General features: G+C 70.1%; 49 protein-coding genes and 1 pseudogene (2 of these 50 only partly in view). 35 read left to right on the top strand and 15 right to left on the bottom strand.

All coding sequences use genetic code 11. The features are described 5' to 3' along the window. Positions 1 to 609: the 3' portion of a MurR/RpiR family transcriptional regulator gene (locus ACT3T9_RS08885; RefSeq protein ID WP_444606360.1), read on the top strand. The gene continues 243 nt to the left of window position 1, outside the view; the window shows 609 of its 852 coding nt (coding positions 244-852); its start codon lies off the left edge, out of view; it ends in the stop codon at positions 607 to 609. An 82-nt stretch (positions 610 to 691) separates the two neighbouring features. Here ACT3T9_RS08885 and ACT3T9_RS08880 read toward each other — a convergent pair whose 3' ends face one another. After that, positions 692 to 1,786, bottom strand: coding sequence for an ABC transporter substrate-binding protein (locus ACT3T9_RS08880; RefSeq protein WP_444606359.1), 1,095 nt, complete (start codon positions 1,784 to 1,786; stop codon positions 692 to 694). Between the two features lie 267 nt (positions 1,787 to 2,053). Here ACT3T9_RS08880 and uraH point away from each other — a divergent pair, with 267 nt between their 5' ends. From uraH to ACT3T9_RS08855, 5 genes are read left to right on the top strand one after another with little or no spacing between them, the layout of a single operon-like run. Beyond that, entirely contained in the window at positions 2,054 to 2,374 is a 321-nt protein-coding gene (gene uraH, locus ACT3T9_RS08875) for a hydroxyisourate hydrolase (protein WP_444606404.1), read from the top strand. Position 2,375: 1 nt separating this feature from the next. Continuing rightward, positions 2,376 to 3,365, top strand: a complete 990-nt coding sequence (gene pucL, locus ACT3T9_RS08870) for a factor-independent urate hydroxylase (RefSeq protein ID WP_444606358.1) — start codon at positions 2,376 to 2,378, stop codon at positions 3,363 to 3,365. Positions 3,366 to 3,376: 11 nt separating this feature from the next. After that, complete coding sequence (allB, locus tag ACT3T9_RS08865) at positions 3,377 to 4,804, top strand: allantoinase AllB (protein ID WP_444606357.1); 1,428 nt, start codon at positions 3,377 to 3,379, stop codon at positions 4,802 to 4,804. Beyond that, positions 4,801 to 6,060 carry an XdhC family protein gene (locus tag ACT3T9_RS08860; protein WP_444606356.1) on the top strand — a complete coding sequence of 420 codons (1,260 nt, stop codon included), beginning with the start codon at positions 4,801 to 4,803 and terminating at the stop codon, positions 6,058 to 6,060. The genes allB and ACT3T9_RS08860 overlap by 4 nt, the downstream gene beginning before the upstream one ends. Further along, on the top strand, positions 6,057 to 8,951 hold the full coding sequence (locus ACT3T9_RS08855; RefSeq protein WP_444606355.1) for a molybdopterin-dependent oxidoreductase: 2,895 nt from the start codon (positions 6,057 to 6,059) through the stop codon (positions 8,949 to 8,951). The genes ACT3T9_RS08860 and ACT3T9_RS08855 overlap by 4 nt, the downstream gene beginning before the upstream one ends. Positions 8,952 to 8,958: 7 nt before the next feature. Here the strand turns inward: ACT3T9_RS08855 and ACT3T9_RS08850 are convergent, their stop codons facing one another. Further along, positions 8,959 to 9,603: a nucleoside deaminase gene (locus tag ACT3T9_RS08850; RefSeq protein WP_444606354.1), complete on the bottom strand. Its 645-nt coding sequence runs from the start codon at positions 9,601 to 9,603 to the stop codon at positions 8,959 to 8,961. 272 nt (positions 9,604 to 9,875) lie between these two features. Here ACT3T9_RS08850 and ACT3T9_RS08845 point away from each other — a divergent pair, with 272 nt between their 5' ends. From ACT3T9_RS08845 to ACT3T9_RS08810, 8 genes are all read left to right on the top strand, one after another. Beyond that, on the top strand, positions 9,876 to 10,958 hold the full coding sequence (locus ACT3T9_RS08845; protein WP_444606353.1) for an ABC transporter substrate-binding protein: 1,083 nt from the start codon (positions 9,876 to 9,878) through the stop codon (positions 10,956 to 10,958). Between the two features lie 27 nt (positions 10,959 to 10,985). After that, positions 10,986 to 11,825: an ABC transporter ATP-binding protein gene (locus ACT3T9_RS08840; protein ID WP_444606352.1), complete on the top strand. Its 840-nt coding sequence runs from the start codon at positions 10,986 to 10,988 to the stop codon at positions 11,823 to 11,825. A gap of 32 nt (positions 11,826 to 11,857) precedes the next feature. Continuing rightward, positions 11,858 to 12,727 (top strand): ABC transporter permease, encoded by an 870-nt coding sequence (locus ACT3T9_RS08835; RefSeq protein ID WP_259843147.1) that lies wholly within the window; start codon positions 11,858 to 11,860, stop codon positions 12,725 to 12,727. Further along, a complete protein-coding gene (locus ACT3T9_RS08830) occupies positions 12,727 to 13,515 on the top strand; it encodes an ABC transporter permease (protein WP_444601244.1) in 789 nt (262 codons plus the stop codon). The genes ACT3T9_RS08835 and ACT3T9_RS08830 overlap by 1 nt, the downstream gene beginning before the upstream one ends. A 4-nt stretch (positions 13,516 to 13,519) precedes the next feature. Then, positions 13,520 to 14,455: an FAD binding domain-containing protein gene (locus tag ACT3T9_RS08825; protein ID WP_444606351.1), complete on the top strand. Its 936-nt coding sequence runs from the start codon at positions 13,520 to 13,522 to the stop codon at positions 14,453 to 14,455. A 160-nt stretch (positions 14,456 to 14,615) separates the two neighbouring features. Continuing rightward, positions 14,616 to 15,080, top strand: coding sequence for a VOC family protein (locus tag ACT3T9_RS08820; protein WP_444606350.1), 465 nt, complete (start codon positions 14,616 to 14,618; stop codon positions 15,078 to 15,080). Positions 15,081 to 15,574: 494 nt separating this feature from the next. Continuing rightward, positions 15,575 to 17,197, top strand: a complete 1,623-nt coding sequence (locus ACT3T9_RS08815) for a hypothetical protein (protein WP_444606349.1) — start codon at positions 15,575 to 15,577, stop codon at positions 17,195 to 17,197. Between the two features lie 359 nt (positions 17,198 to 17,556). Further along, entirely contained in the window at positions 17,557 to 18,651 is a 1,095-nt protein-coding gene (locus ACT3T9_RS08810; RefSeq protein WP_444606348.1) for a hypothetical protein, read from the top strand. Positions 18,652 to 18,838: 187 nt separating this feature from the next. Here the strand turns inward: ACT3T9_RS08810 and ACT3T9_RS08805 are convergent, their stop codons facing one another. The 3 genes from ACT3T9_RS08805 to ACT3T9_RS08795 all read right to left on the bottom strand — a co-directional run bounded on the left by ACT3T9_RS08805 (position 18,839) and on the right by ACT3T9_RS08795 (position 26,588). After that, positions 18,839 to 19,498 (bottom strand): DUF6308 family protein, encoded by a 660-nt coding sequence (locus ACT3T9_RS08805; RefSeq protein ID WP_444606347.1) that lies wholly within the window; start codon positions 19,496 to 19,498, stop codon positions 18,839 to 18,841. 437 nt (positions 19,499 to 19,935) lie between these two features. Continuing rightward, the gene (locus tag ACT3T9_RS08800) at positions 19,936 to 21,720 is read right to left on the bottom strand and encodes a GmrSD restriction endonuclease domain-containing protein (RefSeq protein ID WP_444606346.1); all 1,785 of its coding nucleotides are present in this window, start codon (positions 21,718 to 21,720) and stop codon (positions 19,936 to 19,938) included. Between the two features lie 50 nt (positions 21,721 to 21,770). Further along, a complete protein-coding gene (locus ACT3T9_RS08795) occupies positions 21,771 to 26,588 on the bottom strand; it encodes a DEAD/DEAH box helicase (protein WP_444606345.1) in 4,818 nt (1,605 codons plus the stop codon). 233 nt (positions 26,589 to 26,821) lie between these two features. Between ACT3T9_RS08795 and ACT3T9_RS08790 the strand changes: the two genes are divergently transcribed. From ACT3T9_RS08790 to ACT3T9_RS08775, 4 genes are all read left to right on the top strand, one after another. Beyond that, on the top strand, positions 26,822 to 28,489 hold the full coding sequence (locus ACT3T9_RS08790; RefSeq protein WP_444606344.1) for an SWIM zinc finger family protein: 1,668 nt from the start codon (positions 26,822 to 26,824) through the stop codon (positions 28,487 to 28,489). A 121-nt stretch (positions 28,490 to 28,610) separates the two neighbouring features. Then, a complete protein-coding gene (locus ACT3T9_RS08785) occupies positions 28,611 to 29,258 on the top strand; it encodes a hypothetical protein (protein WP_444606343.1) in 648 nt (215 codons plus the stop codon). 61 nt (positions 29,259 to 29,319) lie between these two features. Then, entirely contained in the window at positions 29,320 to 30,738 is a 1,419-nt protein-coding gene (locus ACT3T9_RS08780; protein WP_444606342.1) for a plasmid pRiA4b ORF-3 family protein, read from the top strand. Between the two features lie 51 nt (positions 30,739 to 30,789). Further along, positions 30,790 to 32,478, top strand: coding sequence for an ABC-ATPase domain-containing protein (locus ACT3T9_RS08775; RefSeq protein WP_444606341.1), 1,689 nt, complete (start codon positions 30,790 to 30,792; stop codon positions 32,476 to 32,478). A gap of 21 nt (positions 32,479 to 32,499) precedes the next feature. Here the strand turns inward: ACT3T9_RS08775 and ACT3T9_RS08770 are convergent, their stop codons facing one another. After that, positions 32,500 to 32,847, bottom strand: coding sequence for a hypothetical protein (locus ACT3T9_RS08770; protein ID WP_444502425.1), 348 nt, complete (start codon positions 32,845 to 32,847; stop codon positions 32,500 to 32,502). Next, positions 32,844 to 33,860, bottom strand: coding sequence for a hypothetical protein (locus ACT3T9_RS08765; protein WP_444606340.1), 1,017 nt, complete (start codon positions 33,858 to 33,860; stop codon positions 32,844 to 32,846). The genes ACT3T9_RS08770 and ACT3T9_RS08765 overlap by 4 nt, the downstream gene beginning before the upstream one ends. 194 nt (positions 33,861 to 34,054) lie before the next feature. On the opposite strand from ACT3T9_RS08765, the pseudogene ACT3T9_RS08760 reads away from it, so the two are divergent. From ACT3T9_RS08760 to ACT3T9_RS08750, 3 genes and pseudogenes are all read left to right on the top strand, one after another. Next, a pseudogene (locus ACT3T9_RS08760) lies at positions 34,055 to 34,153 on the top strand (hypothetical protein); the annotation flags it as partial. A 62-nt stretch (positions 34,154 to 34,215) separates the two neighbouring features. Continuing rightward, positions 34,216 to 34,500 carry a ribbon-helix-helix domain-containing protein gene (locus tag ACT3T9_RS08755; protein WP_444502427.1) on the top strand — a complete coding sequence of 95 codons (285 nt, stop codon included), beginning with the start codon at positions 34,216 to 34,218 and terminating at the stop codon, positions 34,498 to 34,500. Further along, positions 34,497 to 34,811, top strand: coding sequence for a type II toxin-antitoxin system RelE/ParE family toxin (locus ACT3T9_RS08750; protein WP_444502428.1), 315 nt, complete (start codon positions 34,497 to 34,499; stop codon positions 34,809 to 34,811). Before ACT3T9_RS08755 ends, ACT3T9_RS08750 begins: the two co-directional genes overlap by 4 nt. Before the next feature lie 54 nt (positions 34,812 to 34,865). Here ACT3T9_RS08750 and ACT3T9_RS08745 read toward each other — a convergent pair whose 3' ends face one another. Next, positions 34,866 to 38,291 carry an exonuclease domain-containing protein gene (locus ACT3T9_RS08745; RefSeq protein WP_444606339.1) on the bottom strand — a complete coding sequence of 1,142 codons (3,426 nt, stop codon included), beginning with the start codon at positions 38,289 to 38,291 and terminating at the stop codon, positions 34,866 to 34,868. An 87-nt stretch (positions 38,292 to 38,378) separates the two neighbouring features. Here ACT3T9_RS08745 and ACT3T9_RS08740 point away from each other — a divergent pair, with 87 nt between their 5' ends. The 4 genes from ACT3T9_RS08740 (at position 38,379) to ACT3T9_RS08725 (ending at position 43,564) form a co-directional block, all read left to right on the top strand. Further along, positions 38,379 to 38,549, top strand: coding sequence for a hypothetical protein (locus tag ACT3T9_RS08740; protein WP_444502430.1), 171 nt, complete (start codon positions 38,379 to 38,381; stop codon positions 38,547 to 38,549). Further along, positions 38,546 to 39,475, top strand: coding sequence for a ribokinase (locus ACT3T9_RS08735; protein ID WP_444502431.1), 930 nt, complete (start codon positions 38,546 to 38,548; stop codon positions 39,473 to 39,475). Before ACT3T9_RS08740 ends, ACT3T9_RS08735 begins: the two co-directional genes overlap by 4 nt. After that, positions 39,472 to 39,855, top strand: coding sequence for a D-ribose pyranase (gene rbsD / locus ACT3T9_RS08730; protein ID WP_444606338.1), 384 nt, complete (start codon positions 39,472 to 39,474; stop codon positions 39,853 to 39,855). The genes ACT3T9_RS08735 and rbsD overlap by 4 nt, the downstream gene beginning before the upstream one ends. A gap of 268 nt (positions 39,856 to 40,123) precedes the next feature. Continuing rightward, positions 40,124 to 43,564, top strand: a complete 3,441-nt coding sequence (locus ACT3T9_RS08725) for a DEAD/DEAH box helicase (protein WP_444606337.1) — start codon at positions 40,124 to 40,126, stop codon at positions 43,562 to 43,564. A gap of 143 nt (positions 43,565 to 43,707) precedes the next feature. Here ACT3T9_RS08725 and ACT3T9_RS08720 read toward each other — a convergent pair whose 3' ends face one another. Both ACT3T9_RS08720 and ACT3T9_RS08715 read right to left on the bottom strand, forming a co-directional pair. After that, positions 43,708 to 44,322 carry a lysostaphin resistance A-like protein gene (locus tag ACT3T9_RS08720; RefSeq protein ID WP_444606403.1) on the bottom strand — a complete coding sequence of 205 codons (615 nt, stop codon included), beginning with the start codon at positions 44,320 to 44,322 and terminating at the stop codon, positions 43,708 to 43,710. A 63-nt stretch (positions 44,323 to 44,385) separates the two neighbouring features. Continuing rightward, positions 44,386 to 44,943 carry an STM3941 family protein gene (locus tag ACT3T9_RS08715; RefSeq protein WP_444606336.1) on the bottom strand — a complete coding sequence of 186 codons (558 nt, stop codon included), beginning with the start codon at positions 44,941 to 44,943 and terminating at the stop codon, positions 44,386 to 44,388. A gap of 136 nt (positions 44,944 to 45,079) precedes the next feature. Between ACT3T9_RS08715 and ACT3T9_RS08710 the strand changes: the two genes are divergently transcribed. The 3 genes from ACT3T9_RS08710 (at position 45,080) to ACT3T9_RS08700 (ending at position 46,782) form a co-directional block, all read left to right on the top strand. Next, positions 45,080 to 45,343: a type II toxin-antitoxin system Phd/YefM family antitoxin gene (locus ACT3T9_RS08710; protein ID WP_441443759.1), complete on the top strand. Its 264-nt coding sequence runs from the start codon at positions 45,080 to 45,082 to the stop codon at positions 45,341 to 45,343. Further along, entirely contained in the window at positions 45,340 to 45,714 is a 375-nt protein-coding gene (locus ACT3T9_RS08705) for a type II toxin-antitoxin system VapC family toxin (protein WP_444502435.1), read from the top strand. Before ACT3T9_RS08710 ends, ACT3T9_RS08705 begins: the two co-directional genes overlap by 4 nt. A 231-nt stretch (positions 45,715 to 45,945) precedes the next feature. Then, complete coding sequence (locus ACT3T9_RS08700) at positions 45,946 to 46,782, top strand: SDR family oxidoreductase (RefSeq protein ID WP_444502436.1); 837 nt, start codon at positions 45,946 to 45,948, stop codon at positions 46,780 to 46,782. Positions 46,783 to 46,875: 93 nt separating this feature from the next. Here the strand turns inward: ACT3T9_RS08700 and ACT3T9_RS08695 are convergent, their stop codons facing one another. Continuing rightward, positions 46,876 to 47,832 (bottom strand): zinc-binding dehydrogenase, encoded by a 957-nt coding sequence (locus tag ACT3T9_RS08695; RefSeq protein WP_444606335.1) that lies wholly within the window; start codon positions 47,830 to 47,832, stop codon positions 46,876 to 46,878. A 128-nt stretch (positions 47,833 to 47,960) separates the two neighbouring features. Between ACT3T9_RS08695 and ACT3T9_RS08690 the strand changes: the two genes are divergently transcribed. Together ACT3T9_RS08690 and ACT3T9_RS08685 are read left to right on the top strand one after the other, a co-directional pair. After that, the gene (locus tag ACT3T9_RS08690; protein ID WP_444599575.1) at positions 47,961 to 48,554 is read left to right on the top strand and encodes a TetR/AcrR family transcriptional regulator; all 594 of its coding nucleotides are present in this window, start codon (positions 47,961 to 47,963) and stop codon (positions 48,552 to 48,554) included. 345 nt (positions 48,555 to 48,899) lie between these two features. Then, entirely contained in the window at positions 48,900 to 49,487 is a 588-nt protein-coding gene (locus ACT3T9_RS08685; protein WP_444606334.1) for a hypothetical protein, read from the top strand. Between the two features lie 113 nt (positions 49,488 to 49,600). Here the strand turns inward: ACT3T9_RS08685 and ACT3T9_RS08680 are convergent, their stop codons facing one another. Then, on the bottom strand, positions 49,601 to 50,206 hold the full coding sequence (locus tag ACT3T9_RS08680) for a flavin reductase family protein (RefSeq protein ID WP_444606333.1): 606 nt from the start codon (positions 50,204 to 50,206) through the stop codon (positions 49,601 to 49,603). A gap of 168 nt (positions 50,207 to 50,374) precedes the next feature. On the opposite strand from ACT3T9_RS08680, the gene ACT3T9_RS08675 reads away from it, so the two are divergent. The 3 genes from ACT3T9_RS08675 (at position 50,375) to ACT3T9_RS08665 (ending at position 52,998) form a co-directional block, all read left to right on the top strand. Continuing rightward, positions 50,375 to 51,271 (top strand): hypothetical protein, encoded by an 897-nt coding sequence (locus tag ACT3T9_RS08675; protein ID WP_444606332.1) that lies wholly within the window; start codon positions 50,375 to 50,377, stop codon positions 51,269 to 51,271. Positions 51,272 to 51,539: 268 nt separating this feature from the next. Further along, a complete protein-coding gene (locus ACT3T9_RS08670) occupies positions 51,540 to 52,190 on the top strand; it encodes a VOC family protein (protein WP_444592263.1) in 651 nt (216 codons plus the stop codon). Between the two features lie 121 nt (positions 52,191 to 52,311). Continuing rightward, positions 52,312 to 52,998: an NINE protein gene (locus ACT3T9_RS08665; RefSeq protein ID WP_444606331.1), complete on the top strand. Its 687-nt coding sequence runs from the start codon at positions 52,312 to 52,314 to the stop codon at positions 52,996 to 52,998. 5 nt (positions 52,999 to 53,003) lie between these two features. Here ACT3T9_RS08665 and ACT3T9_RS08660 read toward each other — a convergent pair whose 3' ends face one another. Both ACT3T9_RS08660 and ACT3T9_RS08655 read right to left on the bottom strand, forming a co-directional pair. Next, positions 53,004 to 53,777, bottom strand: a complete 774-nt coding sequence (locus ACT3T9_RS08660) for a pyrimidine reductase family protein (RefSeq protein WP_444606330.1) — start codon at positions 53,775 to 53,777, stop codon at positions 53,004 to 53,006. 27 nt (positions 53,778 to 53,804) lie between these two features. Further along, the gene (locus tag ACT3T9_RS08655) at positions 53,805 to 54,146 is read right to left on the bottom strand and encodes an MGMT family protein (protein ID WP_444606329.1); all 342 of its coding nucleotides are present in this window, start codon (positions 54,144 to 54,146) and stop codon (positions 53,805 to 53,807) included. 227 nt (positions 54,147 to 54,373) lie between these two features. Between ACT3T9_RS08655 and ACT3T9_RS08650 the strand changes: the two genes are divergently transcribed. Further along, entirely contained in the window at positions 54,374 to 54,715 is a 342-nt protein-coding gene (locus ACT3T9_RS08650; RefSeq protein ID WP_444606328.1) for a carboxymuconolactone decarboxylase family protein, read from the top strand. A 58-nt stretch (positions 54,716 to 54,773) separates the two neighbouring features. Here ACT3T9_RS08650 and add read toward each other — a convergent pair whose 3' ends face one another. Next, entirely contained in the window at positions 54,774 to 55,781 is a 1,008-nt protein-coding gene (gene add / locus ACT3T9_RS08645) for an adenosine deaminase (RefSeq protein ID WP_444606327.1), read from the bottom strand. 212 nt (positions 55,782 to 55,993) lie between these two features. On the opposite strand from add, the gene ACT3T9_RS08640 reads away from it, so the two are divergent. Then, positions 55,994 to 56,050, top strand: partial view of a TIGR04028 family ABC transporter substrate-binding protein gene (locus ACT3T9_RS08640; RefSeq protein ID WP_444606326.1) — the beginning only. Its footprint extends 1,593 nt past the window's final position; 57 of the gene's 1,650 nt are visible here — the first part of the coding sequence; its start codon is at positions 55,994 to 55,996; the stop codon falls past the right edge of the window.

The following is a 56,050-nucleotide window of genomic DNA, read 5'->3' as shown; positions in this document are numbered from 1 at the left end:
CCGCTCGCGGCGCCCACCCGGACCGGCGTGCCGGGACTGGGGCCCGGTCTGGAGGCGCATCTGCGCGCGGAGCGGGAGAATCACGACCGTCTGCTCAGCGTGCTCTCCGCCGGGGGGCTCGAGCAGGCCACCGCCCTGCTGAGCAGGGCGCGGCGGATCCTCGTCATCGGCCTGCGCAACAGCTATCCGGTCGCCCTGCATCTGCACCAGCAGCTGATCCAGGCGCGGGAGGACGTGCGGGTGGCGCCGCGGCCGGGCCAGGCGCTGGGGGAGGAGCTGGTCGGCATCGGCGCGAACGACCTGGTGGTACTGGTCGGCTTCCGACGACGTCCCGCCACGTTCCCCGACCTCGCCTCGGCGATCTCCGACGGACCGGCCTCGTGCCTGCTGATCGGCGACGGCACCGCCCGCCCCTACGCCGCCGGGGCCGACTGCTGGCTCGAGTGCCCGATCGACTCCGACGGCGCCTTCGACTCCTACTCGACCGCGATGGCGCTGGTGTCGGTGCTGTCGAACGGCGTGCTGAACCGGCTGGGGCCGGAGGGGGCCCGCCGCATCAGCCGGATCACCGCCGCCTATGACGCCCTCGGGGAGCTCGAGGGCAGCTGAGCCGGAGCGGCAGGCGGCCGCTCCCCGCGCGCACGGGAACGGGGGGCGGACCCTGCGGTCCGCCCCCGTCGGCTCCCCCATGTCAGTTCAGGTCGGGGTTCTCCGCGTAGACCTCCTCGAGCAGGGTGGTGTCGAAGCAGTCCTCGACGGTGAGCTCGTACCCGGCTCCCGCGAGTGCCTCCACGTTCTGCTGCATCAGCTCGGCCGACATGGTCAGCAGCCCGTTGGCGGTGGTCTCCTCGGTGCTGACCAGGTCGATCTGCTCCTCCGCCTGCCGGATCTCCTTCTCCAGGTCCAGGCCCAGATCCTGCCCGAACTCCTCGACCGCCAGCCGGGCGCCCTCCTCGGGCTCGGCGATGGCGTCCCTCCAGCCGCGGATGAGGGCGAGCAGCGCGGCCTTGAGCGCCTCGCGCCGGGTCTCGATGCTCTCCTGGGTGACCACCAGGCTCTCGGCCATGAACGGCAGGCCGTTGTCCGCCAGCGGCAGGTTCACCACGTCCTCGCCGGCGAGCTCCAGGGTCAGCGCCTCGTTGGTGAGGTAGCCGAAGAACCCGTCGACCTCGCCGTTCACGAGCGGCTGCGGGTCGTACTGCACCGGCACCTTCTCGAGCTGGGCCGCGTCGATCCCGTTGGCGGCGAGGAACCCGTCGAACAGGGTCTCGTTCACGCCGGTCTGCACGCCGATCTTCTTGCCGACGAGGTCCGCCGGGGTCGCGATCGGGGCCGCGTCGCCGAGGGAGATGATCGTGAAGGGGTTCTTCTGGTAGGTGGTGCCGATGATCTTCAGCGGCGCCTCCTCGTCCTGGATCAGCGGCGCCACGCCGAGCGGCGAGGTGGTGCCCATGATCGCCGAGCCCGAGAGGACCATCGTCTCGCTCGAGGTGCCGGACGGTCCGCCGGCGATGAGGTTCACCTCGGAGAACCCGGCCTCCTCGAAGTAGCCGCGGTCGATGGCCATGTACTCGCCGGCGAACTCCGCGTTCTTGATCCACGAGAGGTTGATGTCGAGCGTGCCGTAGTCGGCCGCGCCCTCCCCGCCGTCGGAGGAGCCGCCGGAGGCGGACTCGGCGTCGGCCCCGCCGCAGGCGGCCAGCGACAGGGCGCCGAGCGCGGCGAGGGACGTGCCGATCACGACGCGTCGGGTCGGGGCGGAGGCAGAGGTGCGAGGAATCTTCATGGCGTTCGCCTTCTTCTCAAGGGGTGCAGCGCCTCGGGGCAGTGGCGGCGAGTCCGACGCTAGGGATCGTGTGTTTCAGCGGGCGTCTGGGCCTGTTTCACGGTGGTTACATCTGCAGAGCAGACCCGCGAAACACATGTTTTACACGGGAGAAACGGTCCGGCCGCACTCGATTTCTAGCGTGGAGGAACCAGGGTGGGACCCGGCCGCGCAGCCTGTCGCAGGCGGCGCGCGGGACCCGCCGACCGCCGGAGGAAGGACGCCGTCATCAGCCACGTCACCACCCACGTGCTCGACACCGGCACCGGCCGGCCCGCTGTCGGCGTCGCCGTGACTCTCCTGGATGCTGGCGGCTCCGAGGTCGCGACCGGGGTCACCGACGCCGACGGGCGCGTGCGCGTCCTCGGCCCGATCGCGCTCGTGCCGGGCACCTACCGTCTCCGCTTCGCGACCGGCGCCTACTACGCCGAACGCCGCCAGGTCACGTTCTTCCCCGAGGTCGAGGTGGCCTTCTCCCTCGACGAGGGCCACGCCCATGTGCCGCTCCTGCTGAGCCCCTTCGCCCACTCCACCTACCGAGGCAGCTGACATGCTCGAGACCACCACCCCGCAGACCCCCGCCCCGTCGGCCACCCCCGCGGGCTCCGCGCCCGCCGGCTCCGCCCCCACCGCCGTGCTGGGCCGGAACCAGTACGGCAAGGCCGAGGTGCGGCTCGTCCACGTGGACCGCTCCACCCTGCGCCATGCGCTGACGGACCTGAACGTCACCTCGATGCTGCGCGGCGACTTCGAGGACTGCTACCGCACCGGCGACAACGCGCGGGTCATCGCCACCGACACGCAGAAGAACACCGTCTACGCCTTCGCGAAGCAGTACGGCGTCGCCGGTCCCGAGCGGTTCCTGCTGCGCCTGGCCGAGCACTTCATGGCCGAGGGCACGTGGCTGACCGGCGGGCGCTGGGAGGCCGAGCAGTTCGGCTGGGAGCGCATCACCGCCGCAGGTGAGGGGCACGACCACTCCTTCGTGCGCACCGGCCCCGAGGTCCGCACCGCCGCCGTCACCGTCCAGGACGGCGCCACCCACGTGATCGGCGGGATCAAGGACCTCGTGGTCCTGAAGTCGACCGGCAGCGAGTTCCACGGCTTCCCGCGGGACCGGTACACGACCCTGCCCGAGACCACCGACCGCATCCTCGCCACCGAGGTCACCGCCCGCTGGCGCTTCCGTGAGCCCGTCGCGGCCGACGGGACCTCCGGCGTCGACCCGGACGAGACCTTCGCGGCGGTGCGCGCGGTGCTGTTGGAGACCTTCGCGACCACGCACTCCCTGTCCCTGCAGCAGACCCTCTTCGCGATCGGCGAGGCCGTGCTCGCCGCCCGTCCGGAGCTGGCCGAGATCCGCATGGTCATGCCCAACAAGCACCACTACCTCGTGGACCTCAGCCCCTTCGAGCTCGGCAACGACAACGAGGTGTTCATCGCCGGGGACCGCCCCTACGGGCTCATGCAGGCCGCGGTCACCCGCCCCGGCGAGCCCGACCAGCCGGCCGCCTGGGAGTGGCTCGGCGGATTCTGCTGAGGCCCCGGACCATGCCAGGACCAGGGACGACGGCCGCGACGAAAGCCGGGACGAGCTCCGGCGAGCTGCACACCGTCCGCGCCCACGAGATGCTGCTCGGGGACCGGCTCGTCGCGGCCGAGCTCGACATCGAGGACGGCCGGATCACCGTGATCCGCCAGCTCCCGGACGGGGCACCGCGCCTGCCCGGCACCCTCGTCGTCCCCGACGGTCTGCAGGTGCTGCCCGGGAACGTGGACACCCACGTGCACATCAACGAGCCCGGTCGCACCGAATGGGAGGGTTTCGCGACCGCCACCCGCGCCGCCGCGCTCGGCGGGGTCACGACCCTCGTGGACATGCCGCTGAACTCCATCCCGCCCACGATCGACGTGGCATCGCTGCGTGTGAAGCAGGCCGCCGCCCGCGACGCACTCGCGGTGGACCTCGGGTTCTGGGGCGGGATCGTCCCCGGCAACACCGCCCAGCTGCGTCCGCTGTGGGAGGCGGGTGTGATGGGCTTCAAGTGCTTCCTGCTGCCGTCGGGGGTGGACGAGTTCCCGCCGGTCGACGCCGCCCAGCTGCGCGCGGCGATGCATGAGGTCGCCACCTTCGACGGGCTCGTGATCGTCCACGCCGAGGACGCCTCCACCATCGACGCCGCCCCGGCGGTGCCGTCCGCGAAGTACACCGACTTCGTCGCCTCCCGGCCTGAGTCCGCCGAGGTCACTGCGATCGCGGGGCTCATCGAGGCGGTGCGCGAGACCGGGGCCCGCACCCACCTGCTCCACCTCTCCAGCGCCCGCGCCCTGGACCTCATCCAGCAGGCCAAGGCGGAGGGTCTGCCGCTCACGGTCGAGACCTGCCCCCACTACCTGTGCTTCGCCGCGGAGGCCGTGCCGGATGCGTCGCCGGAGTACAAGTGCTGCCCGCCGATCCGCGACGCCGGCAACCGCGACGCCCTCTGGCAGGGCCTCGAGGCCGGGCTCATCGACATGATCGTCACCGACCACTCGCCGTCCTCCCCGGCGGAGAAGCACCGCGGCGCCCCCGACCTCCAGCAGGCCTGGGGCGGGATTTCCGGACTCCAGGCCGGATTCACCGCCGTCGCCGCCGAGGCCCGCACCCGCGGCATCGACATCGCCCAGGTGAGTCGCTGGATGGCGCGGGCGACCGCCGACCTCGTGGGCCTCGCCCACAAGGGCCGCCTCGAGGTGGGCGCCGACGCGGACCTGATCCTCTACGACCCGGCCCGCACCCAGACCCTGCGCGCGGACCGCTTCGTTCACCGTCACCCGCTCTCCGCCTACGACGGCCTCGCGCTCCAGGGCGCGGTGGTCGATGCGGTGCTGCGCGGGCAGATCCTCACGGCCGACGAGGACGCGTCCCCGCGCGGCCGGTTCCTCACGGGGCACGGGGCGACGGCGCCCGGCGCGGAGCAGGCGGGAGCGGGCGCATGAGCGACACCCTCGCCGCGCCGCTCCAGGGTGCCCTCGCCGCGGCCTGCACCCGCTGGCTCGAGGCCGGCAAGCCCCTCGCGCTCGCCACCATCGTCGCGACCGAGGGCTCCGCGCCCCGGCCGCTCGGCACCACGATGGTGATCGGGGAGGGCGGGCTGGTGCGCGGCTCCCTCTCCGGCGGCTGCGTCGAGTCAGACCTCATCGAGCAGGGCCTCGAGGTGCTCGCCACCGGCGTGCCCGAGCGCCGCACCTACGGCTACACCGACGCCGCCGCCTGGGAGGTGGGGCTCATGTGCGGCGGCAGCATCGACGTGCTCGTCCAGCCTCTCGCCGCCCCGGACCCCGCCGCTGGACTCGACGCGCTGCTGGACGGTGCACCGGGAGCGCTGCTGTGGAGCCTCGACGAACCGAGCCGACGCCTCGCCCTGCCCGTCCCGCGCGCCGACGACGCGGGGGAGTGGGAGGGCCCGCTCGCGGCACTGCTCGCCGGGGCCGACGGGCCCGGCGCCACCGGCGAGGCCGACGCGACCGGCGGGGCCAGCGAGCCCGTGCTCTTCGTCGACCCCGCGCTCGTGCGCCGCCTCGCCGCACAGCTCGCCGCCCGCACCGCCGCCGGCGAGACCGGCATCGTCTCCCTCCCCACCGACTGCGGTCTGCTCGCCGAGGGCATCCCGGCCCTGCCCGCACCCGACGCCCCCGAGCTGTTCCTCCTCGTGAGGCGCCCCGCCCCGCGCCTCATCGTCAGCGGCACCACCGACCTCGCCGCGGCCCTGCTCGCCCAGGGCCGCACCCTCGGCTACGACACCACCGTCGTCGACCCGCGCAGTACCTTCCTCACCCGCGAGCGGTTCCCCGCCGCGGACCGGATCGTCGTCGCCCGCCCCGACCGCTACCTCCGCGAGGAGGACGAGGCCGGGCGGCTGGACCACCGCACCGTCATCGCGTGCCTGGGTCATGATCCGAAGATCGACGACCCCCTGGTCGAGACCGCGCTCTCCCTCCCGGTCGCCTACGTCGGCGCGATGGGCTCCCGCCGCACCCACGACGAGCGGATCCGCCGCCTCCTCGAACGGGGCGTGACCATCGCCCAGCTCGAGGCCCTGCACTCGCCGATCGGCCTGGACCTCGGCGGCTCCACCCCCGCCGAGTTCGCGCTCTCCGTCATGGCGGAGGTCGTCGCCGAGCGCACCGGTCGCGCGGCCGCCCAGCCGCTGCGCACCACCACCGGCCCCCTGCACGGAAGCATCCCCGCATGACCACCACCCCGCAGACCTCCCGCCCCGCACCCCCGGCCGGAGCCCCCGTGATCGTCGACGGCACCCCGGCCGCGGCCCCGCCCCGCCCCGGCCAGTGCCTGCGCACCTACCTGCGCGACCTCGGCCGGCTCGGCGTGAAGAAGGGCTGCGACGGAGGCGACTGCGGCGCCTGCACCGTCCACCTGGACGGCAAGCCCGTGCACAGCTGCGTCGTCCCCGCCGTGCGCGCCGCCGGCTCCGCCGTCACCACCATCAACGGCCTCGCCGCGACCGCCCCCGCACCCACCGAGATCCCGGCAGATGCCGCAGCCCCGTCGGCCGATGCGACCCCGCCCGCCCCGGCGGGCCCTGCCACCCCGCCCGAGCACCCCGTCCAGTGCGCGTTCCGCAAGGCGCAGGGCTTCCAGTGCGGGTTCTGCACCCCCGGCATGATCATGACCGCCGCGGCGCTGACCGACGGGGACCGCGCCGACCTGCCCCGCTCCCTCAAGGGCAACCTCTGCCGCTGCACCGGCTACTCAGCGATCGAGGACGCGATCGCCGGCTGCGTCCACGTCGAGGAGGGGGCGGCCGCGGGTCGCAGCCTCGGCGCCCCCGCCGCCCGCCGCGTCGTCACCGGCACCGAGCCGTACACCCTCGACGTCGACCCCGCGACGCTGCCCGGGCTGCTGCACCTGAAGCTGCTGCGCTCCCCGCACGCCCACGCCCGGATCCGGGCGATCGACACCGCCTCCGCGCTCGCCGTCCCCGGCGTGCACAGCGTCCTCACCCACGAGGACGCCCCGGACGTCCTGTTCTCCACCGGCCAGCACGAGCACCTCGCCGACGACCCCCTGGACACCCGGGTGCTCGACGACACCGTCCGCTTCGTCGGGCAGCGCGTCGCGGCCGTGCTCGCCGACTCCGTCGCGGCGGCCGAGGCCGGGGTGCGGGCCCTGCAGGTCGACTACGAGCTCCTCGAGGCGAACACCGACCCCACCCGAGCCCGCACCGGTCCGGCCCTGCACGGCGAGAAGACCGAGGGCTCCGGCATCGCCGACGCGGCCACGAACCTCGTCGCCGCCCTGCACACCCGGGTCGGGGACCTCGAGGCCGGCCTCGCCCGTGCCGCCGTCGTGATCGACCGCGAGTTCGAGACCCAGCGCGTCCAGCACGTCAGCCTCGAGACCCACGCCTCGATCGCCTCCCTCGACCCCGACGGCACGCTCGTGGTCCGCTCGAGCACCCAGGTCCCCTACCTCGCCCGCCGCACCCTGGCGCGCCTGTTCGATCTGCCCGCCGAGCGGGTCCGCGTGATCGCCCCGCGTGTGGGCGGCGGCTTCGGCGGGAAGCAGGAGGTGTTCACCGAGGACCTGGTGGCGCTCGCGACCCTGCGCACCGGCCGGCCCGTGCAGCTCGAGCACACCCGCACCGAGCAGTTCACCTCCACCTCGGTGCGCCACCCCATGCGGCTGCGGGTCCGGGCCGGGGCCGACACCGACGGTCGCCTCACCGCGATCCACCTCTCGCTGCTGTCGAACACCGGCGCCTACGGCAACCACGGCCCCGGCACCATGTTCCACGGCACGGGCGAATGCCTGGCCGTCTACAGCGCACCGGCCAAGGCGGTGGACGCAGAGGTCGTCTACACGAACACCGTCCCCTCCGGGGCGTTCCGCGGCTACGGGCTCAGCCAGACCGTCTTCGCGATCGAGTCCGTGATGGACGAGCTCGCCCGTGCCCTGGGCCTGGACCCCTTCGCGTTCCGCCGCCGGAACGTGATCCGCGAGGGCGATCCGATGATCTCCACGTCGCCGACGCCCACGACGGACGTCGAGTACGGCTCCTACGGGCTGGACCAGTGCCTGGACCTGGTCGAGGAGGCGCTCGCCGCCCCGGCGGAGGGGGCCGACGGCGGTGCCCGGGGGGCCGCGGGGCTCGGCCCCGACTGGGCGATCGGCACCGGCATGGCGCTGTCGATGCTGGACACCGTGCCGCCGCGCGGCCACCACTCCCACAGCCGGCTCGCCCTGCGGGGCGACGGGAGGATTGAGGTGCGGGCGGGCACGGCCGAGTTCGGCAACGGCACCACCACCGTCCACGTCCAGCTCGCCGCGGCCGCGCTCGGCTGCGCCTCGGAGCGGATACGCATCCTGCAGTCTGACACCGCCCTGGTCGGCCACGACACCGGGGCGTACGGCTCGGCCGGCACCGTCGTCGCCGGCAAGGCGACCTTCCACGCCGCGCAGGCCCTCGCCCGCCGGCTCGCCGAGAGGGCGTCGGAGCTCCGCGGCACGACCACGGACCCGGCGGACTGGGCGGGGGAGGAGGCCGGTCTCCGCCACGGGGTGACCGCGACCCTCGTCCCCTGGGAGGAGCTCGCCGCGAGCACCACCGGCCCGGACTCCCCGGGGCCGCTCGAGGCGGAGGCCCACTGGAACGGCTCGCCCCGCTCCGTCGCCTTCAACGTCCACGGGGTGCGGGTCGCCGTGCACCGCCGCACCGGCGAGCTGCGGATCCTGCGCAGCATCCAGGCGGCCGATGCCGGCTTCGTGGTCAACCCCCACCAGTGCCGCGGCCAGGTGCAGGGCGGCGCCGCGCAGGCCCTCGGCGCCGCCCTCCACGAGGAGGTCGTGGTCGAGGCGGAGGGGCGGGTGAGCACCGACATCCTGCGCCAGTACCACATCCCCACCTACGCCGACGTCCCCCGCACCGAGGTGCTCTTCGCGACCACGAGCGACCGGCTCGGTCCGCTGGGCGCGAAGTCCATGAGCGAGAGCCCGTACACGCCCGTCGCCCCGGCGCTCACCAACGCGGTCCGCGACGCCGTCGGGGTGAGGGTGACGTCCCTGCCCATGAGCCGGGACCGCCTGTACCTCGCGATGAAGGCCGCCGGGGTGACGACGGGCTGACGGGACCTCAGCCCGCGTGCACCCCGGTGCCCCGCGCGTTGTACAGCGTCGCGGAGCCCGCGGAGACGAGGTCCCGGTAGCCGGCCAGCACCTCGACCGCCTCCTCGCGCAGCACGTCGGTCTCCACCTCGATGCCCCGCTCGCGGAACCGGCCGATCCAGTCCTCCGGCATGGGGCCCTCGTCGAAGCCGGTGAGCTCCTCCACCTCGGGTCCGTCCACGGCGATGACCAGGCGCGTCACCCCCGACCACATGGTCGCGCCGTAGCACATGACGCACGGGCGCGCGTTGACCCACAGCTCGAGCGGGGCCGCGCCGGCGGCGCCCAGATCCCAGGCACCCCGCCGCGTCTGCGCGAGGGAGAGCGTCGTGACCTCGGCGTGCATCGAGGACAGCCCCGAGGCGAGCACCCGGTTCACGCCAGCCGCGACGATCTCCCCGCTCGCGCCGTCGCGCACCAGGGCGGCGAAGGGCCCGCCGCCGCCCTCGCGCACGTTCCGCTCCGCGAGCCGGTTCAGCAGCCGCATGAGCACGGTGCGCGCGGCCGGGGAGTCGCCGCTCGGGGCGGTGCCGAGCGCGGCCACCTCCTCCGCGACCCAGTCCGGCATGGTGACGCCGAAGGTCGAACGGGCGGTGGATGCGTGCTGGTCCATGGGCTGCCTCCCGGCGGTCTGATGACGGTGCGGACTCGCACCCTCCGGTCGCCGTCAGGCTAGGGGCGGGACGTGTCGGCCATGTTTCCGCGGGTGCCGTCGTGCCGGGGTCCGGGTGCCGGTGGACCCGGGTTTACGCCGCCGAAACAGGAGCGCACCGCTGGCGAAACAGTCGTTCCATAGCGTGGCCGCCACCGGAAGACCTGGTGCGGTGACCGACCTCGGAGCACCGTGCGCGGCTCGCCGGACCGTCCTCCCAGAAAGGGGCTCCCGTGTCCTGTCCCCGACCTGCCCTCGTCGGCCCGAGCCGGCTCCGTCCCTCCCGTCGCCTGCTGCTGGGCGGGGCGATCGCCGCCCCGGCCCTCGCCCTGACCGCGTGCTCCGCGGCCGACGGGTCGGGCGCCGACGCCGGGAGCCTCGGCGGGCTCGAGGTGAACCAGAACTGGATCCGCACCACCGAGTTCGCCGGCGAGTACTTCGCCGACTCCCGCGGCTACTACGCGGAGGCCGGCTTCGACGAGGTGACCCTCATCCCCGGCGGGCCCAGCGGCACCTCCTCCGAGGCGATGGTCCTCTCCGACTCCGCGCTCGTCGGAATGACCACCCCGCTCGCCGCCGGATCGATGGTCGCGGGGGAGCAGGCGCCGCTCGTGCTGCTCGGGGCGAAGTTCCAGCGCAACCCCTTCACCATCTGCTCCACCTCCGCCTCCCCGATCACCACCCCCGCCGATCTCGTCGGCCGGCGGATCGGCGTTGCCACGGGCACCAACGAGGTGCTCTTCGACGCGCTCCTGGAGGTCAACGGGATCGACCCCGCCGACGTCGAGCGGGTGACCGTCCAGTTCGATCCGCAGCCGCTGATCAACGGGGAGGTCGACGGGCAGATCTGCACCCTCACCAACGAGGCGATCACCGTCGCTCTCGCGGGCCTGGAGGTCGTGAACCTGCCGCTCGCCGAGAACGGCCTGCCCTTCGTCTCCGGCGCCTTCGTCACGACCGCGGCGAACGTCCAGGAGCGGCGGGAGGAGCTCAAGGCCTTCCTGCTCGGCACGATCCGAGGCTGGCAGGACGCCCTCGCCGACCCGGCGGAGTCCGCCCGGCTCGCCTATGAGGAGTACGGCGCGGACCTCGGCCTGGACCCCGAGAAGGAGCAGCGCCAGGCCGAGGCCCAGAACCAGCTCGTCGTCAGCGAGGAGACCGAGGCGAACGGTCTGTTCGCCATCTCCGACGAGCTCGCCGCGACGAACGTCGAGCTGCTGGCGCTCGCCGGCCATGTGGTCGACCAGGGCTCCTTCTTCGACCCGACCCTGCTGCAGGAGGTCCATGAGGAGAACCCCGACCTCCTCGCCTCCTGACCCCTCCCCGATCCGAAGGGCACACCCATGACCGCGCAGCACGATCCCCGGCCCCGCACCGAGATGCCCGAGGCCGGCGCCACCGGCATCGACCTCCGGCGCCTGAGCAAGACCTTCACCTCGGGCCGCCGCCCCGTGACCGCCTTCCAGGACACGCAGCTCGCCACCGACCGCGGCTCCTTCCTCTCGCTGCTCGGGCCCTCCGGATGCGGCAAGTCCACGATCCTGCGGATCCTCGCCGGTCTCGAGGCGCCGACGACCGGCACCGCGCTCGTGGACGGGATGAGCCCCGAGCAGCTGCGCGCCAGCTCCCGCCTCGGGATCGCCTTCCAGGACTCCGCCCTGCTGCCCTGGCGCACCGTGCGCGGCAACATCCGTCTCGCCCTCGAGGTTGCCGGGAAGCTCGAGAACGAGCCCTACATCGACGACCTCCTGGACCTGGTGGGGCTGCGCGCCTTCGAGAACGCGAAGCCGGGCCAGCTCTCCGGCGGCATGCGCCAGCGCGTCTCGATCGCCCGCGCCCTCGTCGTCAAGCCGGAGGTGCTGCTGCTCGACGAGCCCTTCGGCGCGCTCGACGACATGACCCGTCAGCGCCTGAACCTCGAGCTGCTGCGCATCTGGACCGAGAAGCCCGCGACGACCCTGATGGTCACCCACGGCATCTCCGAGGCCGTGTTCCTCTCCGACCAGGTCGCCGTGATGAGCGCGCGGCCCGGCCGGATCGTCGAGGTGTTCGACGTGGACCTGCCGCGCCCCCGCACCCCCGAGATGATGCGCACCCCGGAGTTCCACGCCCTGTGCGACCACGCCTCGGAGGTGCTGTTCGGCGCCCCGGCCGACGCCGCCGCGCTGCCCGAGAGCGCGTGAGCCCGCCGACGCGGGAGAAGGAGGACCATGCCATGACCGCTGCCACCCCCACCACCGCCGTCGCGGACGAGATCCCCGCCGTCCCCTCCCTGCCCGCCCGTCGGCCGCTGCCCCGCTGGGCGATCGGCGTGCTCGGCACCCTCGCCGTGATCGCCGGGTGGTGGATCCTCGCCGGCACGGTGCTCTCCGGGGCCGGGGCCGCCGAGGGCGGTGCGATCCCCACCCCCGGCGCGATCCTCGCCCAGCTCGCGGCCGACGGGTGGACCTACTACTCCCGCAACGCCTCGGTCACCCTCGCGGAGGCGGGCCTCGGCTACCTCCTCGGCAACGCCCTCGCCCTGCTGCTCGCCGCGGTGGTGATGCTGGTGCCCGCGCTCGAGCGGATCATCACCCAGCTGGGCGTCATCAGCTACTGCCTGCCGCTGGTCGCGATCGGTCCGATCATCTTCATCGTCCTCGGTCCGCCCGCCTCCGGCGCCCCCTCCGGGACCGCCGTCGTCCTCGCCGCGCTGTCGGTCTTCTTCACGACCCTGGTCGGCTCGATCCTGGGCCTGCGCAGCGCCGACCGGGCCGCCCTGGACGTCATCACCGTCTACGGCGGCACCCGCCTCACGCAGCTGCGCACCGTCCAGGTCATCTCCGCCCTGCCCAGCGTCCTGAGCTCCCTGAAGATTGCGGCGCCGGGCGCGCTGCTCGGCGCGGTGCTCGGCGAGTACGTGGGCGGCGTCGACCGGGGCCTGGGCCCTGCGATGGTCAACGCCCAGCAGTCCCTCGAGATCGAGCGGGTGTGGGGAGTCGCGATCGTGTGCGGCCTGCTCGCCGGCGTCGCCTTCGCGATCCTCGCGCTCGTCGCCCGCTTCGCCACCCCCTGGTCCACCGGCACTGAAGGAGGCAGGTCCTGATGACCCACGCCCTGAAATCCCTCTCGAGCACCCTCCTCGGGGTGCTGATCTCGCTCGCCGTGGTCCTCGCGATCTGGGCCGGGGGCCTGCGGGTCCTCGACGTCTCCAGCTTCATCGGCAAGGGTCCGCTGGACGTGGTCGGCCATCTCGTACTGGACGAGGACGCCGCCCACCACCGCGCCGCCGTGCTCGGCAACCTCGGCATCACCCTCGCCGACGCGGCGATCGGCTTCGTGGCGGGGCTGGCGCTGGCGATGATCGTCGCGGCCGGGTTCACCCTGGTCCGCGGGGTGGAGGACGCCCTGCTGCCGCTGGCCATGCTGCTGCGCTCCGTGCCGCTGGTCGCGATGGCGCCGATCCTCATCCTGATCTTCGGCCGCGGCACCGCGACCGTCGCCGCCATGGGCGGGATCGTCGTGCTGTTCCCCGCGCTGGTGACGATCGTGCTCGGCCTGCGCTCCGCCTCCCCGGCCATGATCGACGTGATCTCAGTGTTCGGCGGCAGCCGGTTCACCGCTTTCCGTGCCGTGGCCGTGCCCGCTTCGCTGCCCGCCCTGTTCACCGCGCTGCGCATCTCCATCCCGGGAGCGCTGACCGGGGCGCTGCTGGCGGAGTGGCTCGCCACCGGCCAGGGCATCGGCTACCAGATCGTCTCGGACGTCTCCCGCGCCCGCTACGACTCGGTGTGGGCGTCGGTGGTGGTCGTGACCGCGGCGTCGCTCGTGCTCTACGGCCTGGTCTCGCTGCTCGAGCGGCTGGTGCTGCGGCGCATGGGGACGGAGGCCTGAGTCCGTGGACCTCTCTACGGTCGAGGAGGTCCGCGCCACCGCCGACCCCGACGACTTCCGCGCGGGCGATGCCTGGCTCGGCGGCGGCACGGTCCTGTTCTCCTACGGCAGCGACCGGCTGCGCCGTCTGCTCGACCTCCGCTCCGCCGGATGGGAGCCGTGGACCGTGCGGGAGGGGGGCCTGGAGCTGGCCGCGACCTGCACCATCGCCGAGCTCTACGCCCTGCCCGGCACGGAGGCGCCCTACCGGGTGCTCCGTCCCGGCGTCACCGCGCAGCCCCGCGCCGACGGATTCCCGGGCGTCGAGGAGTGGCCGGCGACCGAGATGCTCCGCCCCTGCTGCGACGCCTTCGTCGCTTCCTTCAAGATCTGGAACACCTCGACCGTCGGCGGGAACGTCGCCGCTGCGCTGCCCGCCGGCCCGATGACCTCACTGCTCGCCGGCCTGGACGCCGAGGCGACCGTGTGGGGGCCGGGCGGGGGCCGTCGGCGCCTGCCGGTCGCACAGCTCGTCACGGGCGACCGGCGCACCGCGCTCGCCCCGGGGGAGCTGATCCGCTCCTTCCTCGTCCCGCGGGCCGCGCTCGAGACCCGGGCGGCGTTCCGTCGACTGTCGCTGTCGAACCTCGGCCGCTCCGGCGTGCTGCTGATCGGTCGTGACCTGAGGGACGGCAGGATCCGCCTCACCGTCACCGCCGCGACGGTGCGGCCAGTGCAGCTGGACCTCCCGCTCGACGTCGGGGCGGCGGAGGTGGCCAGGCGAGTCGAAGCGGCGCTGCCGTGGGAGCTGGTCCACGACGACATCCACGGCCTGCCCGAATGGCGACGTGACATGTCCGTGCTGCTCGCCCAGGAGATCCACGTCGAGCTCGGAAACCCGCCGCAGCCGCCCAGTCCGGCGGCGCACCCGCTCGAGGGCCCCGGCGGTCATCTGCGGTGAGCACGGGCGGCTGCGGGCGCTGTGGGTCGCCCTCGCCCTCGGCATCGACAGCACGGAGTACTCGACCTGCTGGCCGTTGCGGGGATACGGACGATCGACTGGTAGTGCAGATCGTCAGGAGTCTTCCCGCGCCCGGGGGCCGACGGCGAGGATGGGCGTCATGACCACGACGAACGCTCCCCGCCAGCTGCGACTGATCATCGAGACCGACGACTTCGACGAGGCCCTGCAGTTCTACCGTGACGTGCTCGGCATGCCCGAGCAGGCCGCCTTCGCCACCGAGGGGGAGGACCGGGTGGCGATCCTGCACGCCGGGACCGCGACGCTCGAGCTCGCGAGCCCCGCGCACGCCCGGGCCATCGACGAGGTCGAGAACGCGCCGAGCACGGACGGACCGACGCTCCGCATCGCCCTCGAGGTCCAGGACACCGAGCAGGCCGCCGCCGCTGCCGGCGAGCACAGCGCCGAGCTGCTCGCCCCTCCCACCCGCACCCCGTTCCGCACGATCAACGCCAGGATCCAGGGGCCGGCGGGGTGGCAGGTGACGTTCTTCCAGGAGCTCGAGACGCTCGAGGAGCGCGAGGGGAGGGAAGGGTTCACGACCGACGATCAGCGCCCGCGGTGAGAGCGGGGTCGCGCCCGGCTGTCCCACCCCGGCACGACACTGCCGATATGGATCTTTCGTGGGAGCTCGAGCAGATCGGGCTGGTGGCCGCACCGGATACGGTGATGGACGGGCGGCACCTGCTGTACCGGGTCACCGACCTGGTGCATCACGAGGGCGGCTCCATCGATGCTCTCGTCCGCGCACAGGTGCCTCACGCGGTGTCACTTCCCGGGAGGAACTGGTGGGATGGCTCCTCCTGCAGCTGCGGGAGCTCCCGCCGGTTGAGCCCGTGTGCGCACGCCATCGCGACGAGGCTTCGGCACCTCCAGCAGAGCCACGGACTCGACGACGAGCGGCTTGCTCGCTGGGAGCGATGGATCGAGAGTCTCCGCATGCTCCACTCAGCGTGGGATTCCCTGGCGGACGATTGGCTCGAGGCAAGAAGCCACGGAGAGGCGGGAGCGACGTGGACAGCGCTCCGCGCCGTGGGGTCCTTGCACGGTGCGCTGCAGATGGCGCGCGCCCTCGACAAGCGCGCGACCGGTGAGCAGCTCTCGGCCTTTCTCCGTGATCTGGCGTCCTGGTATGGGATCGACGGGACAACGCCGCTGAGTCCGTCGGCCATCAGCGACGCACGTGAACTCGCGGACTTCGCCATGGCCCCGCTCGATGTCCACGGACCTGCAGCGATGACAGATCTCCTGCTTGCCGTCGCCGGCTCGACCCGCCTCACCGCCACCACTCCGGATGCGGATTGGCGGATCGATGGTGTGTTCCGCAGTGCCTGCAGTGTGCTCGGTCAGCTGGTGGCCACCGGGAACACGGATGCGTCGGAGGTGGCGGATGTCCTTCTTCGCGCAGAGTTCGATGCCCCTGCCACTTCCCATCCGTGGAGCGCGTTCATGCTCCTTTATCTCGGCGACGGTGCGTACCAGGTGGCCGAGGAGATGGGCTCGCTGCTCCGTGACCGAGAGCCGAGCGGTGGGTGGGTGATGGCGAGCGATCCCCGGTTCCGGCTTCGCGCGGAAATCGGGTTCGTGTGCGGGGGGGTCGAGGGGCTTTTGCAGGTCCTGGAGGAATGGCCGGAGGCGCCGTACGGCGAGTTCCTGCGCCGGTTGCCGCACAGCATCGCGCCGACGATCCGGGTCGCTCTGCTCGAGTCAGCCCGCAGAAGCGGTCGCGCCGGGTGGGCGCCGGGATGGTGGACCCGCTCCAAGACGTTCAGCAGGCGGAGTCTCCATGACCTCCACAAGTCATCTCAGCGCGAGTCGATACGCGGCACGATCGCGATCGGCGATCTCATCGTCACCGAAGCACGACTCGGACGGGAGGGCAGGGCCCGGAAGATCCTGCGTGAGCACGCACTTCGCGACTGCAATCCCGTGCACCGATACGAATTCCTGCGCATCTGGGAAGCGGCGACGCTCGGAGCGGGTGCGGAAGCGAGCGCGACGGAGATCTTCGGGCACGCAGCAGAGGACGAGGACCTCGCGGAAGTGCTTGCGGCGATCTCCCGCCTCCCCGACGCGTACTTCGAGCGCGACCCCATCCGGGATGAGGACGGGCTCGGGACCGTACTGCTGACCGCCGTCCTCCTCGAGGACATCCCTCCGGAAGGGGAGGCACGACAGCTCGACGCCTCGACCTGGGTGGAGAGCATGTTCTCCTGGTACCCCGCGGCAGCAGATGACCTCGAGGCCCTCGCGTCGCTACCCCTCGACGGCGTCGGTGAAGCGTTGGAAGGGGCAGTACTCGATAGGCACCTCGCCCTGAGGGCGCGGAGAATCGCGGCACAGCTCATCGAGAGCGGCCTCCCCGTACGCAGCATGGCGGATCTGCGTCATCACGGCGTCGAGCTCTTCCTCGACGCCCTCGAACAGGTGGCGGACGCGACGGCGTTCACAGCGGCGCTGTTCGCACTCCTCCTCGGAGATCCATGCCACGTCGCCTTCGAGAGCGTCCGCAGCAGCTTTCTCCGCACGGTGTTCACCACCAGCCCACCTCACGACGGAGCCGCACTGATCGACCGTGCGCATTCGATCGAGCCACGGTGTGCTGACATCAGGGAGTACCACCTTGCCGTCCTCCTCGCCGAGCGCGATGGAGCGGTGTCCGCTCCACGCCGGCGTCGGTGAGTGCTCGATGTCTGGACACGTTCCTGCAGATGCGGCCGAGTGTGGCCGTCGCCCGCATATCCGATCCATCAGGCACGATTCGGGTCAGCGGACAGGGAATACCGAGAACGGCGTCACGAGGAACGGACAGGGACACGTTGTCGGCGGCGACGTGCTGGAGCCGGCGGGACCTGATCGAGAGTGGCGTTGGGGACATGGATGCCGGTTCTGCTGTGCTGTGGGTGCGAAGCAGGCAGTTGTCGTCGAAAGCCCGTCTCAGCTGTCCCCGGCGCGGAATAGGCTGAGGCTGACGCTCCGGCAGCCGCTACGGGTCAGGACGAGAGAGCAGGGCGATGACAGAGGACGAGGTGCAAAGCGCTATGGAGGAGATCGTCGACGGTGGTGACGTTGTCGTGGGCGACGCCACCCCCGATATTGACTCTCTGCCCGAAGCCGAGAAGGTGGAGGCGGAGGAGTTCGCTAGAGAGTTCCTCACGCGAGTCCTTCGTCTGCGAGGAGTCAAGATCGATCGAGAGCACTTCCTGCGTGCCGAGTTGCACAAGCGCGGCATCGGCGATGTCACGATCTCTCGTGCCATCTCGGAGAGTCCGGCTGCCGCAGGCATCGAGCTCCGGATGCTTGATCGCTTCGCCGCGGAGGTGGTCGAGTTCGAGACCCGCAAGTCCACGGCGATGTCGTTCGCCGCAGGTCTCCCCGGCGGATTCGCGATGCTGGGCACGATCCCCGGTGACATCACCCAGTTCTACGTGCACGCATTCCGCATCATGCAGAAGGTCGCGTACCTGTACGGGTGGACGTCGTTCCTCGAGGACACGGACGAGATCGACGACGAGACTCTCGCGAAGCTCGCCGCGTTCCTCGGCGTGATGATGGGAGTCGGAGGAGCGTCCGCGACGCTCACGACCTTCGCAGCGAGCGTCGCCCGACCGGCATTGCAGAAGCAGATCGCCGGGGTCGCGCTCACGAAGACCGCCTGGTACACCCCGATGAAGCAGGTGCTGCGGGTCATCGGCATCAAGCTCACCAAGGACAGCTTCGCCAAGACCGTCACGAAGGCGGTGCCCGTGGCGGGCGGCGTGCTCTCCGGCGGTCTCACCTACACCACGCTGCGCGTGCAGTCGGGACGGCTGATCAGGCATCTGCGTGAGCTGCCGCCGCCCCACGTCGACGCTGAGGAATACCTCCGCCAGGTGCACGTGGCGGACGATGAGGCGGGTGGCCGGGCGGCTGCTTCACTGCGCGGCCGTGCTGCCTCGGCAGTCAGCTCCCTGCGAGAGCCGAGGCCCCACGCCGACGGCGATACCGAGTCACGAACGACGGCGCGTCACGCCACCGACGCGGTAAAGGACGCCGGCGCGGCGGCGAAGGATGCAGCGAGCAGAGTGACCGGACGCATCGGAGGGATGGTCCCGCGTCGGGGAAAGAAGACATCGGTCGACGACGGCGACGTCTGACCGTTGAGGATCACGCGCTGGCTGATTTCTCCCGATGCAGGAGCAGCCCATTGACCAGGTCGTTCAAGTGGAACTTCCGTACGTCGACAGTTCGACGTCGAGGTGCAGGTAGCCGGGCCCTGTGCGTGCTCGGATGGATCTGACGCCTACGCGCGAATCAGTCTCAAGGCCATCGCGAGCGGTGTGCTTAGCTCGAGAGCTGACTTCCGTGCATCCACAGCAGGATGTCCAGCGTGCGAAGCGTGGAGAGTTCAGGCCGTCCCACGTGGTCCTTGATTTCCTGTGCTCGCTCGATGAGGTAGCTGTCGGCGCACAGCTCGTCCCGCCACATCCTCCAGGAGTGGTAGTTTCCTCGCCCGATGACCCGAGTGACGACTGAGTCGTCGATCGGGATGAGATGAGGGCGCTTGCGGGCCATGATCTTGCTGGCGATCGTCTCGCCGACATTCCACCTGCTCTCATCATCAGCGTTGCGGCGCAGTAGATCCCACAAGGCGAGGGCGGGCGACCCGGTGCCGAGTACGGCTTCGAACTCGACCTCCGTTGTCACGTTCTCGAGCTTCAGTTCCGGGTCGATCTGTGCGAGTAGCTCTGAGATCTTTGACGCGTATGTCCCCAGGATTCCGAGCACGGCACGAGAAGGCACTGTGACGGCGAGTGTCTGCACCGCGAGCAGATCGGGTGCGGTCACCATGTTTGGAGGGTTCGAGGCGCCGACAAAGGTCTCGAAGTGTGAGCCTGTGTAAACCCCTGTCCCAGGGAACGTAGAGGACTCTTCGAAGTATAGGGAAGCGAGCTGTTTCCCCGCCTCCTGGTCGATTCGGAGCAGCGCCTCGTGGATAGTCACTGTCAGTCCCTTCGCTAATTTTCGACCGAGAGTCATTGGGAGTGTACTGGCATTACGTGAATTTATGGAGAACTTGCGTGTCGCTCGCCGCGTTGGTGTCGGTGGACTTGTTGGCGAGCGTTGCCGCGATTCTTCACGCGGGGTTCACGATCCTTAATTTTGCATTGCCGGATTCTAGGCACTTGGAATGAGGAGCCTGTGGGAATTCGTGATGTTGCCAAATGCGACTCCCTCTCGGAGTCGGACGCTTCGCGAGGCGCACGAGCGCTGAAGGCAGCGCTGTCATTCTCGTCTTTTGGGTCCAGGAGAGCCTTGATCAACACTCATAGGCGATTCTGTGAATCGACCTGGATGAGGAATGGCTGTGGTGCGAATCGGTGCGGATGGGGTCAGATTATTAGCTCGCCCGCACCCCGAAAATGCGCGCGCCGATTCGGTCATGCCTGATCGATATCGGAATCTGAGATCTCGACGACGTCTCGCGTCACCGGCTTGCCCGTCGCCTGCTCGACGAGAGTGCATAGTGCTTCGCGCCGCGCCGTGAAGAAGCCCTGGAAGTCATCGGCCCACAGCAGCTCAGGATCGATCTGGTGATCGGCCACGATCTCGTCAATCAGAGCCGCAGGAGCTTGACTCTCCCGTTCGATGGTCTTCCGGTAGACGCTCGGCGCGTTGCCGGAGAGCTTGATGTTCGTGGTCCTCGCCAGGGGTGTCTTGTTGACGATGCTCTCCCGCTGCTCCCACGGGATGTCGTTCTTGTTGCACCAGGCCTTGGGGAAGATGTGGTGGATGTCCACTCGGAGTTCGAGGTAGTGGGCGCGGTCGAAGGACTGGTTGAAGACCCAGTCCTTGCAGTCGTGCGCCATCAGCAGTGCGTACAGCCCCTTGTATGCCGCGGAGTTGCGAGTGCGGAGGCTGTGGAGGCGGGATTCGTTGAAGTAGGACTCCTCGACGGTGCGGGGCATGACAGCGCCGTCCTCTGCTCGCGCCCAGGCTGGTACCTGTTCGACGTCGCGCGCGAACCTGGTCTCGATCGCGCTGCCGTACAGCTCGCCGAAGATCCCGCTCCAGAACCACTGGCGGATCCTGGCATGGACGCCGTACGCATCTGATGTCTCTCCGAGTGCGACGCGGAGGACAGCCAGAGGGACGATCTGCTTGGGGTACGGCAGGTCCGATGCCGTATGGACGTGCTCTCCGTCGAGGAACTTGGCCGCCCAGACGAGCCCTTCAACGATCTTGGGTGACCACTGGAGGTAGCTCTCGAGCCGGAGTTTGAGCACGTCCTCCTTGCGGGCGGTGGTGGCAGTGGGGCCATGGAGACTCGAGGCCAGTGTCACGGCTTGCAGGAAGTCATCGTTGTCGAAGCCCTCGAGCACCGGGTGGTCGTCGAGCACCTCCCGGATCCGTTCCCAGTCCCGCCGGAGTCGGAAGGCCTTGCCTTCCCGCTCGAAGTAGGAGCGATCGCCTGCGAACTTCGCCGTGAGGAGCTCGAAGACGGTGAGCTTCACCCCGCCCTGGTTCACCTTCTCGAACACGGTGGTCACCGCCTCGACGGTGGTCTCCTTGTCGAGCAGGATGGCGGGGATCTCGTAACCGCGCATGGGTTCGTTGAGAAGGGTGAGGAACTTCGAGATCACACCGAGGTCGACCTCGTTCTTCTGCGCCCATTCCAGAGCCCATTGAGCCGCGCCGCCTGCGGAGAAGATCTCGGTGATGGGCAGATATCCCTCGGCGACCTGCTCCTCGCGGCCAGAGACGTCCAGCACGACGTCGCGGTCGAAGTTCGTACGCACCACGCCCGACGCCGGCAGCGACACGATTGCTTCATCGAGGCGATCAGGGTGCGCGAGCGCGTCAGCGACCTTGACGAAATAGCGTCTGTCGCCGTCGTCCTTCGTTGCCACGACGCCCTCTCCGCTGAGTGCTTGGCTGAGCGAGGTGAGGCGCTGCTGACCGTCCAGGACCAGTAGGTCGGGGAGGGTCCCTTCCGGTGGGGTCATCGTCTCGATCGGTTTGGACTCGAAGTGCACCGAACGGCTGCCCGTCTGGAGAACGAGGAGCACTCCCATCGGATGACCCACGGCGACCGTGACCAGCAGCTGCCGCACCCTCTCGTCGTCCCACACGTAGCCTCGCTGGAAGTCGGGGAGTTGGATCTTCCCGGCACGGGCATCGCGGATCAGGTCGATCAGGTCGTACTTCGGAGTCTGGAAACCCATTGGCGGTCCTCCTGGGGGTGTCGAATCAGGTCGGGGGCAGCGAGGAGATCTCAGTCGGCGCCGTCAAGGGCTGGGAGTGCTTCGGTGATCTCCACGGTGCGCACGGACACCGTGACCACCTTCTGCAGCAGGTCGAGGATGTATCGGGGGTTGCCGTGCTCGATGCCCCATTGGTTCGGATCGTTGATGATGCCGGAGGCCTTATCGGTGGAGACCTGGTACTGGCGGATGATCCATTCGATCGCGCTGCGGGAGCCCAGCTGGTAGCGGTAGGCAGATTCAGGGATCCCCGTCAGCGTGAGGAATGGATTCATGACAAGTGAATCGGGGGCGTCCGCTGCCTTCTTCCCTGCCGGGAAGCGCATCTTCTGCACGCGGTAGTAGGACTCCTCCTCGCCGATCGGCGGCTGTTCGCCTCCGGCGACCTCCAGCGGGTACGCCTCGGCGTTCTCGTAGTCTGCATGGAGGTGGAACAGGTCGCGTCCGGCCGTCGTGAACGCCTGGAACGTTCCCGCGGGAACGTCCGGGATGCGGGGCAACATCTGCTTGAGCTCACCGGCGTAGCGCTCTCGGTACTCGGGTGAGTGGAGCAGGCCGTAGACGAAGAAGAAGATGTCGTCCTTGGAGACTCCATCGCCGTACCGCCCGCGCATCAGGGTGTGGATCTCATCGGTGATGTTGTCGACTCGGCGGTAGCCGTCGACCACGTCGTCTTCGAGACAGAGGTCGAGTTCTCCGTCAGGCAGCGGCTCCCAGGTGTAGCGCGGGAAGAATTGGCCACTTGATGAGCCCCAGAGCGCAAGGTCTGGGACGACTCGACTCGCGAGCAACGAGAACTCCTTGTCGGAACCGACGCCGGTGACGTAGAACCCGTAGTTCTCGTGCCGCGGGGTGGGGAAGAGTTGTGTGAGCCGGTAGACCATGTCGTTGTAGGCGCGGTCGAAGTACACATGCACTTGTGTGAACGGTCGGTACAAGCCGACGCGGTACGCGGCCTCGCGGTGTTCAATCTTCCGTCCACGTGTGACGTTGGACTTGTCTGCACGGTTCCAGGACAGCCTTGACGGGTCGTAGTCGGGCGAGTACCCGGGTTGCGACGCACGGTCGACCTCGGAGTTGTAGAACTCGATGGATCGCGTCACGTTCTTCCGCAACGCGGGAGCGGAGTAGTTGTAGACCCATGCGTCACGAGCCGTGGCGAGCCCTCGCGAGTACACGCGGAATACCGCGGCTTGCGAATCTGACCTCTTGTTGTCGCCGATAATTGCGTACGTCAGGTAGTTCTCGTCACGCTGATTGATCCAATCGCCGTGGCGATTCGGGGTGATCCGACGCCAGGGCACCGTGCCGACGGTGGCGTCGGCGACGATGGCGAGCTTGTCCTTGGCGGTGAGGTAGTCGCCGATGTCGCGGTAGTGGATCGTTGCCGGACCCTCGTGACCCTTCGTCCGGACCAGGAGAAAGACGGCGACGGTGTTGCGGCTCCCAGAACCGAAGACCTTGCCGCCTTCTCTGCGGCTGGTCTCTCCCGCAGTGCGCTGATTCCCCCGCAGATTGAACACGTAGATCGCGCTGAACTCGTCGGCGAGGCTCTTGCGGACCCCGGCGGCAGTGTTGCCCTCGATCCAGCCGCCGTTGGTGACGAACCCGATCACCCCCGCATCGCCGATGCGGTCGCTCGCCCAGCGGATGGCGCGCATGTATGAGTCGTACAGGCTGTTCTTGTTCGTCGCATCGGTGCGCGCCGCGAAGGTGTCGCGTACCCGGGCATCGAGCGTCGGATACTTGACGTTGGCGTTGTCGTCGTTGCCGGAGGTCTGCCCCACGGAGTACGGGGGGTTCCCGACGATCACCCGGATGTCGAGGGCCTTCTGCGCCTCGGCGCGGGTGTTGTTGGTGGGGAAGACGACCTCGTCGACGAGGTCTCCGTTCTCGGTGAGCTGGAACGTGTCCGTCAGGACGATCCCGTCGAAGGGCTCGTAGGCCTCGTCCGCGAGCTCGACGCCGTCGGCCGCGGCCTGGAGATCGTGGAAGGTGGTCTCGATGTTGATCGCGGCGATGTAGTAGGCGAGCAGCAGGATCTCGTTGGCGTGCAGCTCGCTCGCGTACTTCCGGGCGAGGTCTGTCGGGTCGATGAGGCCGGACTGCAGCAGGCGCACGATGAACGTGCCCGTCCCGGTGAAGGGATCCAGGACGTGCACGCCCTCGTCGCTGAGCGACCTACCGAACTCCTGCTGGAGCACGTCGTCGACGGAGCGGAGGATGAAGTCGACGATCTCGATCGGGGTGTAGACCACGCCCATTGCGTCTGCCGTGGAAGGGAAGGCGTTCTTGAAGAAGGACTCGTAGAGCTCGGTGATGATCTTCTGCTTGCCCTCGGCATTGTCGATCCCCGCAGCGCGCAGGCGCACCGACTCGTAGAACTTCTCGAGCGAATCAGCCTCGGCGTCCACGTGCATCGCGGTGAGGGAGACGACCATGCGATCCATGACCAGGGAGACCGGGTTGTGCGCCGTGAACGCGTTGCCCTCGAAGAGCGCATCGAACACGGGCTTGGTGATCATGTGCTGGGCGAGCATCTCGATCGCCCCATCCCGGGAGATCGACTCGTTCAGGTTTCGGCGCAGCGCATCGAGGAACACCCCGAACTGCTGCGAAGCGGCGGTGTCCGGATCGTCCACCAGGGCGGTGATACGCGTGATGTGGGCGCCGGCGATCTGGGCGATGTCCTTGGCCCACTGGTCCCAGTAGGTGCGGGAGCCGACCTTCTTCACCATCCGGGCATAGATCGCATTGCGCAGATCGTCCAGCTGCGACAGCCGCAGATCCAGGCTGCCCTGTGCGGATCCCGTGCTGTCATCGGAGCTGCCTGCGTCGTCATCGGTGGGGTGTCCGATGCCGATGACATCGATCTTGCGGTCGCGGCTCTTGTTCAGCTCGACCTTGTTCACCATCGCGTCGAATCGCTCGTCGTGGGCGCGCAGAGCCTGCAGCACCTCCCAGACCACCTGGAAGTTCTTGTTGTCGTCCAGTGCCTTCTCGGGCGTGACGCCCGAGGGGACCACCACGGGAAGGATGATGTAGCCGTACTTCTTTCCCCGCGCCAGGCGCATCACGCGGCCCACGGACTGCACCACGTCCACCACGGACTTGCGAGGGTTCAGGAACATCACCGCGTCCAGCGAGGGAACATCCACTCCCTCGGAGAGGCACCGGGCGTTGGACAGGACCCGGCAGGTGTCCTCGCCGGCGTCCTCCTTCAGCCAGTCCAGCAGTTCGGTGCGCTCCATGGAATTCATCGAGCCGTCCACATGCCTGGCTTCCACACCGAACAGATCACCGGGAGCCTCGCCCTCATGGTTCTCGATGTAGGCGGAGACAACCTCGGTGAACTGGGAGGCGACCTTCTTCGAGGACTTGATGTCTCGGGCGAACGCGACGGCACGGTGCATCGGCTGAGGATCTACACCGAAGGCGTGCTCGGAGTCGCCGCGCTTGGCGAGCCCGTTCCAGCAGCCCACCAGTCGGGTCGCATCATCCAAGGAGAGCTCCCCGTTCTCGGCGAACACTTCCTGCATCGCATCGCTCACCGCATCCTGATTGACGGTGAGGATGAGCACCTTGTAGTCGGTGAGCATGCCCAGTCCGACCGCCTCGCCGAATCCAAGGCGGTAGAACTCCGGGCCAAAGGTGTCCTCGTCATCCATCGACGCGAGGACCACCTTCTCCTTCTCGGCTTTCGACTTCGAGGGGTCGTCGTAGATGCGCGGCGTCGCGGTCATGTACAGGCGCTTCTCGGCCTTCAGGTACTCGCCGTCGTGGATGCGCACGAAGGCGGACTCCTGCGAGCCGGAGAGCGTGGCGCCGGTGGTGCGATGCGCCTCGTCGCACACCACCAGGTCGAAAGGCTCCAGCCCCGCGAGCTGCTGTGCCTGTGCGACGACGTCCAGCGACTGGTACGTCGCGAAGACCACCCGCATCCCCGAGCCGTCCGTGCGGGCCTCTCTCATCCGATGCGCGAGTCGTTGCGGATCGGTCGTCGCCGGCAGGGCAAGATCCACGACGGAGATCTCTGATGAGTCCTCGGAGGCCTTCCGGCCGCGGGACGCCTTGGCGTCGGAGCACACCGCGAGCGATGTGATCCCCACGGAGGTGTTGTTCGACCATTCCCGTAGCGCCTGGGACAGCAGCGCGATCGACGGCACCAGGAACAGCACACTGCCGCCTGCGCCCACATACTCCTCGGCAAGGCGCAGCGAGGTGAAGGTCTTTCCCGTGCCGCAGGCCATGATCAGCCGGCCACGGTCGTGGTCTGCGAAGCCGCTGACGACATCCTCGATTGCGGTGCGCTGGTAGGGGCGCAGATCCGAGGCGCCGGACAGGGCGAGTGCCGTCGGGGTGTCCGGGTCGAACGTCGCCCAATCGATGCGGGACTGTTCGAAGTCCTGCAGCCCGAGGCGGCGTACCGGCACCGCCTGCTCGCGGATCGTCTCCTCGGCGGTCGCGCCCCACTGCGTCGTCGTCGAGACCACCAAGCGCTCCGTGAACCCACCCCGGCCGGAGGCTGCGAGGAACTTGTCCAGATCGCCCTTCGAGACCCGATGGGTCGGGTCATAGAACTTGCACTGGATCGCGGTCAGGCCGCCGTCCCGGCGCCGGGCCACCAGATCGATGCCGGAGTCATGCCCCCACTTCTCCGGCCACTGCTCCCACATCCACACCGTCGCGAACTGCGTGGCCCACAGCGGATCCGTCTGCAGGAACGATTGCGTGAAGCGCTCGAACTGCGTTCCCTGATCCGCGGTCGAGGTCGCACTGTTGTACATGCGATCCAGCAGCTTCATAGGGGATGGCGCCGAGACAGTCATTGGTCCAGTATCCGGCACGTTTTCTGCGGATGTGGGCGAGTCCGGGGGACTGATGCTGAGTTGTGAACGAGGTTGTCCGGCAGAGCCTCGCACCCCTCGTGGGCCGCGTTGCCGCTTGCTCCCCAAGGCGCATCCCGCCTACATCTGCCGAGCGCTGTGGTGCGGAGACACGGCGATCGAAGAAAGCCGGTCACGCGAGCTGCTCAGCATCCCCTACCGCCACAATGGACCCCATGCCACCGCTGCCCTTCTCCGAGGACTTACTCCGCCTGCGCACCGGCGACGTCCTGTTCCATCGCGGTCTGCACTACGCCGAGCAAGGTCGGGTCGCACTGGTCTCGGCCGGGTCGCGCAGCGCCGTCGCGATGGTGATGGGAACGCAGGAGTACACGGTGCGGCTTTCCGTCGCTACCGGTCGCCTCACCGGCTCGTGCATCTGCCCGTTCGCGGAGGTCCAGCCGATCTGCAAGCACATCGTGGCCGCCGCCCTGCTCTGGCTCGAGGACTCGGAGCCGTCGGCCGCCGAGCCTGCCGCGGAAACAGCGCCTCAGGTGCCGGATCTGCGCGAGTTCCTGCTCGCCCAGGACCGTGAATGGCTCGCGGACCAGCTGCTTGCTGTCACACAGGATGATCCCACCCTGCACGCGCAGCTGCTCATTGCCGCCGGTGCCGATCCCGAGGACAGCGTCGACGAGGATGCCGTGCGCAGTCAGCTCCTCAGCTCTCTGGAGACAGGCGGGTTCGTCTCCTACTACGAGGCGCATGACTTCTTCACCGGCATCGAGGAGGCACTCGACAGCATCGAAGAACTGCTCGAGCTCGGCGCTTCACGGGCCGCCGCGCGACTCACTCTGCTCGCCCTCGACGGCTTCGAAGAGCTCCTGGACGATGTGGATGACTCTGGTGGCGGGCTGTCCGTCGCCTGCGTCCGGGCCGAGGAGATCCATCTGCGCGCCACACAGGCGTCCCCGGGAGATCCGCGAGAGCTCGCGCAGGACCTCGCGCGCCGAGCGCTGACCAGTGACCTGGACGTGTTCCGCGATGCCGCTGAGCAGTACCGCGACCTGCTCGGCCCCGAGGGACTCGAGCAGTTCCGCGACGCGGTGGAGGAGCGCTGGCGCAGCCTCAGCGACGATGACCGCACCCACCGCTACCAGGTCGCGGCGCAGCGCAGACGAATCGCCGAGGCGATCGGCGGCACCGACGGTCTGGTCGCGCTGCTGAGAGCGGAGCTCGACACCGACAGTGACGCTGCCGCACTCATCGATGTCCTCCTGGACGCACAGCGCATCGATGACGCGGTGCTCGAAGCACGGGCACTGCTGGAGCGCTTCGGTGACAGCGCCCGATTCCGGGCCGTCGCCGCCGAGGCCTTCGCCCGAGCGGGCCGACACGACGAGGCTGCCGAGCTGTCATGGACGAACTTCGTCGAACAGCCCTCGCTCGGCACCTTCCAGCCCCTCAAACTCCGAAGCGGTCCCGCCTTCCCGCACTGGCGAGAGCGGGCGCTCACCATCCTGCAGGAGCGAGCAGGCGAGCACGGCACCTGGTCCTGGTTCGTGGAGGTGCTGCTCTGGGACGAGGACCTGCCGCGCGCCTGGGAGGCGGCGACCGAGCACGGCGCACACGACTCGGCGTGGCTCACCCTTGCCCGCTGGCGCGCACCCCTGGACGGGGCCGAGGCGGCGAGTGTGCTGTACGAGCTTGCTCGATCGTCCCTCTCCGCCGGGCAGCGTGCCGCGTACGCGGAAGCGGCGCGGTTCCTCAAGGAGGCATTGGGCTTTGTCAGCGGTGCTGACGCCGAGGCGCTGAGATCGCAGATCCTCGACCTCCGTGCCCAGAACCGTCGGCGCCCCGCACTGCAGGACGAATTCACCAAGGCCGGACTGCCGAGGCCGTAGACAGCCCCTGCGGCATCTCGGTTCCACGCACCGCGATGCCGACCCCGTCGGCGGCCCGCCACCACCGCGATACTGACCCCGCCACCACACTGACCCCACCACCGAATCGAGAGGGACAGCAATGACCAGCGAATGGCAGGGAGTCCTCGACCCTGACGTGCTGAACGGCGACCTCGTCGACCATGCCGCCCGCCTCGCCGATGCCGCGAAAACGGGCCGGTGGGACACGGTCCTCGACCTCGTCGAGCATGGCACCTGGAGCACCGCGAACCAGTGGCGGGTCACAGGCCGCTCCTGGTTCACCCCGCTGCATCAGGCCGCATGGCTGGGAGCCCCCGTCGGCGTGGCCGAGCGGTTGCTCCTCGCCGGCGCCTGGCGGTCGCTGCGCACTGCAGAGGGTGGCCGTCCGCTCGACATCGCCCGCCAGCGCGGCCATCATCACCTGCTCGAGGCGCTCGCCGTGTGCGACCTCGGCGCCGCCGATCAGCGCCGCGTGACGGCCTGGGACTCCCACCTCGCCGACCTGATCGCCGAGCGCACCCGGCCGCTCGCACCAGTCTGTTTCCGTCCCGTGCCCACCGAGCTGCTGGTCGTGGAGCGGATGGAGTCCCTGTGGGTCCCGTACCCCGGGATGTACGGAGGGTTCAGTCTCTCCGTCCATCGCGACCGGCTTGTCGTGGAGAGCTGGAGCCGCGTCGCCGGCGGCTCGGGCCAGGCCCACGTCATCACAGAGAGCGGGTGCGTGCTGGTCGAGGAGGGCTTCGTCTGATCCGTCGACCGCATAGTCGCACGGCAGCTCGGTGATCACCCCGCACCGATACCGTGGCCCCATGCCCTCGAACCAGACTCCCGACGATGAGCTCCTGCGCCAGTTCCGCGCGCAGCTCGATGGGATGAGCTCCGAGGAGATCCACGGGATCCTCCACGGCGTGCTCGACGCCTCGGGCAGAGCGGTGCGCCGCCCCGAGCGCCCCGATCTGCGCCACCCGCCGCGCGAGGAGCCCGCCCTGTTCACGCTCCGCGTGGATCTCGAGCATGCCTCTCCGCCGATCTGGCGCCGGCTCGAGCTGCGCTCGGATCTCATGCTCGAGGAGGTCCACGGGATCCTCCAGACCGCTTTCGGGTGGTTCGATGCGCACCTGTGGCGCTTCGCCGCTGGCGGGACCCCCTTCGACTTCGAGTCACAGCTGTTCCTGTGCCCGTTCGACGTCGACGAAGGGGAGGACGAGGGGCTTCCCGCCTCGCAGGTGCGGCTCGACGAGGTGCTCAGCACCAGTGGAGACCGCCTGGGATACGTCTATGACTACGGCGATGACTGGCAGCTGCGACTGCTGCTGGAATCCGTGCGCCCGGCAGGGGATGGTTCCCCGCCCGCCCGCGCCCTCAGCGGACGGCGTGCTGCCCCGCCCGAGGACTGCGGCGGTTTCACCCGCGCGGAGGATCTCGCCGGCGTGCTCCCGGATCCGGCGCATTTCGACCTCGCCGGGCTCCAGCGCTCCCTCGAGCTCGCCGATCTCGACCCCGCCTCGTACGGAGCCTCTGCCGTGCTGACCGCGGTCGTGACCCGCCTGCCCCCGTCGCCGGTGCGGGAGGACCTGCTCGCCAGGTCGCTGGCACTGGCCACCGCCACTGACGCGCCGTCGGCGGAGGAGAAGCGCACGGCGCTGCGCGGCGTCTCCTGGTTCCTCGACCATGCGGCCGGCGGCGGCCTGCCGCTGACCGCGGCCGGCTACCTGAAGCCGGCGGACGTCGAATCAGCGAGCCGGGTGGTGCCGGAGATGGGCGACTGGATCGGGAAGAACAACCGCGAGATCAACGCGTTTCCGCTGCTCCATTTCCGCGAGGCGCTCAAGCACCTGAAGATCTTGCGCACCTTCAAAGGGCAGCTGCTGCCCACCCGTCGGGCGCGTCCGGCGGTAGAGGATCCCGACGCGCTGTGGTCCCTGCTCGCCCAGTCCCTGATCCCACCGCCGGGCTCCTTCGCGCACGACGCCACCGTGCTGCTGCTCGCGCACATCGGATCCACCCCGTGCGGTACCGCAGTGGATCCGCAGGCGACGCCGAAGGCGCTCGACCGGCTCGGCTGGCGCACTCGCGAAGGAGGATCGGTGGACCGGTGGAGGGTGCGTGATCTGCCGGCAGCGACCGTGCTGCGGAACATCACCCCGGAGCAGGACAGGCGTGCCGTGCGCGGCGACTGGTCCGACGCGGCCCGGGCGCTGGCGCGGGAGGCGCTCGCGCAGGCATGACGGCGTCGGCCGCGGATGCAGAAGGCCCGGAACGTCATGTCTGATGGACCCATGACCGCCGACGCCACCGCCCTCGCCCGCACCCTCACCGGGATCGACTCCCGCAGCTACGGCGCCTACAAGCAGCTGAAGGGCAGCTACGAACTGGGCGTGTGCCGCCTCGTGGTCGATCACGTGCAGGTCGACCCCTACGCCCCGCCGTCGCTGATGCGGGTGATCGTCGATCGGGCCGACGCCGACCTGCCGGAGGATCTGCTCTCCGATCACCGAGGCCGCGTCGCGACCACGGACTTCCTGGCCCGCGCCGTCGCCCGCGTCGCCGCGGAGCTGGGGGAGGGGATCAGTGCCGGCGCCCCGGGCCAGGAGGTGCTCGAGCGCACCAGCGTCGCCCTCACCGCCGAGGGCGTCGAAGCGCGGCTCTCTGTCCCTCTGCCCGCCGCTGGGCGCCGGATCCGCGGCCGCGAGGCGGCCCGTCTGCTCACCGAGCACCTCCCTCGCCTCGCCGAGGCGGCGCTGCTCCACGCGAGCCTGGACGACGACGCGCTGCGCGAACACGTCACCCTCCACCGCGACCAGGAGGCGCTGCGCGACCAGCTCGCCGCGCGAGGCCTCGTGGCCTTCGTGGGAGACGGTGCGATCCTGCCCCGCCGCTCCGGCGACTCTGACCTGCCGCTTCAGGGCGGCGCCGTCCCCTTCGAAAGCCCTGACTCGCTGCGGGTCGCCTTCGCGCTGCCGAGCGGCCGAAGCGTCACCGGGATGGGCGTGCCGGAAGGCGTCACCGTGATCGTGGGCGGCGGCTATCACGGCAAGTCCACGCTGCTACGCGCGCTCGCCAAGGGTGTGTACCCGCACCGGGCGGGCGACGGCCGCGAATGGGTGATCACCCGGGCCACCGCCGCCGCGCTCCGCGCCGAGGACGGCCGCGCCGTGACCGGCGTGGACATCTCGCCCTTCCTCACCGGCCTGCCGTCCGGCACCGACACCCGCGCCTTCTCCACCACCAACGCCTCGGGCTCCACCTCCCAGGCCGCCTCCCTCGTCGAAGCGGTCGACGCCGGCGCCTCCGCGCTGCTGATCGACGAGGACAGCGCCGCCACCAACATGATGTTCCGCGACGAGCGGATGCGCGCCCTGGTCCCGGCCGAGCGTGAACCCATCACCCCGCTCGTGGACCGGGTCCGCCCGCTGCTCACCGAGCGCGGCGTCTCCACCGTGCTGGTCGCCGGCGGCTCCGCAGCCTTCCTCGACGTCGCCGACCACGTGATCGCGCTCGATGAGTACATCCCCCGCGACGTCACCGCCCAGGCCCGCGCGCTCGCCGAGCAGCGGGCGCCGGCGCCCACGGAGGGCGTGTTCGCCGCAGCCCGCCCCCGCATCCCGGCCCCGGGCACGCTGCGCCCACCGGGCAAGAAGAAGCCCGCCAGTGCGCGAGGCCGGGACACGATCCGCCTCGGGCACGAGCACATCGACCTCGCCGCCATATCCCAGCTGGTCGACGCCGCCCAGACCCAGGCCATCGCCCACGCCCTGGACCGCCTCGCCGAGCTGCTCGACCAGCCCGGACCAGGCGCTGCTCCGCTCACGCTCGAACAGGCGATCACGACGCTGTGCGAGCGGATCGACGCCGAGGGACTCGACGTGCTCTCACCCCACCGCGGCCACCCCGGCCACCTCGCCCGGCCCCGCCCGCTCGAGCTGCACGCGGCCGTGAACCGCTGGCGGGGGCTGCGGCTCATCTGACGAGCCCGGCGGCCATGCCGATCAGCGCGTCGTCGACGTCCCTGCCGGACGCAGCTCCAGATACACGACAGCGCGGTCCGCGGCAGCGATCTCCGCCCCGCCAGCTCCCGGTGTCGCCGGGTCGATGTGAGCGAGCTGCAGCACGCCGTGAACGCCCAGAGCGACCTCATCCCCGATCTCCAGCAGCACGATCTCGCGGCCTTCCGGGACCGTGATCTCCAGCTGCGCCCGCAGCCCTTCGCCACCATCGGGGAGTTCCCCGACGCGTGCGGAAAGGACTCCCACCTCCACCGCTGCGAGCATCGCCCGGGTGGATTGGAGGATCCTGGCGCGCGTGGTGCCGTCATCCGTGGTCATGGTGCTGGTCATCGCAGTGCCTTCCAGGGCCCGCGGGCCCACTCGGAGGAGGGTGGCACGACGTGCGTCGCGTCCATGTTCTGGCCGAGCTGCTCATCGCTCAGATGCAGGCGGCGGTCGCCGTTTTTGCCTCCATAGTGATCTCCGGCGCCCCACGGGTTCTCGAGCACCACGTTCCCCTCGGCGTCGACTTCGGTCATCACATATGCGTGGTTCTCGACCAGAGGCGGATCGGTCGCCGTCCTGCCTTCGGTCCCGAAGATCACGGTGTAGCCCTGATCGTGGAGGTATTGCGCGGCGAACTGGTTCAGCTCGACCCCGTCGGAGTAATCGTAGAAGCCGCCGATGCCGTTCTCGACGTCGGTCTCGGCACTGAGCGGCACCATCATGGTCGGTGCCGGGACTCCGGTGATCGCCTCGATCATCGCTTCCGAGTAGCCCGAGTACGTGCCGTCCTCCTGGAGGACCCCGTGCCGGATGAGCGCCGCCTCGTACAGCGTCATCCAGTTCTGGCGGCCATCGGAACCCCTCGCCCCCTCGGGCAGCACGTCGCCCTCGACGGTGTGGACCACGGGACGACCGTTCTCGAAGAGCGTCACCTCGTACACCCCCGGTGAGACCTGCTCGAGGTTGTTCATGAAGAACTCGGCATCCTGCTCGGACAGCCCGCCGAGCAGGGCGATCGTGACGCAGTTCGGGATGCCGCGCTGATTCATCGCCGCAATGCCGAACTCGGACGGGTCATCGATCGGGATATCATCGCGGATGTCGGTGCGATCCTGAAGGGGCCACTTGCCGCCGTCCTCCCACCACCAGATGAACGCCTCGCCGGTGTCGTCGTACTCGGCGGCCCCGGCCTGCCCGCCGCCCGCCGCCTCGGTGCTCGAGGCCTGCTCCTGCTCGTCGGCATGACTGCGCAGCTCGTCACCGCGCCCACGCAGCTGGTCGGACACCTGCTCGGCGTCGGTGACCGCCTGCTCCAGACGCTCGCGGAACTCGTGGGCGTCCTCTCCCTGCCACTGCATGCTCCTGGCTGCGGTCTGCAGCGTCCCGACCATCGCGCCGAGCCGCTCTGCCCCAGACCCGACCCGCGCCGCGCACCCCCGCAGCGCCTCCACATCCGCCCCGTGAAACACCGCTGCCCCCCTCGTCACCATTCCTGATGGTCCACGAATGTAGTGAGAGATGAGGGGATTGCCCATGGGGAGAAGTCCCCGGACACCTCGCCCGGCCGCGCCCGCTCGAGCTGCACGCGGCCGTGAACCGCTGGCGGGGGCTGCGGCTAGTGCGCGGGTCCGCCGCGTCGGGCGTGAGATGACCACTGTGCACAGCGAACGCCCAGGAGTAGGATTGAATCCTACTCATGTGGCAGGAGGCGCCATGCGCACTACGAAACAGCTCAGCATCACCCTTCCTACGGGCATGGCTGATGCGGTGAAGGAGCGCGTTGCATCGGGCGCGTATGCGAGTGAGAGCGAAGTGCTCCGCGATGGACTGCGCGCCCTGTTCGCGCGCGATGAGGCTGTGGAAACTTGGCTGCGCTCTGACGTCGTCGCAGCGTACGACGAGCTGCGCGCCGATCCGTCGCAGGCGATCAGCGCCGACGACATGCGCGCGCATCTTGCGATGGTCCACGAGGAGCGCACTGCGTCGAGCGGGGCATGAACCGTCGTGTCGTCTACGCTCCGCGAGCACGAGAGCAACTGACCGACCTCTATACATGGATTGCAGATGAGTCCGGATATCCGGAACGCGCTGCTGGCTATCTGGCCGCGATTCTCGATTACTGCGACGGATTGGTCGTCTTCCCGTACATCGGCGTTGCGCGCGATGATCTCCGGCCCGGTCTGCGCACAATCGGATTCCGTCGTCGAGTCGTGATCGCCTTCGCGGTGACAGAGGAAGCCGTCGAGGTGCTTGGCGTCTACTACGGCGGGCGCGACTACGAAGCCCTCATCGCCGCAGAGCTCGAGTAGTCGCCCCAAAGCGCAGGCGGTGCCTCAGGGCGTACTTCTTTGTGCTGATCGCACCTACCCCACCCACTCCAGGAACTCCTCCGCCGTCAGCACCGGCTTGCCCCACCGCGCCGCGTTCTTCGCTTTCGTGGACTGCGATCCCGCCTCGGCCACCACCAGCACATCGGTGCGCACCTTCGTCAGGTTCGGGACGGCCACGAGCCCGCGCGCCTCGGCCATGGCGTGCAGCTCCTCCTTCTCGAGCCAGCCGTGCCGCGGGGAGTGGACGGTGCCGGAGAAGCACACCTTCGCGCCCGGCACCAGCACGTCGGCCGCGAGCACGGGCCCGTCGGCCTCGAAGCCCTCCGGCAGCACACTCACCCCGAAGTGCTGCTCGACCGCGCGCAGACGCTCCACCACCTCGGCGTCGGGGGAGAGCACCCGCTGCCAGGTCAGCTCGAGAAGACGCGCGAGCATCGCGGCGGAATCGTCCTCCGCGCCCAGGTTGCCGCCCACCACGAAGGCCGTCGGCGCCGTCGTGCCGGAGGTCCCGGACGCGCGCGCGAGCAGATACCCGTGCCCGGTCGCGACCTGCCGGAACGCCATCCCGGTGCCCGGCAGCTCGCCGCCGTCGGCCCGCACCCGGCGGGCCGCATCCCGGATCGCGCGGGCCCGTTCGAGCGCCGTCGGCGCCGCGAGCCGCCGACGCTCCTCGGCAGTCAGCAGACGCTCCGGCACCTCGATCCCCAGCGGCACCGGCTCCACGATCCCGTTGCGCTTCAGCTCGAAATCGACGTGCGCGAGCTGACGATCCACCCCGACACCCACGGGCACCCGGCCGGCCAGCAGCGCCGACAGCGCCGGCCACGCCTCGGCCAGCAGCGGCGCAAGCTGCACGTCCCGCGTGGTGAGCCCGAACTCGTCCCGCGCGGAGAACAGATCCGAGGTGGGGTTGATGACGGTGGAGATCTCGTCGCCGTCGTCGGTGACCACCGCGATCTCCACCGGCCGGGGCCGCCACCGATCTCCGACGGTGCCCACCGTCAGCACCGACAGGTACGCCTCGCCGAGCGTGTCCGTCGCCGCGGCGCCGGTGGCGAGATAGCGGCGAACCCGCTGATCCGTCTTCAGATCCCGCGGAAGCACCTCGCGCTTCAGCACCAGCCCCTCGAGGCTCGTGCAGCGCGACAGCGCCACATACAGCTGACCGTTCGCGAAGGTGCCTCCGGTGAGGTCCACGACCACCCGGTCCAGGGTCTGCCCCTGGGACTTGTGGATCGTGATCGCCCACGCCAGCTTCATCGGCAGCTGCGTGAACGTGCCCACGATCTCGTGCACCAGCGAGCCGCCCTCGACGCTCGGCCGGGTGATCTCCCAGGTGTGCTCGCGCACGTGCTCGGTGCGGCCGTCGCGCAGCAGCACCGTGACCACGGGCCCGTCCTCATCAGCACCGATCGCCGTGATGCGGCCCAGGGTGCCGTTGACCCAGCGGTCCGACGGGTCATTGTTCAGCAGCATGACCTGCGCGCCCACCGCGATCCGCAGCGTCTCCTCGGTGGGATGCTCGAACCCGTCGGTGCTGCCGGTGAGGCGGGCGGTGAACGTGAGTGCCGGATCCGGCAGCCGCTCCAGCATCTGCCTGTTCCGCGCGCCGACGATCCGGTTGGTGGTCGCGAGTGTCAGCCAGAACTCATCCAGCGCAGGCTCGAACTCGGCGTCGGTGCGCAGGTTCAGCTCCGCCCGCGCATCCTCCAGCAGCGTCCCCTCCCGCACCGCGTTCAGCAGGTGCACGAGCGCGTCATCGCCCTGCTGACGGAACACCGTGGACAGCTCCACCACCGGGAACGTCTCGGTGTCGAAGGAGCGGGCGGAGAAGAAGAACGGGGTGCCGAAGCGCTCCTCGATCCAGCCCGCCTCCTGATCGGTGACCACCGGCGGCAGCTGGTACAGGTCCCCCACCAGCACCAGCTGCACCCCGCCGAAGGGTGTGCCGGGCCGGGGCCCGTAGAGCTCCAGCGCGGCGGTGAGCGCGTCGAACAGATCCGCCCTCACCATCGACGCCTCATCGATGATCAGCGTGTCCAGGTTCTTCAGCGCCTTCGCGAAGCGGCCCGGGTAGTAGCCGGGACCGCGCACCGTCTCCTCGGTGACGCCGAGCGGGAACGAGAACAGGCGATGGATCGTGTACCCGTCCACGTTCAGCGCCGCGATCCCCGTGGGGGCGACCGTGATCGTGGACCGCTCGGTGTGCTCGAGATAGTGGCGGATCAGCGTGGACTTGCCCGTGCCCGCCTTGCCGGTGAGGAACAGGTGATGGCCGGCGTGCAGGTGGTCCAGCGCCGCCCGGAAGTCCTCGGTGATGGTGAGCGGCGCGGCGGCAGCGGGCGGTGCCGGCGCCGCAGCGGGGCCCGGCGTGTCAACTGCCGCGGACGCCGGCACGTCAACAGCCAGCTGACGACCCAATTTCTGCGATTCTTGGTTCGCCAGCGGGCTGTTGCGCTGCTCCGCCGGGGCCGCCGCCGGAGCCGCAGCCGCCGAAGCCGCCGCCGGGCCCACCGCCGCGGGGGCGGCGCCGCTCACGCCCATCGCGGCACGGTACTGCGCGGCCAGCTCGGCCTTGATCCGCCCGCGATCACCGACGGCGATGCCCTGTGAGCGGGCCCAGGCCCTGATCGCGGTGGGGGAGAGGTCAACGGGGCGAGCGTCGCCCGCCGGCACCGGAACGGGTGCCACCGCCGCAGCGGGGGACGGCGCACCACTTGCCGCGGACGCTGGCACGTCGACAGCCAGCTGACGACCCGTTCCGGGCGGATTCTGGTTCGTCAGCCGGCTGTCGCGCTGCTCTGCGGGGGCTGCCGCACGCAGTGCCCGCGTCGCCGTGAGCGGGGCGTCGTAGCCGGTCTGCGCATCCAGCGCCAGAAATCGCTCGAGCAGCCCTGCCGTCGCCGCCGCATCCCCGAGCGCCGAATGCGCCTGCTGATGGGGCACGCCCAGCGCCGCGCAGCACTCGGCGAGAGTGCGTCGCCGCAGCTGAGGCAGGTACAGCGTGCTGCCCTGCAGGGTGCAGTAGGTGGAGAAGCGCGGCATCGGCATCCCGGCACGGGCGAACTCCGCGCGCAGGAACTCCACGTCGAACTCGGCATTGTGCGCGACGACCACGAAGCCCTGCAGAGCGATCCCGATCGTGACCGCGAGATCCGCGAAGCGGGGTGCGCCGGCGACATCCGCGTCGGTGATCCCATGGATGTGGGTGGCACGCACGGGAATGCCGGGGTTGATCCGCGTGCTCCAGCGGTGAAGCTCCCGTCCGTGCACATCGGTGTGCACGATCGTGATCTCGAGGATCCTCTCCCGCGAGGGGTCCAGCCCGGTGGTCTCCACATCGAGCACGGCGAAACGCGCCGCGGAGGCAAGGGACGGGGAGTCGGCACCGAGCTGCGACGACGAGCGCTGGCGAAGACGATCACGCAGCCCCACAGCCACCCCTTCCGTGCAGTCCATCGGACGTCCCCCTGATCATCCCAGACGGGGCCGACCGATGAACGGCCATGCGTATCCTGGCTCGACCACAGCATGAAAGGCCTCGTCATGACCGATCGAACCCAGCAGCCCGCCGAAGAGCCCGTCCCTGAGACCGGCGAGCCGCCGATCCCCACCCTCGAGGAGGACCAGTCGATGGCGCCCCGCCCGGAGGAGGAGGTCGCGGACCAGCTGCGGTCCGAGCCCGACCCGCACGGTCGCCCTCACGACGACGAGTGAGCCCGGCCGGCGTGATCACGGTGGTCGGCTCGATCAACGTCGACCTCATCGCCCAGGTGCGCAGGCACCCGCTGCCGGGGGAGACCCTCCACGGCACCGGCGGGCAGATGCTGCCCGGCGGCAAGGGCGCGAACCAGGCCGTCGCCGCCGCCAAGCTGGGCGGGGACGTGCGGATGATCGGCGCGGTCGGCACCGACGCCCAGGCCCAGGTGGGTCTGACCGGTCTGCGCGCCGCCGGGGTGGACCTGACCGGCGTGCGCAAGGTCGAGGGGCCGACGGGCCTGGCCATCGTCACCGTGGCGGAAGACGGTGAGAACTCCATCGTGGTGATCGCCGGCGCCAATGCGTCGGTGGACGCCGCCCAGGTGGCGTCGGCGAAGAAGGTGCTCGAGGCCTCCGCGATCGTGGTGTGCCAGGGCGAGATCCCGCGCGACGGGATCGAGGCCCTGCCGGCCCTGGTCACCGGACGGTTCCTGCACAACCCCGCCCCGGTCATGGAGCTCGACCCCGCGGTGCTTCGCGCCTCGAACCCACTGGTGGTCAACGAGCACGAGGCCGCCCTGGTCCTCGCGCAGCTCACTCCTGGTGCCGACGGGACGGGGGACCCGGAGCAGATCGTCGCCGCACTCCGCGACGCAGGGATCGCCTCGATGGTCCTCACCCTGGGGGCACAGGGCTCCCTGGTGGCTGACGCCGACGGACTCCACCGCATCCCCGCTGCCCCGGTCACCGCGGTGGATACCACCGGCGCCGGCGACGCGTTCATCGGTGCGCTCGCCGTGGGCCTCGCCCGGGGCGAGTCCCTCCTGGCCGCTGCCCGCCTCGCCTCCCAGGTGGGGGCGTACGCGGCGACCGGCAACGGCGCCCAGCCCAGCTACCCCAGCACCGGCGACGAGCTGCCCCCGCTCGCGGAGGTGAACGCATGAAGCGCGGCGGGATCCTCCACCCCGAGCTGTCCGCGCACCTGGCCCGCCTGGGCCATACCGACACCTTCGTGATCGGTGACGCGGGCCTGCCCGTGCCGCCCGGGGTGGCGCGCGTGGACCTCGCGGTGACCCTCGGCGTGCCCGGCTTCGCCGAGGTGCTGGATGCGATCCTCGCCGAGATCGAGGTGGAAGGCGCGGTCATCGCCACCGAGGCAGCGGGCTCGCCGGTCGGTGCGCTGTTCGATGCCCGCCTCCCGGGCTCCGAGACGGTGCCGCATGAGGAGTTCAAGCAGCTGACCGGTCAGGCACGGTTCGTGGTGCGCACGGGGGAGACCACCCCGTACGCGAACGTGATCGTGCGGTGCGGGGTGCCGTTCTGACCTGGAGGTATCACTGCTAGATCGGCAGCGTGAAAGCGGGGGCATCCACTGACCGATGGGTGCCCCCGCTTCGGCGTGCACGGGGTGCGTCTCGGGATGGCGCGTGGGCCGCCCTGACTCGCAGAATCTCGTGTCAGCCCGGTGAGGCGGGATACTTCACCCGAGTCTTCTCCAGCTTGTCCAGCACGATCGGGACTGCCGCACGATCAGGTGACAGTCCGATCCGACTGGCTGCCCCGATGCCCGCCCTCCGTGCCACCATGCTGCTATGAGCGCTGAGTCCTCCATGCCGTATGTGAGCGAGCAGGACATCATCCGCTTCACCGGAACGACCGCCGCCCAGCGGGGCAAGCGCTACAGCCGCTCGGGCGCCGTCGGGAGGGTGGCCTGGGAGGAGTCCGCCACCTCCACCCGGGCGGGCACGCTCACCCTGGAGGGCGAGGTGCGCGGGACCCGCGCTCAGCCGTACCGCACCCAGGTCACCCTGCGGGAGAACCGCGCTCGGACCGCAGCGGCGGGCCCCTCGATGTCGCTGGGGCTGACGGCCCGAGAGCCGGTCCACTCGTGGTGCACGTGCCCGGTGGGCACGGCCTGCAAGCACGCCGCGGCTCTCATGTACACCGTGACCACCGAGGCGATGCGCAGTGGGCTGCTGCGCGCTTCCGACGACGGTCTCGGTGACGCTCTCGACCAGGCAGCCCGTGCACCGCGATCCCGCGAGGTCTCGCCGCCACCATCCCCTGCACCGTGGCGCCGCACCCTGGCACCGCTGATCGATGTCGCCACGAGCCGTGAGACCACGGCGTTGGCGCTCGGGGTCGAGCTCCGGGCCGGCGCGCGCGGGCACGCCGTCTCGCGGTACTCCTCGGTCCCCGCGACGACCGCGAGTGTGGAGAAGGGGGCACTGCTCAGTGTCGGGCTGCTGCCCCTGCGCGCGGGGGCCGCGAAGCCATGGATCAAAGGCGGCCTGTCCTGGAGTGCGTTCCAGTACTCGACCTCCCAGTACCCGACCGCCCACTCCGAGTTCCCCGCGGAGCACGCCGAGCTGCTGGGCCGGCTCGCGCGGGCGGCAGCCCTCGACCAGCCGTACGGCGGCTACTCCGACGAGCGGCTGCTCCTGGACGATCTGCGCTCCCGCGACGGCTGGGAGCTGCTGGGTCAGGCAGTCCGCGCAGGGGTTCCGCTGGTCGGCATGGGAATCATCGCGGACGTCACCTGGCAGGACCCGGCCCACGTGCACCTCGAGGTCCAGGCCGACGGCGGTGATCTCCTCGTCTCCGCGATGGCCGAGATCGACGGCGTGCCGCGCACCGATCTGCGCCCCGCCGGCCCTGGCGGGTTCATCGACGTCAGGACGGCTCCCCGCGCCACCAGCGTGCAGGTGGTGCTCCATCCCGCCGCGAAGCCCATGCCCGAGACCGTGCGCCGGCTGCTGGAGCACGAGGACACGCTGCGGATCCCGGCACCCGATGCCGAGGAGTTCCTTCGCGACGTCGCCCCGCAGCTCCGCTCCGTCATCGAGGTGACCAGCACGGACGCCTCGGTCGAGTTCCCAGAGCCGGCCCGGGCGCGGCTCGAGCTGGAGGTGCGGCACCTGTCCGAGGACCGGGCCGAGCTGCACTGGGCGTGGGCCTACGATGCTCCCCGCCGAAGAGTCCCCCTCGGCCGCGAGCTGAGCGGGCCGCGCGATGCCGTCCATGAGGGCGCGGTGCTGGAGTCCGTGCGCGAGCACTGGGAGGACGCGGCCGCCCGGGCCGAGCAGCAGCTCGCCGGTGTCGATGCCGCTGCCTTCGTCGACCAGGTGCTGCCCGCGCTGCAGACGCTCGAGCACGTCGACGTCCGCGAGATCGGAACCCGACCGCGCTACGCCGAGCTGCGGGGAGATCCGTCGCTGCGCATCTCCCAGGCCGACTCCACGGACCCGCAGGACAACGACTGGTTCGACCTCGGGTTCGAGGTCACCATCGGCGGCCACCCGGTGCCCTTCACCGCTGTCTTCACCGCCCTGACCCGGGAGGAGCCCTCCGTGCTGCTTCCTGACGGCACCTACTTCCGGCTGGACCATCCCACCTTCGACCGGCTCCGGACGCTGATCCAGGAGGCCGGGGCGATGGACGACTGGGAGCCCGACTCCCAGCGCATCAGCCGGTACCAGGTGAGCCTGTGGGACGAGCTCGAGGACCTCGCTGACAAAGCACTCGACACCACGGCGTGGCGCGAGAGCGTCGGCGCCCTCAGAGCCCTCGAGCAGATCCCGGTGCCGGAGGTGCCAGCAGGACTGCAGGCGACGCTGCGCCCCTACCAGCACGAGGGTTTCGCGTGGCTGTCGTTCCTCTACGACCACCATCTGGGCGGGATCCTCGCCGACGACATGGGACTGGGCAAGACCCTGCAGACCCTCGCCCTGATCATGCGCGCCCGCACCCTCCGCCCTGACGCGCCACCGTTCCTGGTCATCGCGCCCTCCTCGGTGCTGTCGGTGTGGAAGTCCGAGGCCGAACGGTTCGCCCCGCAGCTGGACGTGCGCATCCTGGACTCGACCACCGCTCGACGCGGCAGCACGGTCGCCGAGGCCGCAGCCGGCGCGGACGTCGTCGTCACCAGCTACGCCCTGCTGCGGATCAACGAGGAGGACTACGCCGCTCCGGGCTGGGACGGTCTGATCCTGGACGAGGCGCAGTTCGTCAAGAACCGCGTGACCAAGGCGCACCGGGCTGCCCGCCGCATCCGCGCCCCGTTCCGCCTGGCGATCACCGGCACCCCGATGGAGAACTCGCTCTCGGACGTCTGGGCGATCCTGTCCCTCACCGCGCAGGGCCTGTTCCCCTCCTGGCAGCGCTTCCGGCAGGAATACCTCACGCCCATCGAGCGTGCCGAGTCCGGTGAGGAGGGACGCCGGCTTTCCGAGGAACGCCTGGGTCGGCTCCGGCGACGGATCCGCCCGTTCATGCTGCGCCGCGGTAAGGGCGCGGTGGCGTCGGACCTGCCCCCGAAGCAGGAGCAGGTGGTGAGGGTCCCCCTGCAGCCCGCCCATCGGCGGCTGTATGATCGCGTGCTGCAGCGCGAACGGCAGAAGATGCTGCGCCTGCTGGAGGACATGGACCGGAACCGGTTCGTCGTGTTCCGCTCCCTCACACTGCTGCGGATGCTGGCGCTGGACCCGGCGATCGTCGCCGAGGAGCACGCGAAGGTGCCCTCCTCGAAGCTGGACGCGCTGCTGGAGCACCTCGACGAGATCCTGGCCGAGCAGCACCGGGTGATCATCTTCAGCCAGTTCACCTCGCACCTGGCGCGAGTGGGCCAGGCACTCGAGGACCGGGGCGTGCGCTACGCCTACCTCGACGGCTCCACCCGCGATCGCGCCGGCGTGATCGACTCCTTCCGCAGCGGCGACCAGCCGGCGTTCCTGATCAGTCTGAAGGCCGGCGGGTTCGGCCTCACCCTCACCGAGGCCGACTACGTGTTCCTGCTGGATCCCTGGTGGAACCCCGCCGCGGAGGCGCAGGCGGTCGACCGTGCCCACCGCATCGGGCAGACGCGCAGCGTCATGGTGTACCGCATGGTCGCCGAGAACACCATCGAGGAGAAGGTGCTGGCCCTGCAGGAGCGCAAGGCCGCGCTGTTCAACGCGCTGACCGACGGGAACCAGGCCTTCAACGGCACCCTCACCGCCGACGACGTGCGGGAGCTGCTCGCCGGCGATGGGTGAACGCTGCAGTGCGCCGGCGGATGCAATGTGCTGCGGCGACCGGACCGCCACGTCGCGTCATTGTCAGTCGTCGAGGAACCCCGAGGGGATGTCGCGCGCGGTATGCAGCACCCGGTGGACGCGGTCCCGGTGGCGAAGGTATGTCACCGCCGGACGGCGTGGCGTGCGGAGCTCAGCAGCAGACCGGGCTCGATGAGCAGGTTGATCGCGATATGAGCGGCGACGGCGGGCAATACGATCCTCCCGGAGGCGAGGTATACCAGCGCCATCAGCACGCCGAGCCCGAACGTCGACAGCAGGATCGGCAGCACCGCCTTCCAGCTGCGCCCGAACACCACCCAGATCGTGTGCGTCGCCGCGAAGAGCAGCGCGGAGACGATGATCTGCAGCACCGTTCCCAGGCCCGCCGCCGCGAACCACGACATGAGGAGATGCCGGAAGAACATCTCCTCGATCAGGCCGGAGCCGAGCGCCAGCGGGACGGCGAGAGCCCGGAACCAGGACACCTCGAGAGCCACCGGACGGATCTCCGGGACGGCCCATAGCGTGTATCCCGCATAGCAGGCTGCTGCGAGAGCGGCGACGATCCACCCGGAGGCGGGGATGTCGGTGCCCAGACCGAGTTCCGCGGCGAAAGCGGCGGCATCCGGACCGGCCCAGAGGAGCAGCCCGAGCGCGAATACGACGATCACGCCCGCGGCCAGGCGCGCCGTGCGGCGGCGGGCAGCAGTCTCAGCCGTCGTCGAGGTCGTCGCCATCACGCCGTCCACTGTAGGTGGCCGCATCTCTGAGTGGCTGCTGCGGCGGCTCGGCCGCCCATCTCAGGCCTGGCGCGCCGTGAGCTCCCGTGTCAGCCAGATGGCCAGCTCGTTCTCGTCGGCCGCGAGCCCGTTGGGGAGCCACATGACGGGCTGTGACTCCTCCTCGGTTCGTGCGAGATCGAGCTCGACGCCCGCTGAGTCTCCGCTCTGGCGGCGGCGCTCCTGCTCGGTGACGGCGAGGATGACGAAGGAGCTCGCGCCCGAGCGCATCACGGAGACGTCGGTGATCTGCGACCACGGGATCGGACCGGCCGTGCCGCGCCCCACCGTGATGCCCTCGGCGGTGACGACTGCGGCGGGCTGCCTCGAGAGTGCCCGGCGCACGAGCACCACCACGGAGACGATGGAGACGAGGACCAGCAGCCAGCCGACCAGGGCGAGCACCAGATCGGCGGCGAGGCCGAGGGCGAGCCCGATCAGGCCGACCACCAGCATCACCAGTGCCAGGAGGACGCTCTTGAGCCGCGACCGGTGGAGCGCGACCTCCTCCCTGCGGGACAGCGCCGCTGCCCATGCCTCGATCTGAGGGGAACTGGTCATGTCTCCGGTGGTCTGCATGCCTCGTCGTACTCCTTCTGTGTGCCAGGGCCCCGGACAGGGCCGACGACCAGGCTAGTGTGCGGTGCCTGCGCTCCCACCAGACGATCCACAACCACCGTGTACTAGAACTAGTACGTGGGTGTACGGTGATCTCGTGGCCGATGTGACCCGGACCGAGCTGAATCAGCAGACCGCGCGTGTCCTCGCCCGCGTCGAAGCCGGCGAGCAGATCACCGTGACCGATCGTGGCCGCCCGATCGCGCAGCTGACCCCAGTGCCCTCGAATCGCCGGGCGCGCCGACTCGCCACCGGAGCGCTGCGCCCCGCCACGGAGCGAGGCATTCCGGAGATCCGCACCCCGCTGCACGGTTGGAGCACCGAACAGATGCTCGAGGACATGCGCGGAGACCGGGCGTGATCTACCTCGACACCTCCGCGGCGTACAAGCTGCTCAGCCGGGAGCCCGAGGTCAGCGAGGTCGAGGCGCTGTTCGCCGATGGAGCCGAGCTGCTGTCCTCACGGCTGCTCGAGGTCGAGCTGCAGGCGACCGTGCGCCGCCGAGGGGGATCGCTGGAGGACGTCGCGGCGATCCTGCGCCGCGTCGAGCTCGACGCGGTCGACGACGAGATCATCGACCACGCCCGGTCCCTGCAGGCGGGACTGCGCGCACTGGACGCGCTGCACCTGTCGACCGCGCTGCTGTACGGGGCGGACGTCTCCGCGATCGCCACCTACGACCGCGAGCTCGCCCTCGCGGCGCAGCGCCACGGCCTCGCGATCCTTCGCTGACCCTGGGCCGACCGCGGTCGTGACAGCTGCCGGAATGTCCCCGCGAGCGCCACGGTCCTGGGTGTGGAGACTCCTCATCGCGCCCGACCGGGCGGTGCGGGTGCGCGCCCCCGGCGCCTTGATCCCGAGGCCCACACCCCCTCCCAGCATCCTCCCGGCCGAACAGTGTTCAATAAATCCACCAGCACCGCGGCGCCCGCCCGGTGGCGGACTCGGCGAAGGAGCTGGATCATGAGTGACGTCCTGGCAGTGATCGGTGTCGGAGGAATGGGTGAGGCGATCGCCCGGCGGTCCGGGGCGGGCAGGCAGCTGCTGCTCGCGGACTTCGACGAGAGCACCCTGGAGCGGGTGGCCGAGGCCCTTCGCGGCGACGGCTTCGCGGTGACCGCCCGGAAGGTCGACGTCACCTCCCGCGAGTCGGTCGCCGCGCTCGCCGCCGCGGCCGCCGAGCTCGGCCCGGTCACCGGCGTGGTGCACACCGCCGGACTCTCCCCGATGCAGGCGCCGACCGCCGCGATCCTGCGGGTGGATCTGTACGGCGTGGCCGTCAGCCTGGAGGAGTTCGCGAAGGTGGTCGCCCCCGGCGGGTCCGGGATCGTCATCGCCTCGATGGCCGGGACCTTCACCGTGGGCCGCTTCCCCGCAGAGATGGAACAGGCCCTGCTGGCCACCCCCACGGAGGAGCTGCTGTCGCTGCCGTTCCTGCAGGAGGGGGCAGTGGCGAACGCCGGTGTCGCCTACAGCATCTCCAAGCGCGCGAACCAGCTGCGGGTGCATGCGGCCGCGACCGCCTGGGGTGAGCGCGGAGCGCGGGTGAACACCATCAGCCCCGGTGTGATCTCCACGCCGATGGGCCAGGAGGAGCTGGCGGGGGAGAGCGGTGAGGGCATGCGCGCCATGATCGCGGGCTCCGGCAGCGGGCGCGTGGGCACCCCCGCCGACATCGCCGCCGCGGCCGCCTTCCTGCTGGGCCCTGACTCCACCTTCGTCACCGGCACCGATCTGCTGGTCGACGGCGGCGTGGTGGCCGGGGTGCGCAGCGGCCGGATCACTCTTCCCCAGTCCTGACCCCAGTCCTGAGGGGCAGGGGCTGCGGGCCCCCCTCGCTCACGCTCCGGCGGCCGACGCGGTGGTGCCGCGCCGACGCCGGAGCGGGAGTGCTCAGTCCCCGAAGCGCGCCACCAGTCGTCCGGTGACCTGGTTGTTCCTCAGCCTCTCGAGGCCCTCGCCGATGCCCGAGAAGGGGATCTCCTCGAAGCGCGGGGTGATCTCGCCGCGGACCATCAGGTCGTAGACCTCCTCGATGTCCTCGACCGTGCCGCCGAGGGAGCCCTCGATGGTCTTGCCCAGGATGGAGTTGGTGGCAATCGTGAAGGTCGGCCTGCCGAGGCCCACCTGCACCACCTTTCCGCCGCGCCTGACCGCGTTCAGCGCCGTCTGCGTGGCCTCGAAGCCGGCGTAGTCGACGATCAGGTCGAAGTCGCCCGTCGCCATCGCCTGGCCGGTGGGCACCCACTCCTGTGCGTCTGCGACGCAGGCGGTGACGCCGGCCTCGAGAGCGAGCGGCCAGACGTCCTGCTTGGTCTCGGCGACGTGGACCTCGGCGCCCGCCAGCACAGCGGCGCGGGCGCCGATCTGGCCCAGTCCGCCGTACCCGATCACGCCGACCTTCATGCCGGCGCTCGCCCGGCCCACCTTGATCATGGCGTGGTAGCTGGTCATCCCCGCGTCGGTGCCGAGCGCGGCGAGGGAGAGGTCCAGGCCCTCCGGGACCCGCGCCAGATCACGGTGATCGGCGGCGAGCTGATCGGCGAAGCCGCCAGGGGTGAACATGCCCGTCGGCGGCTGGACGCCGGAGCTGCACACGCCCACCACGTCGCCCACGGCGAAGTCAGTGACCTCCGCACCGAGCGCGGTGATCACGCCCGCGTTCTCGTGACCCTGCGTCATCGGCAGGAAGGGCATCACGCCGTCGCCCACCTCCATGTACATGATGTCCGAGTGGCACAGCCCGGCCGCGCGCACGTCGATGATCACCTGCGTGGGCCCCGGGGTCGGCTCCGGCACTTCATTGAGCTGGATGGGGGCGCGGTCGCCCATGTACTGCCAAGCCTTCATGGCGTTCCCTTCGATGGTGGGTCCCGGCGGTGAGAGGTCGGGAGCGTGACGGCATCCTCGCCGTGCACGAATAGTCTAACAGTGTTCGGAAATGTGTTCACGGATCTGCGATGACGGATAATGGCCCCATGAACGGACGAGGGCCAGGGCGGCCGCGCGGGACCAGCCATGCCGAGATCCGCGATATCGCGCTCGAGCTCTTCCTCGAGCAGGGCTACGCGGCGACATCGCTGGTGAGCATCGCGCGCGAGGCCGGGGTCAGTCGCACCACCCTGTTCGCCTATTTCCGCACCAAGCGCGACATCATCTGGGCGGACCACGACCTGCGCGCGGCGGACATCGACCACGCCCTGGACTCCGGGCCCACCCATCCGGTGGTGGAACTGATCCAGCGCGGCCTGCTGGTCAACGCGCACTACGGGGTCGAGGAGCATGCGGCGCTCGCCGCCCGGATGCGGCTGACCGAGCGGGAGGACGAGCTGCGCGCCTACGCCACCTTGATCGCCCAGGACACCTCCGAGCGCGTCCTCCGGGGGGTGATCCGGCGGGTGCCCGAGGCTGATCCGGCCATGATCGGACTGGTCAGCGCCGCCTTGTCCGCCGCTGCCTCGCGCTGCCTCCGGGAGTGGGCGAGTCAGGAACGGCCCACGGTCCCTCTCGAGGAGCACGTCGCGCAGGGCGTCCGCCCGCTCGTGGAGGCCCTGCGACCGCTGTTGCCGTGAGCGCGGTGACCCGGTGGCCGTGTCCCCGCTCCGCCAGTGAGCAGGAGTGCAGGTGCCGCCCTGAAGGGACCCGATGCCGTCTTCGCGGTCACGATGCACCCCCGTCATGAGAGTCGAGTGGCCGTGGACCAGCTCGAGAACCCGTGGTTCCCCTATCCCGGCTTATCCCGGGATGTACGGCGGCTTGAGCACGTCCATCCAGAGGAACCGGCTCGTCGTGAAGAGGTGGAGCCGGGTCGTCGGCGGCTCGGGCCAGGCCCATGTCATCACCGAGAGCGGGTGCGTGCTCGTCGAGGAGGGTTTCGTCTGAGCCGTGCGGAGGGTCTTCCCAGTACCCTGGCGGCCATGAACGACAAGAGGCTGCGGGCAGGTCGCGGTCCCGCCACCGCCGATCACGGCCTCGGGCCGGAGCTGACTCGTTCCGTCCCCCTGCCGGGGACCCCGGACGGCCACCGGCTGAACGCGAAGCTCAGGACGCAGGTGGTGCTGGCGATCGTCGGCCCCCTCCTGATCGTGCTGGCGGTGTACCTGGGCTCCCAGATCGACAGCGTGTATTTCCCGCTCCTCGGCACCGCAGGCATGGGGTGCGGCGGCATGGCTCTCGCCGTGCGGAGGCACGAGATCGTCACGATGCTGCAGGCCGAGCTGGTGATCCACGAGGAGGGGATCGTGGCGCATCGCGCCTCCGGCGACCTGGAGGTGATCCCGTGGGAGGAGGCGGCGGCGCTGCAGCCGCCCAAGCGCCCCGGACGGTCCTCGGCGTTCTTCGTGCTCCTCCGGAACCGCAGGCAGGTGCAGATCGCGCGGCTCTCCCTCTCCCCGAGGCAGGATCACGTGGGCAGGTGGCTCCCGCATCCGGACGCTGTGCCGCTCCTCGAGCACTACCTGGAATGGTGCCGACGGACCGGTCGCCTCCGAAGATCGAGCCGGTGAACGCCCGCGGATTCTGAGCGGTGCCAGCTCCGCCACAGAGCTGGACATTTCGCAGGGTCAGCTGCCGCGCGAGGTGGTCGAACATCGCGGAGCAGGCCTGCTGACAAGAAGCCTCAGTCCGGCCGGTGCATATCGAACTTCTGGGCCAGGTCGATCCCGAAGTACGCGCTGGGCCCGCCGGCCCGCAGCACCGGCTCCGCCGCGGCGGTGTCATAGATCCCTTCGACCAGCAACGACTCCTCGATATGGACGCCCACGACCTCGCCGACCACGAACCAGGAGCCGGAGGCTTCCCCGGAGGCTGCCTGCAGATCGATGATCTGGGTGACGCGGCATTCGAAATGCACCGGGGACGCAGCCACCCGTGGCGCGGCGATCTCGCTCGATGCGGCGGCCTCCAGCCCGGCGGCGTCGAACTCGTCGACCTCGGCGGTGGTCGCGGAGGCGTTCATCTGCTCGGCCAGAGGGCGCGTGACCAGGTTCCAGGTGAACTCGCCCGTGGCCTGGCAGTTGACGACCGTGTCCTTCCAGGCGTTGCTGGAGAACCCGACGAGCGGCGGGAGATAGTTCAGCGCAGTGAAGAACGAGTACGGCGCGAGGTTGCGGCGACCCTCGGCGTCCAGCGTGCCGATCCAGCCGATCGGACGCGGCCCGACGATCGCATTGAACGGGTCGTGGGGCAGGCGGTGCCCCTCGGAGGGCCGATAGAAGTGGGTCATCGGCTCATTGTGTCTCAGGACCGCACCCTGGCCAGGTGTGACGTCATCGCGACTGTGATGCTCTTCATCAGCGGCATCGTTGCAGGCCACGGCCGGATCTGTGCTGCTCCCAGGCAACTGTGAGGACCGCCATGGCGAACGTTGACACTGCCGAGCAGGATGAGACCCATGGCTTCCCCCGTGCGTCACTCCGCTCGTTCTTCCGCTGCTGGTTCCGCTGCTGGGCCCGACGCGCAGGATCCTCCCTCGCAGAGCCCGGGCGGTGAACCGGATCTGCAGATCAAGAAGCTCTCCCCGATGGGCCTGATCGCCAGTGGAGCGGCAGCGGCCACTGCGACGGTCATCGGCGGCCAGCTGGGCATCGCGGGCACCGTCATCGGCGCCGCGCTCACCTCGGTGGTCTCCGCCACGGCACTCGCCTTCTACACCGACTCGGTCACCAGGAGCACGCGAAAGCTCAAGGAAGTCGCCGCCCGGGGTCGCGAGCGCCCCCATTCCGCGCCGAAGAACGGTGTTCACTCCTCCCGCACGGGCGCTCGACGCGACCGCCCCGACGATGCGGAGAGCGCTCCCGGCGCGCTCGCCGGCATGGACGAGGCACCCTCCGATGCCTCCACCACCAGGCGCCGGATCGTGAAGATCGCCCTGCTGGCCGCCGTGATCGCACTGATCGGCATCGGCGCGATCTTCGGCATCCAGAGGATCACCGGCACCGAGCTGTCCCCGGGCACGGGACAGATCCAGCGGTCGGTCACCGGTTCCGACGCGGTCTCACCGCGAGGGGACTCCTCCTCGACGGACGACGGTCATGAACAGCAGGACGACTCTGAACAGGACATCTCCGAGCAGGGCGACGATCAGGCCCCGGCCACCGAGGTGCCGGAGGACTCCGGCCAAGGCTCCGGCGGGGAGCAGGACGACGGGACCACGACGGACCAGGGCGGCACCTCGGGCGGCCTGGACGAGGCTCCGATCGACCCGCCGACCTCACCCTCGGGGCAGGGCGACGGTGCGGGCTCGAGCGGTGGGGACAGTGGGAGCGGAGGCGCCGGCTCCGGCGAGTGAGCGCGCACGTCGGCCGGCGGCCGCACGAGCATCTCAGTGCACGTCAGCCTGCGAAGGACTGTGCAGGGAGGCCGCGAGCACCAGAAACCATGAGATCGATCCAACCACTGGGCTTGAGGGTGCTGAGCGAGAGCGATCGGCAGTACGGAACAGGTAACGTCGGTACCAACAATGGTGGCGCCCTCTCCTGCGGAGCCCGCCGCCTCCTGCACTCCTCGGCGACCCCGAGATCCTGGCCCTTCCTACCGACCCTCCCCAAGGAGAGCTCATGAGCGTTCCCCGCCTGCTCGACCACATCGTCATCGCCGGCCCCGACCTGGCCGAGATCGTGGACTGGTTCCACGAACTCACCGGCATCACCGCCGCCCCCGGCGGCACCCACCCCACCGGCACCGCCAACGCGCTCGTGGCCCTCACCGTCAACGGCGAGCCGCGCCCGCACTACATCGAGCTGATCGGCCCCGATCCCGAGCGGGAGGGCGAGGAGCTGCCGAAGACCTTCAGCATCAACCGCCTGAAGAAGCCCACCCTGATCACCTACGCCGTGCATCCCGAGGGCATCGACCAGGTCGTCGAGCGCGCCCGCGCCGCGGGCTTCGATCCCGGCGACGTGGAGGACCTCTCCCGCACCACCGCCGACGGCACCGAGCTGAAGTGGCGGCTCACCCAGGCCGCAGCCCCGCGCAATTATGGCGTGCCGTTCCTGATCGACTGGGGCACCACTGACCACCCGGGCCTCGGCGACCTTCCCTCGATCGAGCTGGTCTCCTTCGAGCGCATCGAGGTCAACCCCGGCCCGCAGCAGAAGTCCACCGACGCCCTCGGCCTCGGCGACGGTGTCGCCGAGATCCGTGAGGCGCAGGGCTCCCGGTTCGTGCTCCAGCTGCGCACCGAGGACGGCCGCGACATCACGATCTGAGGCAAGGTCGAGCGCTCCACCCGTCCACGCCGCTGTGGGAAGCTCGGTACTGTCCGACCTCCCGCTGCGCCCGCGCAGCGGCGCCCCGTCGGCCGCCGATCCCACGCATTCAGGAGACCCGATGCCCCGCACGGAGCCGTACGACCCGAACTCCGCGCTGGTGCTCTCCCTCCTGCTCGGCTTTCTCGGCATCGACCGGTTCTACATCGGGCACCCGATCCGCGGCCTGCTGAAGCTCCTCACGCTCGGCGGGCTGGGGATCTGGTGGCTGGTGGACATCGTGCTGCGTGCAGTCGACGTGCGACGCGCCGGCCGCGCAGCCCGGACCGCACCCGCGCAACCGGCCTCCGTGCCGAGCGCCGGCACGGCAGAGGGGGAGCGGGTGCCGCTGGCGCCTGCCGGGACGGGCGTCGAGCCGCCGGCCCGCACTTCGATGATGACGGAGGTGGTCGGTGAGCATCTTCGGTCCGGCGCCTTTGCGCACCTGCTGGACGGCGTGCCGCAGAACGGCTCCTACTCCAAGGTCGAGCGCATCGCCGCGCTCAGCCTCGAGCCGCACAATCCCCACGATCCGGGCCTCGCGGTCTCGGTGTGGACCCAGGGGCGGCACGTCGGCTTCCTCGCCCGCCAGAACGCAAGCCGTTACGCGCCGCTGCTGGCCGGCATGGCCGAGCGCGGCCACCACCTGACCCTCCACGCCACGATCGCCGGCCGCTACGACCGGCGCCAGGAACGCTGGACGGTCGATGTCAGCCTCGAGCTGCCCGAGCCCGAGCAGATGCTGCCCGAGATCCCGCTGCCCGAGTAGGAACGTCAGCCCGTCACGCCACCCGCGCCGGGATCTCCGCCGCCGCTCTTCGTGTATCGCAGCAGCAGCTCGTCGCCGCCGCGCAGCACGCCGGCCAGTTCCATCGCCGTGGGCGCCGACTGCGGCGCCTGCGTGATGCGCATGGCAGAGCCCGCCTCGAGGGTCGGGGCGAGGGTGAGGCAGAGCTCGTCCACGACGCCTGCCTCGAGGAATGCCCCGAACAGGGTGGGCCCGCCCTCGGAATGGATCCGCCGGTGGCCCCGCGCCTCGAGCTGCGCGCGGACCACGGCCGGATCCACCACCGTCTCGCCCACATCGACGATCTCCGCCACCTCGGACAGGGCCGCCCGACGGTCCGCCGGCGCCTCGGAAGCGGTGAAGATCAGTGGCGTGACCGGGGCGTCGGTGAAGATCGGCGAGGCCGGATCGAGATCCAGTCGTCGCGTGACGAGAGCGAAGACGGGCTGCGCCGCGAGGCCCTGCTCCACCCGCCAGCGCTCCGCCTCCTCGGGCAGCCGCATCCCGCCGTAGCCCTCCGCGCGCGCCGTGCCGGCCCCGAGCAGGACCACATCCGCCCACCGGCGCAGCAGCTCGAAGACGCGATGATCGGCCTCGTCGCCGAGCCCGCCGGAGAGCCCGTCGCGGGTGACCGCCCCGTCGAGGCTGGAGATGAAGTTCATCCGCAGCCAGGGGCCGGCGGGCGGCGCGTAGAGCTCGAGCAGCTGCTCGTCGGTCAGGTCCGCGCCGGGGGTGGGCCAGAGCGACTGGATCGAGGTCATGGGCGACTCCTGTAGGGCGGGCGAAGCTCAGGATGGATGCTGCGGGGGCTGCGGGGGCTGCGGGGGCTGCGGGGGCTGCGGGGGAGCGGCGTGGTGCTGGCGCAGCGCGCGCAGATCCACCCGGTTCCCGCGGAAGGGAACATGCTCCTTCGCGAGCAGGGCCGGGGCGGTCCCGCCGTGGCAGGTCGCGGGAGTCCCGTCAGCGCGGAGGATCCGCCACCAGGGGATGGACTCGGAGATGAGGCCGACGATCCGGCCCACCTGGCGCGGGTGCAGGCCGGTCGCGAAGGCGATCTCCCCGTAGGTCATCACGCTGCCCGACGGGATCGTGAGGGCGACCGCGCGGACGGCAGCGGCGGGATCCTCCACGGCACCGTCCCCTCCTCGACCTTCTCCGAACCTGCGGAGCGCGCCAGCCCGGTCGTGACCGACGCAGGCTCCTGACCGACGCAGGCTCCTGACCGCACTGTATGCGCTCAGGCCCCCGTCATCGCTGTGATCTCCGAGTCAGCGCCACCGCTTGGAAGCAGGTCTATCGTGAGCAGGGAAGGACCCGATGTGCCCCGCGAAGATGCACCCTGCGAAGGAGAGTCGTCATGACCGATCCGCTCTATCCCCAGGCCACCCCTGCCGTCAGCGCGCGCCGGAAGAAGCTGGCCCCGAAGATCGACAGCGCCTTTGCGGAGTTCAGCAAGGCCGTCTTCGAGGACGGCGCCCTGCCCGGCAAGACCAAGCAGCTGATCGCCGTGGCCGTCGCCCACGTGACCCAGTGCCCGTACTGCATCAAGGGGCACACCAAGCTCGCCTCCCGGGCAGGCGCCACGGACGAGGAGATCATGGAGTCGATCTGGGTGGCCGCAGAGATGCGGGCCGGTGGCGCCTACGCCCACTCCACCCTCGCGCTCGACGTCCTCAAGGGCCACGAGCACCACGCCTGACCTCCGCGCGGAGCGTCTTTCCACGGGGTAGAGCATCCCCGCTCAGCCCAGCGCGTCCTCAGCCGGCGATCTCCTCGAGCTGGCGCAGCCACTGCGCCTTCTTCTCGTCGCTCGCCCAGCTGCTCTCGAGCGAGTTGCGTGCCAGCAGCACCACCTCGGCGCTAGTGAGCTGCTGCGCCTCGGCGAGCACCGCGATGTTCTCGCTCACGTAGCCACCGAAGTACGCGGGATCGTCGGAAGCGATCGAGACCTTCAGCCCCTCACGCAGCAGGGCCGCGATCTCCGCACCCTTCATCTGGTCGGTCACGAAGGAGTTCGAGACGGGGCAGCAGGTGAAACCGATGCCGCGCTGCTTCGCCTCGGCGACCAGCGCCGGGTCCTCGAGGATGTTGGTGCCATGGTCGATGCGCTCCACCCCGATCGTGTGCAGCACGGTCGCGATGTTCTGGATCGACTGCTCCTGGTCGATGTCGCAGTGCATCGTCAGCCGGTAGCCGGCGTCCTTCGCGGCGGCGAACACCGCCGCGAACTTCTCCGGCGGGTTGCCGCGCTCATCGGAGTCCAGGCCCACGCCCACGATCCGGTCGCGGTAGGGGAGCGACGCGGCGAGGGTCTCCTCGGCGGAGTCGGCGCTGTGATCCCGCAGGAAGCACATGATCAGCGCGGCATCGATGCCGAGCGACGGAGCCTCCTGCACCGCGGACCACAGCCCGTCGATCACGGTCGCGAAGGAGATGCCGCGGCTGGTGTGCGCCTGGGGATCGAAGAAGATCTCCGCGCGCACCACCCCGTCGGCCGCCGCGCGGCGCAGGTAGGCGAGGGCCAGGTCGCGGAAGTCCTGCTCGGTGACCAGCACCTCCATCGCCGGATAGTAGACGGCCAGGAAGCTCGTGAGATCGGTGAAGGAGTAGGTGTCCCGCACCTGCTCGACCGTGCTCTGACCGATATCCACGCCGTTGCGCTGAGCCAGCTCGAGCTTCAGCTCCGGCTCGAGCGTCCCCTCGATGTGCAGGTGCAGCTCGGCCTTCGGCAGGGAATCGATGAACGCGCGATCGATGCTGGTCATGGGGGGTGAGATCTCCTCGGTGGGGTGGGTGCTGATCACTGGCAGGGTACGCGCAGGGACCTGCGAGTTCGGTCGGCGGGCGAGCGATGGTGACCGTAATCCATATGTCACGCTATGAACGTCCCATAGTGCAACTTAGGGACTCGTGGTCTACTGGCGGCAGCGGCAGCCCGCCGCGCCCCGTGTTCGCTCCACTCCTCAGGAGACCCTCCATGGCGTCCTTCACCCGTCGGTCCGTACTCGCGCTCAGCATCTCGGTGCCCGCTCTG

The organism is Brachybacterium sp. AOP29-B2-41 (assembly GCF_052378395.1).
Lineage (GTDB): Bacteria > Actinomycetota > Actinomycetes > Actinomycetales > Dermabacteraceae > Brachybacterium.
This window is presented reverse-complemented; position numbering and strand designations above follow the sequence as displayed.

Excerpts from the sequence above, each read along its gene's own strand:
- ACT3T9_RS08880 (WP_444606359.1), bottom strand. The coding sequence starts at position 1,786 with ATGAAGATTCCTCGCACCTCTGCCTCCGCCCCGACCCGACGCGTCGTG.
- pucL (WP_444606358.1), top strand. The coding sequence starts at position 2,376 with ATGCTCGAGACCACCACCCCGCAGACCCCCGCCCCGTCGGCCACCCCC.
- allB (WP_444606357.1), top strand. The coding sequence starts at position 3,377 with ATGCCAGGACCAGGGACGACGGCCGCGACGAAAGCCGGGACGAGCTCC.
- ACT3T9_RS08860 (WP_444606356.1), top strand. The coding sequence starts at position 4,801 with ATGAGCGACACCCTCGCCGCGCCGCTCCAGGGTGCCCTCGCCGCGGCC.
- ACT3T9_RS08855 (WP_444606355.1), top strand. The coding sequence starts at position 6,057 with ATGACCACCACCCCGCAGACCTCCCGCCCCGCACCCCCGGCCGGAGCC.
- ACT3T9_RS08850 (WP_444606354.1), bottom strand. The coding sequence starts at position 9,603 with ATGGACCAGCACGCATCCACCGCCCGTTCGACCTTCGGCGTCACCATG.
- ACT3T9_RS08840 (WP_444606352.1), top strand. The coding sequence starts at position 10,986 with ATGACCGCGCAGCACGATCCCCGGCCCCGCACCGAGATGCCCGAGGCC.
- ACT3T9_RS08835 (WP_259843147.1), top strand. The coding sequence starts at position 11,858 with ATGACCGCTGCCACCCCCACCACCGCCGTCGCGGACGAGATCCCCGCC.
- ACT3T9_RS08830 (WP_444601244.1), top strand. The coding sequence starts at position 12,727 with ATGACCCACGCCCTGAAATCCCTCTCGAGCACCCTCCTCGGGGTGCTG.
- ACT3T9_RS08820 (WP_444606350.1), top strand. The coding sequence starts at position 14,616 with ATGACCACGACGAACGCTCCCCGCCAGCTGCGACTGATCATCGAGACC.
- ACT3T9_RS08815 (WP_444606349.1), top strand. The coding sequence starts at position 15,575 with ATGGCGCGCGCCCTCGACAAGCGCGCGACCGGTGAGCAGCTCTCGGCC.
- ACT3T9_RS08810 (WP_444606348.1), top strand. The coding sequence starts at position 17,557 with ATGGAGGAGATCGTCGACGGTGGTGACGTTGTCGTGGGCGACGCCACC.
- ACT3T9_RS08800 (WP_444606346.1), bottom strand. The coding sequence starts at position 21,720 with ATGGGTTTCCAGACTCCGAAGTACGACCTGATCGACCTGATCCGCGAT.
- ACT3T9_RS08795 (WP_444606345.1), bottom strand. The coding sequence starts at position 26,588 with ATGACTGTCTCGGCGCCATCCCCTATGAAGCTGCTGGATCGCATGTAC.
- ACT3T9_RS08790 (WP_444606344.1), top strand. The coding sequence starts at position 26,822 with ATGCCACCGCTGCCCTTCTCCGAGGACTTACTCCGCCTGCGCACCGGC.
- ACT3T9_RS08785 (WP_444606343.1), top strand. The coding sequence starts at position 28,611 with ATGACCAGCGAATGGCAGGGAGTCCTCGACCCTGACGTGCTGAACGGC.
- ACT3T9_RS08780 (WP_444606342.1), top strand. The coding sequence starts at position 29,320 with ATGCCCTCGAACCAGACTCCCGACGATGAGCTCCTGCGCCAGTTCCGC.
- ACT3T9_RS08775 (WP_444606341.1), top strand. The coding sequence starts at position 30,790 with ATGACCGCCGACGCCACCGCCCTCGCCCGCACCCTCACCGGGATCGAC.
- ACT3T9_RS08770 (WP_444502425.1), bottom strand. The coding sequence starts at position 32,847 with ATGACCAGCACCATGACCACGGATGACGGCACCACGCGCGCCAGGATC.
- ACT3T9_RS08765 (WP_444606340.1), bottom strand. The coding sequence starts at position 33,860 with ATGCAGTGGCAGGGAGAGGACGCCCACGAGTTCCGCGAGCGTCTGGAG.
- ACT3T9_RS08755 (WP_444502427.1), top strand. The coding sequence starts at position 34,216 with ATGCGCACTACGAAACAGCTCAGCATCACCCTTCCTACGGGCATGGCT.
- ACT3T9_RS08750 (WP_444502428.1), top strand. The coding sequence starts at position 34,497 with ATGAACCGTCGTGTCGTCTACGCTCCGCGAGCACGAGAGCAACTGACC.
- ACT3T9_RS08745 (WP_444606339.1), bottom strand. The coding sequence starts at position 38,291 with ATGGACTGCACGGAAGGGGTGGCTGTGGGGCTGCGTGATCGTCTTCGC.
- ACT3T9_RS08740 (WP_444502430.1), top strand. The coding sequence starts at position 38,379 with ATGACCGATCGAACCCAGCAGCCCGCCGAAGAGCCCGTCCCTGAGACC.
- rbsD (WP_444606338.1), top strand. The coding sequence starts at position 39,472 with ATGAAGCGCGGCGGGATCCTCCACCCCGAGCTGTCCGCGCACCTGGCC.
- ACT3T9_RS08725 (WP_444606337.1), top strand. The coding sequence starts at position 40,124 with ATGAGCGCTGAGTCCTCCATGCCGTATGTGAGCGAGCAGGACATCATC.
- ACT3T9_RS08720 (WP_444606403.1), bottom strand. The coding sequence starts at position 44,322 with ATGGCGACGACCTCGACGACGGCTGAGACTGCTGCCCGCCGCCGCACG.
- ACT3T9_RS08715 (WP_444606336.1), bottom strand. The coding sequence starts at position 44,943 with ATGCAGACCACCGGAGACATGACCAGTTCCCCTCAGATCGAGGCATGG.
- ACT3T9_RS08700 (WP_444502436.1), top strand. The coding sequence starts at position 45,946 with ATGAGTGACGTCCTGGCAGTGATCGGTGTCGGAGGAATGGGTGAGGCG.
- ACT3T9_RS08695 (WP_444606335.1), bottom strand. The coding sequence starts at position 47,832 with ATGAAGGCTTGGCAGTACATGGGCGACCGCGCCCCCATCCAGCTCAAT.
- ACT3T9_RS08690 (WP_444599575.1), top strand. The coding sequence starts at position 47,961 with ATGAACGGACGAGGGCCAGGGCGGCCGCGCGGGACCAGCCATGCCGAG.
- ACT3T9_RS08685 (WP_444606334.1), top strand. The coding sequence starts at position 48,900 with ATGAACGACAAGAGGCTGCGGGCAGGTCGCGGTCCCGCCACCGCCGAT.
- ACT3T9_RS08680 (WP_444606333.1), bottom strand. The coding sequence starts at position 50,206 with ATGACCCACTTCTATCGGCCCTCCGAGGGGCACCGCCTGCCCCACGAC.
- ACT3T9_RS08675 (WP_444606332.1), top strand. The coding sequence starts at position 50,375 with ATGGCTTCCCCCGTGCGTCACTCCGCTCGTTCTTCCGCTGCTGGTTCC.
- ACT3T9_RS08670 (WP_444592263.1), top strand. The coding sequence starts at position 51,540 with ATGAGCGTTCCCCGCCTGCTCGACCACATCGTCATCGCCGGCCCCGAC.
- ACT3T9_RS08665 (WP_444606331.1), top strand. The coding sequence starts at position 52,312 with ATGCCCCGCACGGAGCCGTACGACCCGAACTCCGCGCTGGTGCTCTCC.
- ACT3T9_RS08660 (WP_444606330.1), bottom strand. The coding sequence starts at position 53,777 with ATGACCTCGATCCAGTCGCTCTGGCCCACCCCCGGCGCGGACCTGACC.
- ACT3T9_RS08650 (WP_444606328.1), top strand. The coding sequence starts at position 54,374 with ATGACCGATCCGCTCTATCCCCAGGCCACCCCTGCCGTCAGCGCGCGC.
- add (WP_444606327.1), bottom strand. The coding sequence starts at position 55,781 with ATGACCAGCATCGATCGCGCGTTCATCGATTCCCTGCCGAAGGCCGAG.